The 55,858-nt window shown below is 74.7% G+C and carries 61 protein-coding genes and 1 pseudogene (1 of these 62 cut by a window edge); 30 read left to right on the forward strand and 32 right to left on the reverse strand.

Annotated elements, in window-relative coordinates:
* Positions 1–177: 177 nt before the first annotated feature.
* Genes ACI799_RS14715 through ACI799_RS14725 form a run of 3 tightly spaced genes read left to right on the forward strand, consistent with a single transcriptional unit; the run spans position 178 to position 2,568 of the window.
* A complete protein-coding gene (locus tag ACI799_RS14715; protein WP_456613373.1) occupies positions 178–627 on the forward strand; it encodes a tripartite tricarboxylate transporter TctB family protein in 450 nt (149 codons plus the stop codon).
* Positions 620–2,161, forward strand: coding sequence for a tripartite tricarboxylate transporter permease (locus ACI799_RS14720; protein WP_456613374.1), 1,542 nt, complete (start codon positions 620–622; stop codon positions 2,159–2,161). Before ACI799_RS14715 ends, ACI799_RS14720 begins: the two co-directional genes overlap by 8 nt.
* The gene (locus tag ACI799_RS14725) at positions 2,158–2,568 is read left to right on the forward strand and encodes a universal stress protein (RefSeq protein ID WP_456598576.1); all 411 of its coding nucleotides are present in this window, start codon (positions 2,158–2,160) and stop codon (positions 2,566–2,568) included. The genes ACI799_RS14720 and ACI799_RS14725 overlap by 4 nt, the downstream gene beginning before the upstream one ends.
* Positions 2,569–2,581: 13 nt before the next feature.
* Here the strand turns inward: ACI799_RS14725 and ACI799_RS14730 are convergent, their stop codons facing one another.
* Positions 2,582–2,815: a hypothetical protein gene (locus ACI799_RS14730; protein WP_456613375.1), complete on the reverse strand. Its 234-nt coding sequence runs from the start codon at positions 2,813–2,815 to the stop codon at positions 2,582–2,584.
* Positions 2,816–2,832: 17 nt separating this feature from the next.
* On the opposite strand from ACI799_RS14730, the gene ACI799_RS14735 reads away from it, so the two are divergent.
* The gene (locus ACI799_RS14735) at positions 2,833–3,462 is read left to right on the forward strand and encodes a hypothetical protein (protein WP_456591006.1); all 630 of its coding nucleotides are present in this window, start codon (positions 2,833–2,835) and stop codon (positions 3,460–3,462) included.
* 6 nt (positions 3,463–3,468) lie between these two features.
* On the opposite strand, the gene cydC is transcribed toward ACI799_RS14735, so the two are convergent.
* Genes cydC through ACI799_RS14750 form a run of 3 tightly spaced genes read right to left on the reverse strand, consistent with a single transcriptional unit; the run spans position 3,469 to position 9,518 of the window.
* Complete coding sequence (gene cydC, locus ACI799_RS14740) at positions 3,469–6,852, reverse strand: thiol reductant ABC exporter subunit CydC (protein ID WP_456613376.1); 3,384 nt, start codon at positions 6,850–6,852, stop codon at positions 3,469–3,471.
* Positions 6,849–7,892, reverse strand: a complete 1,044-nt coding sequence (gene cydB, locus ACI799_RS14745) for a cytochrome d ubiquinol oxidase subunit II (protein ID WP_456591004.1) — start codon at positions 7,890–7,892, stop codon at positions 6,849–6,851. Before cydB ends, cydC begins: the two co-directional genes overlap by 4 nt.
* 36 nt (positions 7,893–7,928) lie before the next feature.
* Positions 7,929–9,518 (reverse strand): cytochrome ubiquinol oxidase subunit I, encoded by a 1,590-nt coding sequence (locus ACI799_RS14750; RefSeq protein WP_456598574.1) that lies wholly within the window; start codon positions 9,516–9,518, stop codon positions 7,929–7,931.
* A gap of 121 nt (positions 9,519–9,639) precedes the next feature.
* Here ACI799_RS14750 and ACI799_RS14755 point away from each other — a divergent pair, with 121 nt between their 5' ends.
* Complete coding sequence (locus ACI799_RS14755; RefSeq protein ID WP_456591002.1) at positions 9,640–10,002, forward strand: BlaI/MecI/CopY family transcriptional regulator; 363 nt, start codon at positions 9,640–9,642, stop codon at positions 10,000–10,002.
* An 18-nt stretch (positions 10,003–10,020) separates the two neighbouring features.
* Complete coding sequence (locus tag ACI799_RS14760) at positions 10,021–10,947, forward strand: M56 family metallopeptidase (protein WP_456591001.1); 927 nt, start codon at positions 10,021–10,023, stop codon at positions 10,945–10,947.
* Between the two features lie 13 nt (positions 10,948–10,960).
* Here the strand turns inward: ACI799_RS14760 and ACI799_RS14765 are convergent, their stop codons facing one another.
* Positions 10,961–11,083: an FCD domain-containing protein gene (locus tag ACI799_RS14765; protein WP_456613377.1), complete on the reverse strand. Its 123-nt coding sequence runs from the start codon at positions 11,081–11,083 to the stop codon at positions 10,961–10,963.
* Between the two features lie 65 nt (positions 11,084–11,148).
* Positions 11,149–11,250: pseudogene (locus ACI799_RS14770) on the reverse strand (FCD domain-containing protein); the annotation flags it as partial.
* Here ACI799_RS14770 and ACI799_RS14775 point away from each other — a divergent pair.
* The 4 genes from ACI799_RS14775 (at position 11,203) to ACI799_RS14790 (ending at position 13,955) form a co-directional block, all read left to right on the forward strand.
* Positions 11,203–11,397: a hypothetical protein gene (locus tag ACI799_RS14775; RefSeq protein ID WP_456591013.1), complete on the forward strand. Its 195-nt coding sequence runs from the start codon at positions 11,203–11,205 to the stop codon at positions 11,395–11,397. The pseudogene ACI799_RS14770 and the gene ACI799_RS14775 overlap by 48 nt on opposite strands.
* On the forward strand, positions 11,394–11,666 hold the full coding sequence (locus tag ACI799_RS14780; protein ID WP_456613378.1) for an amidohydrolase family protein: 273 nt from the start codon (positions 11,394–11,396) through the stop codon (positions 11,664–11,666). Before ACI799_RS14775 ends, ACI799_RS14780 begins: the two co-directional genes overlap by 4 nt.
* A 53-nt stretch (positions 11,667–11,719) precedes the next feature.
* Positions 11,720–13,282: an acyl--CoA ligase family protein gene (locus tag ACI799_RS14785; protein ID WP_456613379.1), complete on the forward strand. Its 1,563-nt coding sequence runs from the start codon at positions 11,720–11,722 to the stop codon at positions 13,280–13,282.
* Between the two features lie 214 nt (positions 13,283–13,496).
* Positions 13,497–13,955 (forward strand): zinc-binding dehydrogenase, encoded by a 459-nt coding sequence (locus tag ACI799_RS14790; RefSeq protein WP_456613380.1) that lies wholly within the window; start codon positions 13,497–13,499, stop codon positions 13,953–13,955.
* Here ACI799_RS14790 and ACI799_RS14795 read toward each other — a convergent pair.
* From ACI799_RS14795 to ACI799_RS14825, 7 genes are all read right to left on the reverse strand, one after another.
* Entirely contained in the window at positions 13,941–14,348 is a 408-nt protein-coding gene (locus ACI799_RS14795; protein ID WP_456613381.1) for a hypothetical protein, read from the reverse strand. The two genes, ACI799_RS14790 and ACI799_RS14795, sit on opposite strands and share 15 nt — an antisense overlap.
* Before the next feature lie 97 nt (positions 14,349–14,445).
* Positions 14,446–16,767 (reverse strand): heavy metal translocating P-type ATPase, encoded by a 2,322-nt coding sequence (locus tag ACI799_RS14800; protein ID WP_456613382.1) that lies wholly within the window; start codon positions 16,765–16,767, stop codon positions 14,446–14,448.
* Positions 16,764–17,672, reverse strand: a complete 909-nt coding sequence (locus tag ACI799_RS14805; protein ID WP_456613383.1) for a hypothetical protein — start codon at positions 17,670–17,672, stop codon at positions 16,764–16,766. The genes ACI799_RS14800 and ACI799_RS14805 overlap by 4 nt, the downstream gene beginning before the upstream one ends.
* A gap of 13 nt (positions 17,673–17,685) precedes the next feature.
* Positions 17,686–17,898, reverse strand: a complete 213-nt coding sequence (locus ACI799_RS14810; protein ID WP_456598567.1) for a heavy-metal-associated domain-containing protein — start codon at positions 17,896–17,898, stop codon at positions 17,686–17,688.
* 25 nt (positions 17,899–17,923) lie between these two features.
* Positions 17,924–18,244 (reverse strand): metal-sensitive transcriptional regulator, encoded by a 321-nt coding sequence (locus ACI799_RS14815; RefSeq protein ID WP_456590994.1) that lies wholly within the window; start codon positions 18,242–18,244, stop codon positions 17,924–17,926.
* A 60-nt stretch (positions 18,245–18,304) separates the two neighbouring features.
* The gene (locus ACI799_RS14820) at positions 18,305–18,652 is read right to left on the reverse strand and encodes a helix-turn-helix domain-containing protein (protein WP_456590993.1); all 348 of its coding nucleotides are present in this window, start codon (positions 18,650–18,652) and stop codon (positions 18,305–18,307) included.
* 103 nt (positions 18,653–18,755) lie between these two features.
* On the reverse strand, positions 18,756–19,253 hold the full coding sequence (locus ACI799_RS14825) for an Hsp20/alpha crystallin family protein (RefSeq protein WP_456590992.1): 498 nt from the start codon (positions 19,251–19,253) through the stop codon (positions 18,756–18,758).
* Positions 19,254–19,409: 156 nt separating this feature from the next.
* Between ACI799_RS14825 and ACI799_RS14830 the strand changes: the two genes are divergently transcribed.
* From ACI799_RS14830 to ACI799_RS14845, 4 genes are all read left to right on the forward strand, one after another.
* Positions 19,410–19,874, forward strand: a complete 465-nt coding sequence (locus tag ACI799_RS14830; RefSeq protein ID WP_456590991.1) for an STAS domain-containing protein — start codon at positions 19,410–19,412, stop codon at positions 19,872–19,874.
* Between the two features lie 48 nt (positions 19,875–19,922).
* Entirely contained in the window at positions 19,923–21,197 is a 1,275-nt protein-coding gene (locus ACI799_RS14835) for a YibE/F family protein (protein ID WP_456613384.1), read from the forward strand.
* A 14-nt stretch (positions 21,198–21,211) separates the two neighbouring features.
* Entirely contained in the window at positions 21,212–21,829 is a 618-nt protein-coding gene (locus ACI799_RS14840) for a class I SAM-dependent methyltransferase (RefSeq protein WP_456598566.1), read from the forward strand.
* Between the two features lie 132 nt (positions 21,830–21,961).
* The gene (locus ACI799_RS14845) at positions 21,962–22,294 is read left to right on the forward strand and encodes a TraR/DksA family transcriptional regulator (RefSeq protein WP_456590988.1); all 333 of its coding nucleotides are present in this window, start codon (positions 21,962–21,964) and stop codon (positions 22,292–22,294) included.
* 16 nt (positions 22,295–22,310) lie between these two features.
* Here ACI799_RS14845 and ACI799_RS14850 read toward each other — a convergent pair whose 3' ends face one another.
* From ACI799_RS14850 to ACI799_RS14875, 6 genes are read right to left on the reverse strand one after another with little or no spacing between them, the layout of a single operon-like run.
* Entirely contained in the window at positions 22,311–22,622 is a 312-nt protein-coding gene (locus ACI799_RS14850; RefSeq protein ID WP_456590987.1) for a hypothetical protein, read from the reverse strand.
* A 42-nt stretch (positions 22,623–22,664) separates the two neighbouring features.
* Positions 22,665–23,612, reverse strand: coding sequence for a glycosyltransferase family 2 protein (locus ACI799_RS14855; RefSeq protein WP_456598565.1), 948 nt, complete (start codon positions 23,610–23,612; stop codon positions 22,665–22,667).
* Positions 23,609–24,484, reverse strand: a complete 876-nt coding sequence (locus tag ACI799_RS14860; protein WP_456590985.1) for a glycosyltransferase family 2 protein — start codon at positions 24,482–24,484, stop codon at positions 23,609–23,611. Before ACI799_RS14860 ends, ACI799_RS14855 begins: the two co-directional genes overlap by 4 nt.
* The gene (locus ACI799_RS14865; RefSeq protein ID WP_456598564.1) at positions 24,481–25,566 is read right to left on the reverse strand and encodes a prenyltransferase; all 1,086 of its coding nucleotides are present in this window, start codon (positions 25,564–25,566) and stop codon (positions 24,481–24,483) included. The genes ACI799_RS14860 and ACI799_RS14865 overlap by 4 nt, the downstream gene beginning before the upstream one ends.
* A gap of 13 nt (positions 25,567–25,579) precedes the next feature.
* The gene (locus ACI799_RS14870; RefSeq protein ID WP_456590983.1) at positions 25,580–26,347 is read right to left on the reverse strand and encodes a class I SAM-dependent methyltransferase; all 768 of its coding nucleotides are present in this window, start codon (positions 26,345–26,347) and stop codon (positions 25,580–25,582) included.
* Positions 26,341–27,594, reverse strand: a complete 1,254-nt coding sequence (locus tag ACI799_RS14875) for a glycosyltransferase family 4 protein (protein ID WP_456590982.1) — start codon at positions 27,592–27,594, stop codon at positions 26,341–26,343. Before ACI799_RS14875 ends, ACI799_RS14870 begins: the two co-directional genes overlap by 7 nt.
* A gap of 94 nt (positions 27,595–27,688) precedes the next feature.
* On the opposite strand from ACI799_RS14875, the gene ACI799_RS14880 reads away from it, so the two are divergent.
* Positions 27,689–27,982, forward strand: coding sequence for a Dabb family protein (locus ACI799_RS14880; protein ID WP_456590981.1), 294 nt, complete (start codon positions 27,689–27,691; stop codon positions 27,980–27,982).
* A gap of 36 nt (positions 27,983–28,018) precedes the next feature.
* The gene (locus ACI799_RS14885; RefSeq protein WP_456613385.1) at positions 28,019–28,786 is read left to right on the forward strand and encodes a hypothetical protein; all 768 of its coding nucleotides are present in this window, start codon (positions 28,019–28,021) and stop codon (positions 28,784–28,786) included.
* Between the two features lie 173 nt (positions 28,787–28,959).
* On the opposite strand, the gene araA is transcribed toward ACI799_RS14885, so the two are convergent.
* The 8 genes from araA to ACI799_RS14925 all read right to left on the reverse strand — a co-directional run bounded on the left by araA (position 28,960) and on the right by ACI799_RS14925 (position 39,289).
* A complete protein-coding gene (gene araA, locus ACI799_RS14890; protein ID WP_456590269.1) occupies positions 28,960–30,471 on the reverse strand; it encodes an L-arabinose isomerase in 1,512 nt (503 codons plus the stop codon).
* Between the two features lie 14 nt (positions 30,472–30,485).
* Positions 30,486–31,166: an L-ribulose-5-phosphate 4-epimerase gene (locus ACI799_RS14895; protein ID WP_456590268.1), complete on the reverse strand. Its 681-nt coding sequence runs from the start codon at positions 31,164–31,166 to the stop codon at positions 30,486–30,488.
* Positions 31,163–32,866, reverse strand: coding sequence for a xylulokinase (locus ACI799_RS14900; protein WP_456590267.1), 1,704 nt, complete (start codon positions 32,864–32,866; stop codon positions 31,163–31,165). Before ACI799_RS14900 ends, ACI799_RS14895 begins: the two co-directional genes overlap by 4 nt.
* A gap of 34 nt (positions 32,867–32,900) precedes the next feature.
* A complete protein-coding gene (locus ACI799_RS14905) occupies positions 32,901–33,941 on the reverse strand; it encodes a LacI family DNA-binding transcriptional regulator (RefSeq protein ID WP_456590266.1) in 1,041 nt (346 codons plus the stop codon).
* A gap of 52 nt (positions 33,942–33,993) precedes the next feature.
* On the reverse strand, positions 33,994–35,244 hold the full coding sequence (mmsB, locus tag ACI799_RS14910; protein WP_456590265.1) for a multiple monosaccharide ABC transporter permease: 1,251 nt from the start codon (positions 35,242–35,244) through the stop codon (positions 33,994–33,996).
* Positions 35,241–36,776 (reverse strand): multiple monosaccharide ABC transporter ATP-binding protein, encoded by a 1,536-nt coding sequence (mmsA, locus tag ACI799_RS14915; RefSeq protein ID WP_456590264.1) that lies wholly within the window; start codon positions 36,774–36,776, stop codon positions 35,241–35,243. The genes mmsB and mmsA overlap by 4 nt, the downstream gene beginning before the upstream one ends.
* Positions 36,777–36,918: 142 nt before the next feature.
* Positions 36,919–38,070 (reverse strand): multiple monosaccharide ABC transporter substrate-binding protein, encoded by a 1,152-nt coding sequence (gene chvE / locus ACI799_RS14920; protein ID WP_456590263.1) that lies wholly within the window; start codon positions 38,068–38,070, stop codon positions 36,919–36,921.
* Positions 38,071–38,359: 289 nt separating this feature from the next.
* On the reverse strand, positions 38,360–39,289 hold the full coding sequence (locus ACI799_RS14925; RefSeq protein ID WP_456590262.1) for a DUF5926 family protein: 930 nt from the start codon (positions 39,287–39,289) through the stop codon (positions 38,360–38,362).
* A gap of 144 nt (positions 39,290–39,433) precedes the next feature.
* Here ACI799_RS14925 and ACI799_RS14930 point away from each other — a divergent pair, with 144 nt between their 5' ends.
* The 6 genes from ACI799_RS14930 to ACI799_RS14955 all read left to right on the forward strand — a co-directional run bounded on the left by ACI799_RS14930 (position 39,434) and on the right by ACI799_RS14955 (position 45,380).
* Positions 39,434–40,642, forward strand: coding sequence for a cytochrome P450 (locus ACI799_RS14930; protein WP_456590261.1), 1,209 nt, complete (start codon positions 39,434–39,436; stop codon positions 40,640–40,642).
* A gap of 94 nt (positions 40,643–40,736) precedes the next feature.
* On the forward strand, positions 40,737–41,261 hold the full coding sequence (locus tag ACI799_RS14935; protein WP_456590260.1) for a SigE family RNA polymerase sigma factor: 525 nt from the start codon (positions 40,737–40,739) through the stop codon (positions 41,259–41,261).
* The gene (locus ACI799_RS14940) at positions 41,258–42,262 is read left to right on the forward strand and encodes a hypothetical protein (RefSeq protein WP_456613386.1); all 1,005 of its coding nucleotides are present in this window, start codon (positions 41,258–41,260) and stop codon (positions 42,260–42,262) included. Before ACI799_RS14935 ends, ACI799_RS14940 begins: the two co-directional genes overlap by 4 nt.
* A gap of 63 nt (positions 42,263–42,325) precedes the next feature.
* Entirely contained in the window at positions 42,326–43,942 is a 1,617-nt protein-coding gene (locus tag ACI799_RS14945) for a long-chain fatty acid--CoA ligase (protein ID WP_456590258.1), read from the forward strand.
* A 149-nt stretch (positions 43,943–44,091) separates the two neighbouring features.
* Positions 44,092–44,598, forward strand: coding sequence for a SigE family RNA polymerase sigma factor (locus ACI799_RS14950; RefSeq protein WP_456590257.1), 507 nt, complete (start codon positions 44,092–44,094; stop codon positions 44,596–44,598).
* Entirely contained in the window at positions 44,595–45,380 is a 786-nt protein-coding gene (locus ACI799_RS14955; RefSeq protein ID WP_456613387.1) for a hypothetical protein, read from the forward strand. Before ACI799_RS14950 ends, ACI799_RS14955 begins: the two co-directional genes overlap by 4 nt.
* Positions 45,381–45,497: 117 nt before the next feature.
* On the opposite strand, the gene ACI799_RS14960 is transcribed toward ACI799_RS14955, so the two are convergent.
* The gene (locus tag ACI799_RS14960) at positions 45,498–45,827 is read right to left on the reverse strand and encodes a rhodanese-like domain-containing protein (RefSeq protein WP_456613388.1); all 330 of its coding nucleotides are present in this window, start codon (positions 45,825–45,827) and stop codon (positions 45,498–45,500) included.
* A 69-nt stretch (positions 45,828–45,896) separates the two neighbouring features.
* Between ACI799_RS14960 and ACI799_RS14965 the strand changes: the two genes are divergently transcribed.
* Both ACI799_RS14965 and ACI799_RS14970 read left to right on the forward strand, forming a co-directional pair.
* A complete protein-coding gene (locus ACI799_RS14965; RefSeq protein ID WP_456613389.1) occupies positions 45,897–46,436 on the forward strand; it encodes a PH domain-containing protein in 540 nt (179 codons plus the stop codon).
* 5 nt (positions 46,437–46,441) lie between these two features.
* Complete coding sequence (locus tag ACI799_RS14970) at positions 46,442–47,983, forward strand: PH domain-containing protein (RefSeq protein WP_456613390.1); 1,542 nt, start codon at positions 46,442–46,444, stop codon at positions 47,981–47,983.
* Between the two features lie 93 nt (positions 47,984–48,076).
* On the opposite strand, the gene ACI799_RS14975 is transcribed toward ACI799_RS14970, so the two are convergent.
* Positions 48,077–48,793 (reverse strand): response regulator, encoded by a 717-nt coding sequence (locus ACI799_RS14975; RefSeq protein ID WP_456590252.1) that lies wholly within the window; start codon positions 48,791–48,793, stop codon positions 48,077–48,079.
* 62 nt (positions 48,794–48,855) lie between these two features.
* On the opposite strand from ACI799_RS14975, the gene ACI799_RS14980 reads away from it, so the two are divergent.
* The 3 genes from ACI799_RS14980 to ACI799_RS14990 all read left to right on the forward strand — a co-directional run bounded on the left by ACI799_RS14980 (position 48,856) and on the right by ACI799_RS14990 (position 51,081).
* Positions 48,856–49,593 (forward strand): sensor histidine kinase, encoded by a 738-nt coding sequence (locus ACI799_RS14980; protein ID WP_456590251.1) that lies wholly within the window; start codon positions 48,856–48,858, stop codon positions 49,591–49,593.
* Between the two features lie 254 nt (positions 49,594–49,847).
* Complete coding sequence (locus ACI799_RS14985; protein WP_456590250.1) at positions 49,848–50,708, forward strand: manganese catalase family protein; 861 nt, start codon at positions 49,848–49,850, stop codon at positions 50,706–50,708.
* Positions 50,709–50,811: 103 nt separating this feature from the next.
* Complete coding sequence (locus ACI799_RS14990) at positions 50,812–51,081, forward strand: hypothetical protein (protein ID WP_456590249.1); 270 nt, start codon at positions 50,812–50,814, stop codon at positions 51,079–51,081.
* Positions 51,082–51,187: 106 nt separating this feature from the next.
* On the opposite strand, the gene ACI799_RS14995 is transcribed toward ACI799_RS14990, so the two are convergent.
* Positions 51,188–52,924: a sodium:solute symporter family protein gene (locus ACI799_RS14995; RefSeq protein ID WP_456590248.1), complete on the reverse strand. Its 1,737-nt coding sequence runs from the start codon at positions 52,922–52,924 to the stop codon at positions 51,188–51,190.
* Positions 52,921–53,199, reverse strand: coding sequence for a DUF4212 domain-containing protein (locus tag ACI799_RS15000; protein ID WP_456590247.1), 279 nt, complete (start codon positions 53,197–53,199; stop codon positions 52,921–52,923). Before ACI799_RS15000 ends, ACI799_RS14995 begins: the two co-directional genes overlap by 4 nt.
* Before the next feature lie 183 nt (positions 53,200–53,382).
* On the opposite strand from ACI799_RS15000, the gene ACI799_RS15005 reads away from it, so the two are divergent.
* On the forward strand, positions 53,383–53,796 hold the full coding sequence (locus tag ACI799_RS15005) for a hypothetical protein (RefSeq protein WP_456590246.1): 414 nt from the start codon (positions 53,383–53,385) through the stop codon (positions 53,794–53,796).
* Positions 53,797–53,909: 113 nt separating this feature from the next.
* Positions 53,910–55,223 carry a Rieske 2Fe-2S domain-containing protein gene (locus ACI799_RS15010; protein WP_456613391.1) on the forward strand — a complete coding sequence of 438 codons (1,314 nt, stop codon included), beginning with the start codon at positions 53,910–53,912 and terminating at the stop codon, positions 55,221–55,223.
* Between the two features lie 6 nt (positions 55,224–55,229).
* Here ACI799_RS15010 and ACI799_RS15015 read toward each other — a convergent pair whose 3' ends face one another.
* On the reverse strand, positions 55,230–55,394 hold the full coding sequence (locus ACI799_RS15015; RefSeq protein ID WP_456590244.1) for a hypothetical protein: 165 nt from the start codon (positions 55,392–55,394) through the stop codon (positions 55,230–55,232).
* A gap of 94 nt (positions 55,395–55,488) precedes the next feature.
* Here ACI799_RS15015 and ACI799_RS15020 point away from each other — a divergent pair, with 94 nt between their 5' ends.
* A protein-coding gene (locus ACI799_RS15020) for a hypothetical protein (RefSeq protein WP_456597393.1) crosses the window boundary here: on the forward strand, positions 55,489–55,858 show its 5' portion. 194 nt of this gene lie beyond the right edge of the window; the window shows 370 of its 564 coding nt (coding positions 1–370); it begins with the start codon at positions 55,489–55,491; the stop codon falls past the right edge of the window.

Raw genomic sequence — 55,858 nt, forward strand, 5'->3', positions numbered from 1 at the left:
TCTAATACCACCGCCACCCCGCCCGCGAGGGGGGGCGGGCGCCCCCCCCCCCCCCCCCCCCCCCCCCCCCCCCCCCCCCCCCCCCCCCCCCCCCCCCCCCCCCCCCCCCCCCCCCCCCCCCCCCGGGGCGGTCGCTCCCGGACCTGGTCCTGGGGCGAGGCCGCCATCACCGCGGGGTTGTTCGCCGTGGGGGTGTTCACCCTCGTGGAGACGACGTCGATCACCGTGCCCGGCTCGGCCAACGTGCTGGGGCCGCGGGCCTTCCCGTACGCGGTCGGCGTGCTGCTGATCGGTGCGTCCCTGGCGCTCGCGGTCAGCCTGGCGCGCGGGCAGCACGGGCACGCCGAGGAGGGCGAGGACGTCGACGCCGGCGCCCCTACCGACTGGGTCACCGTGGCCAAGCTGGTCGCCTCGTTCGCGGCGCTGGTGCTGCTGATCGAGCCGCTCGGCTGGCCCATCGCCGCCACCCTGTTGTTCGCCGGCACGGCGTGGGCCCTCGGCGCCCGCGTCGTGCGCGCCGCCGTCGTCGGCGCCGTGCTCAACGTCGCCATCCACGTGCTGTTCGTGCAGGTCCTCGGGCTGTTCCTGCCCGCAGGTCCGCTGGAGGGGGTGCCCTTCTTTGGGTGACATCGGCCTGCTGATGGACGGCTTCGCGGCCGTCCTGCAGCCGCTCTACCTCCTGTACGCGCTGCTCGGCGTCACCGTGGGCACGGCCGTCGGCGTGCTGCCGGGCATCGGCCCGGCCATGACCGTGGCCCTGCTCCTGCCGCTGACCTACAGCCTGGAGCCCGCCGCCGCCCTGATCCTGTTCGCCGGCATCTACTACGGCGGCATGTACGGCGGGTCGACGACGTCGATCCTGCTCAACACCCCCGGCGAGGCGGCGTCCATCGTCACCGCGCTGGAGGGCAACGCGATGGCCCGGGCGGGGCGGGGGGCATCGGCGCTGGCGACGGCGGCGATCGGCTCGTTCGTCGCGGGCACCATCGCCACGATCGCGCTGACCTTCCTGGCGCCCGTGGTGGCCGACCTCGCCGTCCAGCTCGGCCCGCAGGACTTCGTGGCGCTCACGGTGCTGGCCTTCCTCACCGTGGCCGCGATGTTCGGCGCCTCGCCGGCGCGCGGGATCGCCGCCCTGGCGGTCGGGCTGCTCCTGGCGATGGTCGGCACCGACTCGCTCACCGGGCAGCAGCGCTTCACCTTCGGGCTGCCGGCGCTGGCCGACGGCATCGACGTCGTCGTGGTCGCGGTCGGCATCTTCGCCGTCGGCGAGGCGCTCTACGTCGCCTCCCGGATGCGGAAGGGGCCCCTGCCCCTGGTGCCCATCGGCGGCAGCTGGATGAACCGCGAGGACTTCCGGCGCTCGTGGAAGCCGTGGCTGCGCGGCGCCGCGGTGGGGTTCCCGATCGGCACCATCCCGGCCGGCGGCGCGGACGTCGCGACGTTCCTCTCCTACTCCATGGAGCGGAAGCTCTCGAAGCGCAAGGAGGAGTTCGGCACGGGCGCGATCGAGGGCGTGGCCGGCCCGGAGTCGGCGAACAACGCCGCGGCCGCCGGCGTGCTGGTGCCGCTGCTGACCCTCGGCCTGCCGACCTCCGCGACGGCCGCGATCATCATCGTGGCCTTCCAGAGCTACGGCATCCAGCCCGGCCCGCTGCTCTTCGAGCAGGAGGCGCCGCTGGTGTGGACGCTGATCGCCAGCCTCTACATCGGCAACCTGCTGCTGCTGGTGCTCAACCTGCCCCTGGTGGGCGTCTGGGTGAAGCTGCTGCAGATCCCGCGCCCGTACCTCTACGCCGGCATCCTCACCTTCGCCGCGCTGGGCAGCTATGCGGTGGGTGCCTCGACCGCGGACATGATCCTCCTGTTCGCGGTGGGCGTGCTCGGCTGGGGGATGCGGCAGTTCGGCTTCCCGGTCGCACCGGCGGTCGTCGGTCTCATCCTCGGGCCGATCGCCGAGGAGCAGCTGCGGCGGACCCTGGCGATCAGCCAGGGCGACCCGAGCGCGCTGATCACCAGCCCGTTCGCCGCGATCGTCTACACCCTGCTCCTCGTCTTCCTGGCCGCCGGCGTGTACGTCAAGCGCCGGCAGGCACGGATCGAGGCGGAGCTCGGCCAGGCCCGGTCCGAACCCGTGACGTCAGAAGGGACCCGCTCGTGACCATCGTGGTCGGATACGTGCCCAAGCCGGAGGGGCGTGCAGCGCTGCGCGCCGCGGTCGAGGAGGCGGACCTGCGCAACCAGCCGCTGCACGTGCTCAACACGTCGCGGGGGGACGCCTACGTCGACCCGTCCTACGCGACCGCCGAGGACCTGGCGGAGGTCCGGCGGCTGCTCGAGGAGTCCGGTGTCCCCTTCGAGCTCGAGCAGCACGTCGGGGGCCGGGACGGCGCGCAGGAGGTGGTGGCGGCGGCCGAGCGCCTCGGTGCCTCGCTGATCGTCATCGGGCTCCGCCGTCGGTCGCCGACCGGGAAGCTGATCTTCGGCAGCGACGCCCAGCGGATCCTGCTGGACGCCGAGTGCCAGGTGCTGGCCGTCAAGGCGGGGGAGGCCGACGGCCGCGGGTGACCGCGGGCGCCTCTCAACGGCGGCGCAGCGCCCGGGCCAGCCGGTGCTTGCGGCCCGCCGTGAGCTCGGCGGCGGTCGCCGGTGCCGGCTCCTCCGGCTCCGGGGCTGCAGCCGCCCGCTCGTGCAGGCGGGCCCGCACGTCGTCGGGGGTGTAGGCGCGGCGCTGCCGCTCGTTCCGGGCGAGCACGACACCGCCGGCGGTGACTCCGGCCAGGCCGGCCAGGCCGAGCAGCTTCCAGAGGCGCACGTCCGTACGGTAGCGCCGTGCCGACGCTGACCCTGGACGAGGCGGTCGACCTCACCCGCACCGGCGACGTGTGGATCTTCCGCGGCGCGTCCGTCGCCGACCGGGCCATCCAGACGCTGACCAACGCCCCGGTGAACCACGTCGGGATGGCGGTGGTGCTGGAGGACCTGCCCCCGCTGCTGTGGCACGCCGAGCTCGGCCGGTCGCTGCCCGACGTCTGGACGGGCAAGCACCAGCGCGGGGTCCAGCTGCACGACCTGCGCGACGCCGTCGTCACCTGGCGGGTGAAGTACGGCCAGCGGGCGTGGCTGCGGCAGCTGGTCGGGCCCTCCGACGACGGCGGGGTGACCCCGGCCATGGAGGACGCCGTCCTGCGCACGATCGCCCGGATGGACGGCCGGCCCTTCCCGACGACCCGGCGGCTGGCCGGGGGCTGGATCAACGGCCGGCTGCGCCGGGGCACCAGCACCGAGACGGTCTACTGCGCCGAGCTCGTCGCGGCGACGTACACGGCGATGGGGCTGCTCCCCGCCGACCGACCGGCCAACGCCTACGACCCCGGGAGTTTCTGGTCCGGCGACGACCTCCAGCTGCTGCGGGGGGCCCGCCTCGGGCCGGAGATCCCGGTGGAGGTCCCCAACGGCTGACCGGCCTCAGGCGGGCGTGCGGGTCGCCGTCTCGCCGAGCCGGACGACGGTGTCGCCGGCGCTCTCCAGCTCGTCGTGCGTCACGCAGACGACCACCCGCCCGGCCAGTGCCGCCCGCAGGTCGCGCACCAGCGCCGCGGCGGTCGGGGCGTCGAGGTGCGCGGTCGGCTCGTCGAGCAGCACGACGTCCCGGTCCGCCAGCAGCGCCCGTGCGGCGGCCAGCCGTCTGCGCTCGCCGCCGGACAGCGCCGTGCCTCCGGCCCCGACCGGGGTGTCCAGGCCGTCGGGGAGCGTGGCGAGCAGCCCGCTCAGCCCGGTGGCAGTCAGGGCGGCCAGCATGCGTGCCTCCCCGGCCGGGCCGGCGAGCTCCCCGCGTGGGGCGGCCAGCGCGAGGTTGGCCCGGATGGTGGAAGCGAACACGTGCGCCTCCTGCGGCAGCCAGGCCATGCGTTTGCGCAGGGCCTCGCCGGTCAGCCGCTCGGTGGGCACGCCGTCGACCAGGTAGTCCCCGGCGCGGGGGCGCAGCGCCGCCATGAGCACGGCCAGGAACGTCGACTTGCCGCTGCCCGACGGCCCGCGCACGACCAGCCAGCCCGCGCCGGCCTCGGCCTCGGCGTCGACGCCGTGCAGCACGTCGGCCCGGCCGGGCCAGCCGGCGACGAGGCCCTCGGTGCGCAGGGACGAGATGCCGGCCGGCGCGGGCACCGGATCGGCGGGGTCGGCGGCGACCGGGGCGGTGAGGACGGCGTCGAGGCGGGCCCGCGCGTCGGCGAGCGCGCCGCGCCGCTGCAGGGCGGCGACCAGACCGGACAGCGGCTCGGCGAGGGCCAGGGGAGCCAGCGCGAGCGCCGCCAGCGCGGGGCCGGAGAGGCCGCCCGCCCAGGCCGCGGCGGTGCCGAGCACCGCGGCGAGGCCCGTGCCCAGCACCACCAGGCCGTTGCCGAGCGCGGCGGCCCGGTCGCGGGTGCCGGCGCGGGCTGCCTGCCGGGCGGCCGACGCCCCGAGCTCCGCCGCGGCCCGGGCGGCCAGCCCGTGCGCCCGCAGGTCGGGCAGCCCCTCGAGCACCGTGCTCGTCTCGCGCAGCGCCGCGACCCGCAGGGCGCTCTCCGCGCGGGCGGCGCCGGCGTCGAGGCCGCGGTGGGCGAGCAGGACGGCGCCCACCGTGGCGGCCAGCACGGCGGCGACCACGACCGCGGCGGCCGGGTGGATCAGCGCGAGCACCGCGACGGTGACCGCGGGCACGACCGCGGCGACCAGCAGCGGCGGGCGGACCCGGACGGTGAGGTCCTGGACCACGCCGACGTCAGCCACCACGCGGGCCAGGGCCGATCCCGGCGTGCGGTCGGCGGCCAGGCCCTGCGCGGCGAGCGCCCGCCAGACCCGCACCCGCAGGTCGGTGGCCTGCCGTAGCGCGGCGTCGTGCGCGGTCATGCGTTCCAGCCAGCGCAGCAGGGCCCGGGCGAGACCGAAGAAGCGGACGCCGGCGGTGAGCACCAGCAGCGTGAGCACCGGCGGCATCTCCGCCGCCCGCACGATCAGCCAGCCCGAGGTCGCGGTGAGCGCGACCCCCGCGCCGGAGGAGAGGGCGCCGGCGAGCACCGCGCGCCGCAGGGCGCCCGCGGTCGGTGCGGTCGAGGCGGTCGGGGCAGCCGGCGACGGCCCGGGCAGCGCGGTGCTCACGGTGCCCGACCGCGCGCCGGGCGCCGGGGTGGCAGCGGCGCCGGCAGGCCGGACGACGGCTGGTGCGGTGGGGGAGGGCACGGGCAGGTCGACGGCGCGGTCGGCGAGCGAGGCGAGCACCGGGTCGTGGGTGACCAGCACGATCGTCACCGTGCCGCGCAGCGACGCGAGCACGGCCGCGACCAGCCCGCGGGCGTCGTCGTCCAGGTGGGCCGTCGGCTCGTCGAGCAGCAGCAGCCGGGCGCCGCGGCGGACCCGTACGAGGGCCCGGGCCAGCGCCACCCGCTGCAGCTCGCCGGGGGAGAGCGACTCCGGCGCCCGCCCGGCCAGCCCGTCGGCCTCGACGCGGCGCAGCGCCTCGATGACGTACGCCTCGCCGACGATCTCGTCGACCCCCGGCTCGGCGCCCGCGTGCCGGCGCAGCTCGTCGGCGACGGTGGCCCCGGTGGTGCGCGGGAACTGCGGCACGACCGCGACGGGGCTCCCACCCGTCACCGCGCCCGTGACGCGGGCGGCCGGGTCGGTCAGGCCGGCGAGCGCGGCCAGCAGCGTGGACTTGCCCGATCCGCTCGGGCCGCGGAGAACGATCAGCTCACCGGGGCGGACGGCGAGGTCGGTGGGCGGCAGGGCGGGGACGGCCCGGCCGGGGTAGGCGACGGTCAGGCCCGCGACCAGCACGTCGGCGCCCCGCGGGTCGTCGTCCCCGGGGGCCGGAGCGACGGGAGCACCGGCGGGCGCGGCCAGCACCGCGCGCGCCTTGGCGGCGGCCAGGGCGGCGTCCTCCGCGGCGTGGTGGGCCGCGCCGAGCGCCCGCAGCGGGGCGAAGGCCTCGGGGGCGAGCAGCAGCGCGGTCAGCCCCAGCGCGAGGGCCAGGTGCCCCTCGACCAGCCGGACGCCCACGGTCACCGCCACGAGCGCGACCGACAGGGTGGCGATCAGCTCGAGCACGAGCGCCGAGAGGAAGGCGATCCGCAGCGTGGCCAGCGTCCGGGTGCGGTGGGCCTCGCCCAGCGCGGCGAGCGCCGCCGTCTGCTCGGCGGCCCGGCCCAGCCCGACCAGCACGGGCAGGCCGCGCACCAGCTCGGCGACGTGCGCGGCGATGCGGTCCAGGGCCCGCGCGGAGTCGGCGGTCGCCGCCTGCGTGTGCCTGCCGACCAGCACCATGAACAGCGGCACCAGCGGGAGGGTGACCGCCACCAGCACCGCCGAGAGCAGGTCGGTCCACGCCAGGACCAGCAGCAGCGCCGGCGGGACGACGACGGTCTGCGCCAGCGCCGGCAGGTAGGTGGCCAGCGCCGGCCCGAGGTCGTGCAGCCGGGTGGTGGCGAGCACGGCCGCCGGTGCGGGGCCGCCGCCGGCGGCCAGGGCAGCCGGGGACGATGCGAGCCGGTCGAGCAGCTCGCGGCGCAGCAGGTCCTCGGCCCGGCGTGCGTCCCGGGCGGCCAGCACCTCGCCGAGGCTGCCGGCGAGCGCCCGCACCGCGGCACCTGCGGCGGCGAGCGCCAGGGGCACGACGGGGGAGCCGTCGGCGAGCCCCGCGCCCCGGGCGACGGCGTGCGCGAGGCCGGCGGCCAGCAGGACCAGGCCACCGGTCTGGACGAGGGCGGCGAGCGCGGCCCGGACCAGCGCCGCGCGCAGATCGGGAACGCCGGCCAGCGCCCCGAGGGGTCCCCGGGCGCGCGCCGGCGCCCCGGCCGCAGGACCGCTCACGCCGGGACCTCGCCCGGGGCCGGGGCCCGGCCCGCGCCGGGCGCGTCCTCGTGCTGGGGCTCGGCGGTCAGCCGCCGGCGGAAGACCCAGTAGGTCCAGGCCTGGTAGCAGAGCACGACCGGGAGGCCGACCGCCGCGGCCCAGGTCATCACGGTGAGCGTGTAGTCGCTGACCGACGCCTCGGCGATGGTCAGGTCGAAGGCGACGTCGAGGGTCGAGGGCAGGACCACCGGGTACGCGGCCCCGAAGATCGTCGCCGCGGCGGCGACGAGGAACACCGCCCACGCGGTGAACGCCGCGCCCTCGCGGTCGAGCTTCATCCGCGTCCAGGCCAGGACGACGGCCGCGCCGGCGACCGCCCACAGCGCGGCGGTGATGGTCGTGCCGTACCGCAGGTGCACCAGGCCGGCCCACGCCAGCAGGGGCAGCGCGGCGACCGGGGCCCAGCGGAGCGCGAACGCCCGCGCCCGCAGCCGGACGTCGCCGTCGACCTTGAGCGCCAGGAACAGCGCGCCGTGCACCAGGGAGAAGGCCAGCACCGCGACCGCGCCCAGCAGCGCCGGCCAGCCGAGGCCGGAGAAGACGCCGCCCACCCGGTTGCCGTCGCCGTCGATCGGCATCCCCAGCGTGGTGGCGCCCAGGGCGGCGCCGATGCCGAGGGAGGCGATCAGCGAGCCGGCGGTGATCACGTGCGTCCAGCTGGTGTCCCAGCGCGCGTCGTGCGACTGGTGCCGCCACTCGAAGGCCACCGCCCGCACGATCAGCCCCAGCAGCACGAGCACGAAGGGCAGGTAGAGCGCCGGCAGCCAGGTGGCGTACCAGCCGGGGAAGGCGGCGAACACCGCGCCGACCGCGGTGATGAGCCACACCTCGTTCCCGTCCCACAGCGGGCCGATGCTGCGCAGCATCAGGTGCCGGTCGGCGGGCTTGCGGCCCAGCACCGGCAGGAGGGCGGCGACGCCGAAGTCGAAGCCCTCCAGGAGCAGGAAGCCGATCCAGAGCACGGCGACGGCGGCGAACCACAGGGTCTGCAGGTCCATGACAGTGTCCTCGGGTCTACGAGCGGGTGCGGGGCGTCAGTAGGCGAACTGGAGGACGTCGTCGTCGGGGCGGCGGTCGCGGCCGTCGCCCCCGACGCCGCCGGCGTCGCCGTCCGGTCCCTCGCGGCGGTCGTCGTCCTTCCCGGTGCCGATGGGGGGCGTGGCGCTGGTGTCGCCCGCGGTGACGCCGGCCCGGATGAAGCGGGTCAGCAGGCCGACCTCGATGACGGCCAGCACCCCGTAGACGAGGGTCAGCGCGGTCAGCGACGTCCAGACCTCGCCCGCGGTGACGCCGGGTGAGACCGCCTGGGCTGTGAAGAACCAGATCTGCTCGTCGACCGGCACGTCCGGGTTGGGGACGACGACGAACGGCTGGCGGCCCATCTCGGTGAACACCCAGCCCGCGGCGTTGGCCGCGAACGGAGCCCCCACCGCGGCCAGCGCGCCGTACACGCCGATCCGGGAGGTGGGCACCCGGCCGCGCCGGGTCGCCCAGAGGGCGTAGGCCGCGACCCCCGCCGAGACGGCACCCATGCCGATCATCAGCCGGAAGCTCCAGTAGGTGACCGCGAGCAGCGGCTGGTAGTCCACCGGCTCCCCGGCCAGCGAGCCGAAGCGCGACGGGTCGTCGGGGTAGGTGGCGCCGTAGACCTCGGCGTACCGCTCCTGGAGGTCGTTGACGCCGGGGACCTCGCTGGTGAAGTCGTTGTGCGCGAGGAAGGACAGCAGGCCCGGGACGGTGATCGAGTGGACGTCGTCGCACTCGTTGGAGCCGAGCTTGCTCCAGGCGAAGACCGAGAAGGAGGCAGGCGCCTCGGTCTCGCACAGCGCCTCCGCCGAGCTCATCTTCAGCGGCTGCTGCTGGTACATCAGCTTGGCCTGCCAGTCACCGGTGAGGGCGACCAGGACGAAGGCCACCAGCGACACCCAGCCGCCGATCCGGACCGACCGCCGCCACACCGCGTGGTCGATCTCGTCGGCCGGGCGCCCGGCCAGCTTCCGCCGGCGCAGGTGCCACAACCCGACGCCGACCAGCAGCGCGCCGGCGACCATGAGGGCGGCCACGATGGTGTGCGTGAAAGCGGCGAGCGCGGTGTTGTTGGTCAGCACGGCGAGGAAGTCGACCTGCACCGGGCGGCCGGTGGCGTCGTCGGCGACCACCCCGACCGGGTGCTGCATCCAGGAGTTGGCGGCGATGATGAAGTAGGCGCTGACGGTCGAGCCGATGACCGCCGCCCACAGGGCGGCCAGGTGCACCTTCTTCGGGATCCGGCCCCAGCCGAAGATCCACAGCCCCAGGAAGGTCGACTCGAGGAAGAAGGCCAGCAGGGCCTCCAGCGCCAGCAGCGAGCCGAACACGTCGCCGACGAAGCGGGAGTACTCGCTCCACGCCAACCCGAACTGGAACTCCTGCACGAGCCCGGTCGCGACCCCGAGCACGAAGTTGATCAGGAAGATCTTGCCCCAGAACCGGGTCATCCGGAGCCACTCGGGCTTGTCGGTGCGCACCCACATGGTGTGCATGACGGCGACCGCGAGCCCCAGCCCGATGGTCAGCGGGACCATCAGGAAGTGGTAGACGGTCGTGATCCCGAACTGCCAGCGCGCCACGTCCAGGACGTCCACGGCACCTGTCCCCTCGTCGTCGAGGCCGACGTACTATCGACACGTTCTTTCTACGCTTCGTAGAAGAGATTTTCTACGACACGTAGAAGAGTGCGGTGTGATCCGCCGGACAGGAGGACCGATGGCTTCACTGGGAGAGCTCGAGCGCGCCGTCATGGAGCGGCTGTGGGCCGCCGACGGCCCGGTGGCCGCGACCCGCTTGCGGGACGAGCTGGCCGATCGCGGTGTCGCGCTGACCACGGTGCACACCGTGCTGACCCGGCTGGAGCAGAAGGGGTTCGTCGTCCACGACGCCGCCCGGCCCCGCCGGTTCTCCGCCCGGGCCAGCCGGGAGGACCACGCGGCCCAGGTGATGCGCGAGGTGCTGGGGCAGGCCGCCGACCGGCAGGCCGTGCTCGCCCGGTTCGTGGGCGGCGTGGACGAGGAGGAGGCGCGCCTGCTGCGCGAGCTGCTGGCGGGGCCGCCCTCCCGCGACACCGCCTGACCGTTCGCGTCCCTCGTCGTGCTCCCCGCCACCGCGGCCGCCCTCGCGGCGCTCGCCGCCCTCCTGGCCTGGCCGGTGCCGGCGCTGCTGGCCCGGTCCCGCTGGCCCTCGCGCGACCCGCTCGTCGCGCTGCTGTGCTGGCAGGCGATCGGGCTGGCCGGCGGCCTGTCGATCATCGGCGCGCTGCTGGTGCACGGGCTCGCGCCGTGGGGGCACTCGCTGCCCGAGGCGGGGTGGGCGGTGCTGACCGGGCACTCCGCCGTCGACCCGGTCCGGGGCGACCACTGGGTGACGCTGACCCTCGCCGGCGTGCTGGCCTTCGAGCTGGTCGGGGTGCTGGTGCTCTCCTGGGTGCGGATCGCCCGCACCCGGCGCCGGCACCGCGCGCTGCTGGAGCTGGTGGTGCAGCCGGCGCCGCAGCCCGATGCCCGGCTGCTGGAGCACCCGGCCCCCGTGGCGTTCTGCATCCCCGGGGCCCGGCCGCTGCTGGTGCTCTCCTCCGGCATGGTCGCCGAGCTGGACGACGAGCAGCTCGCCGCCGTCGTGGCGCACGAGCGGGCGCACCTGGGTGAGCACCACCACCTGCTGCTGCTGCCGTTCGTGGCGTGGAAGGCGGCGCTGCCGGTGCTGCCGGCGGCCGAGCGTGCCTACGGCGCGGTCCGGGAGCTGGTGGAGATGCGGGCCGACGACGTGGCGCTGAGGTCGCTGCGCGGTGCCGCTCCCCGGCGCACGCTCGCCGAGGCGATCGTCGCGGCCGCGGGTGGCTCCGGCGGGGTGCCGAGCGGAGCCCTCGCGGTGGCCGGGGCGGGGGTGCGGGCCCGGGTGGTACGGCTGCTCGAGCCGGCCGACCCGCTCCCGCCCGCGGCCCGCGTGACGGCCCTCGCCGCCGCCGTCCTGCTGCTGCTCCTGCCGACGGCGCTGCTGCTGGTGCCCGCGGTGGGCTGAGCGGGGCCGGGCCTCAGCGCTGCTGGTAGGCCAGCAGGTGCTCGCGCAGATAGGGGAGGTGTTCGATCACCGCTTCCTCTGCGGCCGCGGGATCCTGCTCGGCGAGCGCGCGCACGATCCGCTGGTGCTGGCGCACCGTCGTCCGGCCCACCTCGGGGGGGAGAGGTCGAGGTAGTGCACCGGCTCGGTCTCGAAGTGCAGTGCGCTGACGAAGGAGGCCAGGACGCGGTTGCCGGAGGCGCGGGCGATGGCCCCGTGGAACTGCTCGTCCAGTGCGGGGACCCGCGGATCCTCGACGGAGATGGACTTCTGCAGGGCCACGATGTCCCGGAGCTCCTGCAGGTCCTCCTCGCCGAGGACCAGGTCTGGGTGACGCTCTCCGGGCTGGAGCGGCTGCTGCCGGCCGGCGTGGAGGCCGAGGCCGGCGGCGCCGCGTTCGCCGAGGCGTGAAAACGGCACGACGAGGCGATCGCCGCCCGGTCCGCGCCCTCGTCGAGGTGCGGCCGCAGAACCTGCTGTGGGGCACCGACTGGCCGCACGTGAACCTGCAGCTGCCCCGCCCCGACGCCGCGGGGTTGCGCGAGCGACTGGACCGCTGGGTGCCCGACCCCGCCGTCCGGCACGCCGTCCTGGTGGACAGCCCCGCCCGCCGGTACGGGTTCGGCCCCGTCGGCGCGCCGTCCCGCGAGCCGGTCGGCTCAGGACCGGGCAGGGTGTGACCCAGGGCTCAGCACGGCCCGCTCCCCACCGACTGACCCGTCAGGAGACCCGGATGGCCTCGTTCACGTTCAGCCAGCTCAGCCCGACGGCGTACCTCGAGCGGTCGGCGCGGGTGTTCCCCGAGCGCACCGCGATCATCGACGGGGACCGCCGGTTCACCTACCGGGAGTTCGCCGACCGCTCCCGCCGGCTGGCCGGTGGGTTGGCCGCGCGCAGCATCGCGCCGGGCGACCGCGTGGCGGCGCTGTGCGCCAACAGCGCCACGATGCTCGAGCTGCACAACGGGATCCCGTGGGCGGGCGCGGTGATCGTGCCGCTGAACACCCGGCTCTCCCCGGCCGAGCTCGGGTACGTCCTGGAGCACTCCGGGGCGTCCCTGCTGGTCGCCGATCCACACTTCGCCGGGACCGCGACCGAGGTGGCGGCGACGGCCGGCATCCCCCTGGTCCTGGCCGGGGACCGCGACAGCGAGTACGAGCAGCTGGTCGCCGGCGGCGAGCCCCTGGCGATGCCGTGCGCGGACGAGACCGGTCTGCTCGCCCTGAACTACACCTCCGGCACCACGGGGCGGCCGAAGGGCGTGATGTACGCCCACCGCGGGGCCTACCTCCAGGCGCTGGCGATGGCGATGCACACCGGGCTCGGCACCTCCAGCCAGTACCTGTGGACGCTGCCGATGTTCCACTGCAACGGCTGGTGCTTCCCGTGGGCCGTCTCGGCCGCCGGCGCCACGCACGTCTGCCTGCCCAAGGTCGAGCCCGCCCGCATCTGGCAGCTGCTGCGCACCGAGGGCATCACCCACTTCAGCGCGGCGCCCACCGTGCTGACGATGATCCTCAACGCCGACGAGGCGGCCGAGGGGCCGGTGGACCCCCGGGTGGAGGTGCAGACCGGCGGGGCACCCCCGACGCCGACCCTGCTGGCGCGCATGTCGGCGCTGAACATGGACGTCACCCACCTCTACGGGCTCACCGAGACCTACGGCCCGCTGGCGCTCAACGAGTGGCACCCGGAGTGGGACGAGCTGGGCACCGACCAGCAGGCCGAGCTCAAGGCGCGGCAGGGCGTGGGGAACGTGGTCGCCGATCCGCTGCGCGTCGTGGACGACAGCGGTGCCGACGTGCCGCGCGACGCGACGACGGTCGGGGAGATCGTCGCCCGTGGCAACGACGTGATGCTCGGCTACTACCGCGACGACGAGGCGACCGCGGCGGTCACCCTCGCCGACACGGACGGTCAGCGGGGCTGGTTCCGCACCGGTGACCTCGCGGTCGTCCACCCGGACGGCTACGTGGAGATCCGGGACCGCAGCAAGGACATCATCATCTCCGGGGGCGAGAACATCTCCTCGGTGGAGATCGAGCGGGCGCTCGACGCGCACCCGGCCGTCGTCGAGTCGGCCGTGGTCGCCGAACCGCACGAGAAGTGGGGCGAGGTGCCGGTCGCGTACGTGACGCTGCGGGCCGGCGCCGAGGTCACCGACCAGGAGCTGGCCGACTTCGTCCGGTCCCGGCTGGCCGCGTTCAAGACGCCGAAGCGGTTCGTCCGCGGAGAGCTCCCCAAGACCTCCACCGGCAAGGTGCAGAAGAACCTGCTGCGCGAGCAGCGCAGCTGACCCCCCCGCCTGCAGCCCCCTCCGCAGCACGGACGCCCATCCACGACGCACGTACGGGAGCGACCATGGCGATCGCCACGATCAACCCGGCCCCCGGGGAGACGGGCGTTCCTCGTGCACGGCGGCTCCAGCGGGGTCGGGACGATGGCGATCCAGCTGGCCGCCCGGGCCGGGCGCGGGCGGCCACCACGGCCGGGAGTGCGGCCAAGCTCCAGTGTGCCGGGAGCTGGGCGCCGACATCCTGGTGAACTACCGCGAGCAGGACTTCGTCGCCGAGGTCCGGGAGGCCACGGACGGGCACGGTGCCGACGTCGTGCTGGACAACATGGGTGCGGCCTACCTCGGGCGCAACGTCGACGTCCTGGCTCCCGGCGGGCAGCTGGTGACCATCGGGATGCAGGGCGGGACCCGGGGCGGGCTGGACTTCGGCGTCCTGATGCGGAAGCGGGGGAAGGTGCGCACCACCACGTTGCGCGGCCGGCCGGCCACCGGGCCGGGCAGCAAGGCCGAGGTGGTGGCCGCCGTGCTCGCCGAGGTGTGGCCCGACGTCGAGGCAGGGGTCATCCGGCCGGTGGTGGACCGTCGCCTGCCGATGAGCCAGGCGGCGGACGCGCACGTGCTCCTGGAGGCCAGCAGCCACGTGGGCAAGGTGCTGCTGCTAGCGGGGTCCTGACCCGGCGAGCAAGCGGTCGGCCAGCGCCGAACCCGCCGCGAACCCGCCGCTGACCAGTGCGGCCCGGCGGTAGCGGGGGAGCGCCAGCACCGGCAGCATGCTCGCCGCGTGCAGCCCGTCCACCGCGGCGGACAGGCGCAACGCGGCGGGTTCCGGTGAGACGAGCACCGCGAGGTGCTGGGCGACCAGCCGCGCGCCGAGCACCCGGGCCACCCACAGCCGGCGGCGCGGGTAGTGCGGCGCCAGCCGACCGGTGAGCGTGGCCGGGCGCGTGACCAGGGTCAGCCCGGCGGCCAGGCCGACGCCGGACAGGACGCGGGCGGCCGATCGCCGGCCGTGGTCGAGGGTGGTACTCAGCGGAACGCCTCCGAGGGGGAACAGGTATCCGGGCACGTCCGACTCCGCCCAGTCCAACTGGGCAGAGTCCGACTGCGCGCAGGGGTACCCCGGCCGGTCCGGTGCACGCCCCGGAGTCGGCCGCTCCCGTCGGTCAGCTGCGGTCCGCCGGCTCGGCCGGAGCGGCCGCCGGGCGGCCGGAGGGCACCGCGAGGGTCGCGTCCCGGTTCTCCGGCAGCGGCGCGAACGAGCGCAGCCGCAGGCTGTTGGAGACGACGAAGACCGAGCTGAACGCCATGGCGGCGCCGGCGATCATCGGGTTGAGCAGCCCGGCGGCGGCCAGCGGCAGGGCGGCGACGTTGTAGGCGAACGCCCAGAACAGGTTGCCCTTGATGGTGGCCAGCGTCCGCCGGGCCAGCCGGATGGCGTCCGCCGCGACCCGCAGGTCACCTCGCACCAGGGTCAGGTCGCTCGCCTGGATCGCCACGTCGGTGCCGGTCCCCATCGCCAGGCCGAGGTCGGCCTGCGCCAGGGCGGGGGCGTCGTTCACGCCGTCCCCGACCATCGCGACCGTCCGGCCCTCGTCCTGCAGCCGCCGGACCACGTCGACCTTGTCCTGCGGGAGCACCTCGGCGACGACCTCGTCGATACCCACCTGGGCGGCGACGGCCCGCGCGGCCTGCTCGTTGTCACCGGTGAGCAGGATCGGCGTCAGCCCCAGCGCGCGCAGCTGCGCGATCGCGGCGGGGGAGGTGTCCTTGACCGCGTCGGCGACCACGAGCACGCCGCGCGCCGCGCCGTCCCAGCCGACCGCGATCGCGGTGCGGCCGGCGCCCTCCGCCTCGGTGACGGCCCGCTCGAGGTCGGCGGGCAGCGGCATGGCCCAGTCGGCCAGCAGGCGCCGGCGGCCGACGACCACCGCGGAACCCTCGACCACCCCCTGGACGCCCAGCCCCTCGACGTTGGCGAACTCGGCCACCGACGGGAGGGAGCCGGTGCGCTCGGTCGCGCCCCGGGCGACGGCCTGTGCGATGGGGTGCTCCGACGCCGCCTCCAGGGCGCCGGCCAGCCGCAGCACGCGGTCGGCGTCCTCGCCGGCGGCCGGGACGACGTCGAGCAGGGTCATGCGGCCGGTGGTGACGGTGCCGGTCTTGTCCAGGACCACGGTGTCGACCCGGCGGGTGGACTCCAGCACCTCGGGCCCCTTGATCAGGATGCCCAGCTGCGCGCCGCGGCCGGTGCCCACCATGAGGGCGGTGGGCGTGGCCAGGCCGAGCGCGCAGGGGCAGGCGATGATCAGCACGGCGACCGCGGCGGTGAAGGCGGCGGGCAGCCCCGCGCCGGTGCCGATCCAGAAGCCGAGCGTCCCGGCGGTGATCACCAGCACGACCGGGACGAAGACGCCCGAGATGCGGTCGGCCAGGCGCTGCACCTCCGCCTTGCCGTTCTGCGCCTCCTCCACCAGCCGGGCCATCTGGGCCAGCTGCGTCTCGCTCCCCACGCGGGTGGCCCGCACGACGAGCCGGCCCCCGGCGTTGACGGTGCCGCCGGTGACGGTGTCGCCCGGGCGCACCTCCACGGGCACCGACTCGCCGGTCAGCATCGAGGCGTCGACAGCGGAGGCCCCCTCGGTGACCTCGCCGTCGGCCGCGATCTTCTCGCCGGGGCGGACGACGAACAGGTCATCGCGGCCGAGCTCGGCGACGGGGATGCGCCGCTCGGTGCCGCCGCGCAGCACCGAGACCTCCTTGGCGCCGAGTTCGAGGAGCGCCCGCAGGGCCGCCCCGGCCCGGCGCTTCGACCGCGCCTCGAACCAGCGCCCGGCGAGGATGAACGTCGTCACCCCGGCCGCGGCCTCGAGGTAGATGTTGGCGCCGCCGTCGGTGCGGGCGATGGTCAGCTCGAACGGGTGCGTCATCCCCGGCACGCCGGCAGTGCCCCAGAAGAGCGCGTACAGCGACCAGCCGAAGGCCGCCAGGGTGCCCAGGGAGACCAGCGTGTCCATGGTCGCCGCGCCGTGGCGCAGGTTGGTCCAGGCCGCGCGGTGGAACGGCAGGCCGCCCCAGACGACGACCGGCGCGGCCAGGGTCAGCGACAGCCACTGCCAGTACTCGAACTGCAGCGCCGGCACCATCGCGAGCAGGACCACCGGCACGCTGAGCAGCGCCGACACGGCGAGCCGGGTGCCGAGCGCGCGCGCCGGCCCGTCGGCCTGGTCGTCCTCGGCGGGCGCCTCCGGTCGCGGGGGCTCCGGGAGCCGCGCGGTGTAGCCGGTCTTCTCCACCGTGGCGATGAGGTCGTCGGTGCTGACGCCGCCGGCGTAGCTGACCTTCGCCTTCTCGGTGGCGTAGTTGACCGTGGCGGTGACGCCGTCCAGCTTGTTCAGCTTCTTCTCGACGCGTGCCGCACACGAGGCGCAGGTCATCCCGCCGATGAGCAGTTCGACGTCGGTGGTGCTGCCGGGGGCGGCGGTCATGGGTGCTCCTCGTGCTCCTGCGCGGGCACCGTGAACGCGGCGGTGTGCACGGCGTCGCCGTGCCGGAAGTCCAGGAACAGCCGGTAGGTACCCGCCGACGGGGCGGTGGTGACGAACGAGACGTGCGGTCCGGGCGCGGGCCGGCTGCCACCGGCGGGCTCGGCGGGGTGCACGTGCAGGTAGGCGAGGTCGCCGTCCCGCAGGGCGACCAGGTGCCCGTAGGCGCCGAGGTAGGGCTGGAGGTCGGTGACCGGCACGCCGTCCCGGCTGACGCTCAGGGTCAGCTCCGTCTCCTCCCCGGGAACGAGGTCGCCGGTCAGGACGACGGTGTAGCCGTCGACCTCCGCGACCGCCGACGGTGCGGGCAGGGGAGTGGGCTCGTAGGTGCCGGGCACGGCGAGGTCCGCGCCCAGGACGCGGTTCTCGCCGTCGGCGGCGGCGGTGAAGTCGGCGAACAGCCGCCAGCTGCCCGGTTCCAGGGCCAGGGGTGCCCGCCAGACGCCGTCGTCCCCGAGGTCGGGGTGCACGTGCTGGTAGCCGGTCAGGTCGCGGCGCACCGCGACGAGGTGCAGGTCGACGTCGTGGTCGGTCTCGTAGGCGGTCACCGGGGAGCCGTCGGGACCCCGGACGGTGAAGGCGACCGGGGTCGCCGGGCCGGCCGGAGCGGTGCCGTCGGCCAGGGCGAGGGTGAAGCCGTCCTGGGTCACCTGGAGCCCGCCCGGTCCGTCCGCCGGTGCAGGGGCGGCGTCGTGGTCGCCGTGGCCGGTGCCGGGCTCGGCGTGCCCGGCACCGGCGGTGTCCGCGGCCGGCCCCACGGGGCCGAGGGCCGCGCCCACGCCGACCGCCGCGCCGAAGACGGCGACCAGGCCGACGGCGAACGCGGCGATCCTCGCGGGAGTGTTCATGGCACCGGCCGCGTCAGCGGCCGCTCACCTCGTACCCGGCTTCCTCGACGGCGGCGTGGACGGCGGCGTCGTCGACCGGCTGCTCGCTGGTGACGGTCAGGCCGCCGGTGGCGAGGTCGACCTCGACGCCGGTCACGCCGGGTACCTGCGAGACCTCCTCGGTGACCGAGCTGACGCAGTGGCCGCAGGTCATGCCGGTGACGGTGTAGCTGGCGGTGGTGGTCATGGGGGGGTCCTCTCGGGTGTACGGGTCAGGAGCGGACGAGGCGGGCGATCGCGTCGGTGGCCTCGCGGACCTTCTCCTCGGCCTCCCGGCCACCGGCTCGTGCCGCGTCGACGACGCAGTGGCTCAGGTGCTCTTCGAGCAGCCCCAGTGAGACCGCCTGCAGCGCCTTCGTCATGGCCGAGACCTGGGTGAGGATGTCGATGCAGTACTTCTCGTCCTCCACCATGCGCTGCAGGCCGCGGGCCTGCCCCTCGATCCGCCGCAGGCGCTTGAGGTAGTCGTCCTTGCGGTGGATGTAGCCGTGCGCGTGCTCGTGGTCGTTGCAGGCACCGTCGGTCGTGTCCACGTCGTCCCTCCTGCCGGCGCCGCGCCCCGCGACGCCGAGGAACACCATACCCCCCTAGGGTTATGCGTCAAGTCCGGTCGCGCCCTCCTCTTCCTCCTCCGCCCGGAGCCTGGCCAGGTCGGCCCGGGCCGCGGCGAGCTCGTCCTGCAGGCCGACGATCATCTCGGCCGAGGCGACGGGGTGGCCGTCGTCGAGCAGGCCCCGCATGCGCGCGGCCAGGGCCAGCTGCTGGCGGGAGTAGCGGCGATGACCACCGGGGGAGCGGTGCGGGGAGAGCACGCCCGAGTTGTCCAGGCTGCGCAGGAAGGCGGCCTGCACGCCGAGCAGCTCGGCCGCCTGGCTCATGGTCAGGGCCGGGTAGTCCGGATCGTCCAGTCGGCGCAGCGGATCAGTGCGGTCGGGGTCCATCGCCCGCCTCCGGGTGTCGGGACGCCGCGTCGGGCGTCGAACGGAACAGGGGCCGGGCCCTGGACGGGCCCGGCCCCTGTGGTGCTGACCGGTTCGGCCGCGATCAGCTCTCGACCGCCTTGGCCTCGCGCTGCGCCTCGCCCTCGATGGTGCGGCCCTCGACGGCCGCGGGCGTGTCGGCACGGGTCACGGTGATCTTGCGCGCCTTCGCCTGCTCGGCCACCGGGATGCTGATGGTCAGCACGCCGTCGTGGTAGCTGGCCTCGAGCCGGTCGGTGTCGAGGCTGCGGCCGAGCACCAGCTGACGGGTGTAGCTGCCGAACGGGCGCTCGGCGACCGTCCACTCCGCGTTCTCCAGCTGGGGGACCGAGCGCTCGGCGCTCACGGTGAGGGTGTTGCCCTCCACCGAGAGGTCGATCGAGCCGGGGTCCACGCCGGGCAGGTCGAAGTGGGCGACGAAGTTGTCGCCGACCCGGTAGGCGTCCATCGGCATGCCCGAGAGCGGGCGGGCGGTCGCATTCCCGCCACGGCCGGTGAGCTGATCCAGCGCGCGGAAGGCGGCGGACGTGGCGGCGAACGGGTCGTAAGCGGTCAGCATCATGGCTGGAACCTCCTGTGACGGTGGTACTCGTGTTCGCTGCCCGAGGTCTGAACCTCTAGTGGCGGCTACAGATTACCTCGGTCGCGCACCCTGGTAAACGTTCCTCGCGGAAAAATGTTCCCCGCGTCGGCTGCCGGTGGGCCGACCGTCGGGTGCGTGAACCGCGGCCCGGCGGGGCAGGACCGGACCGTGGAGGAGACGACCAACGACTCACCGCACGCCGACGCGCCGTCCGCCGAGCCCTCCGTGTCGCACACGGTCGAGGGGGACACCGCGAGGCTGGTCGTCGGCGGCGAGCTGACCGAGGCCGCGCGCCGGCCACTCGTGCGCACCCTCACCGACCTGCTGCTCGCCGAGCACTCGCTGCAGCGGGTGGAGCTGGACCTGCGTGAGGTCGGCTTCATGAACTCGGCGGGGCTCGCGGTGCTGGTGCAGCTGCAGAAGCTCGGGGTGCCCCGCGGGATCCCCACGGTCCTGGTGCAGCCGCCGTCCTCGGTGTCGCGCCCCCTGCAGCTCACCGGCCTCTGGCACCGCTTCACCGTCGTGACGGACGACGGCCGGGTGGTCACCGAGGCGTCGACCGGCGGGAGCCCCGCGCCGCCGGACCCGCGACACACCTGACCCGGCGCCGGGGCGGCTCCGCGGCCACGGGGCTCCTAGCCTGGCCGGGTGTCGTCCACGCATGCCCACAGCCACGGTCCCGATCCGGACGCGCCCCCGCCCACCGAGGAGGCGCTCGGCCGGCGGCGGCGCGCCGTCTGGTTGATGCTCCTGCTGCTCGTGCCCGTCGGCCTGGCCACGGTCATCGGGCTGATCGCGCTCTGGCCCAGCGGGGAGCCGACCCGGGCGGAACAGGCGGCCGAGCAGGCGCTGCCGCCGGGGACCACCTACCCCGACGGGCGGATCGTCTCGATCGAGACGTTCGACTGCGGCCTCGACCCCGCCGGCCCGCCGCAGACGTGCGCCACCGCCGTGGTGGAGGTCCTCGAGGGCGAGGGTGCCGGGAACTTCGAGCGGGTGGACATGCCGCCGGAGGTGGTCGCCGCCGGCGTCTCGGAGGGGGAGACGCTGGTGCTCACCCGCGACGGGGGCGCCGAGGGTGGCCCGACGTACGCCTTCTGGGACTACGAGCGGAGCACGCCGATCATCGTCCTGGCCGTCGCCTTCGCCCTCGTCGTCGGGCTGGTGGCGCGGCTCCGGGGGCTGGCGTCCCTGGTGGGGTTGGCGTTCGCGTTCTTCGTGCTGCTGCAGTTCGTGCTGCCCGGGTTGCTGAGCGAGGACTCTCCGACGCTGGTCAGCCTGGTCGGCTCCGCGGCGATCATGTTCGTCGTCCTCTACCTGGCGCACGGGTTCTCGGCCCGGACGACCACCGCGCTGGTGGGGACCCTCTTCGGGCTCACCCTGGTCGCGGTCATGGGGTCGCTCGCGGTCTCGGCCGCCCGGCTCACCGGGCTCACCAACGACGAGACCTTCACGCTCCAGCGCTACGACCCGACGCTGAGCTTCTCCGGCCTGGTGCTGGCCGGCATCGTGGTCGCGGGCCTGGGCGTGCTCAACGACGTGACCATCACCCAGGCGTCGGCGATCTGGCAGCTGCACGAGGTCTCCCCGGAGATGACCTGGCGGGAGCTCTACGCCCGCGGCATGGCGGTCGGCCGGGACCACATCGCCTCGACGGTCTACACCATCGTCTTCGCCTACGCCGGGGCGGCGCTGCCCCTCCTCCTGCTGTTCGAGATCTACGCCACGCCCGTCTGGACGCTCATCACCAGCGCAGCCCTGGCCGAGGAGGTCATCCGCACGCTGGTCGGGGCGATCGCGCTGGTGCTCGCCGTCCCGGTGACGACGGCGGCCGGTGCCTTCTTCGCCAAGGCGGCGGACACCCAGGCCGGCACCGCCACGGAGCGAGGGCTGACCGCCCTGCGCACCCGGTTCGCCCGATGAGCCAGGCTGTGCGCGTGACCGACCTGCTCGCCGCCGCCCGGGCGGCCTCCGGCTTCATGCCCGACGACGAGGGCCGCGCCCTGTACGAGGCCGCCCGCGCCATCCCCGTCCCCGGGCCGCTGCTGGAGGTGGGCAGCTGGATGGGCAAGTCGGCCCTCTACCTGGCCGCGGCCGCGCGGGAGACCGGTCGCCAGGTGGTCACCGTCGACCACCACCGGGGCTCCGAGGAGCACCAGCCCGGGTGGGAGTACCACGACCCGTCGCTGGTGGATCCCGCCGTCGGGCGGATCGACACCCTGCCGCGTTTCCGCCGGACCATCGCCGAGGCCGGCGCCGAGGACGTCGTGATCGCCGTCGTCACCCGGTCGGAGACGCTCGCCCCGCTGTGGAGCACGCCGCTCGCGCTGCTGTTCCTCGACGGCAGCCACACCGAGGAGTCCGCGCGCCGCGACCAGGACGCGTGGGTGGCCAAGCTCGCCGTCGGCGGCACGCTCGCCATCCACGACGTCTTCCCCGACCCGGCCGACGGCGGTCAGGCGCCCTACGGCGTCTACCGCCGGGTGCTCGACAGCGGGGAGTTCGACGAGCTGCCGGGCAGCGGGTCGCTGCGGCTGCTGCGCCGCACCGCCTGAGGCGCCCACGCCGCAGACCGCACCGCACGGCCGCCGTCCGCGTGCTGCAGCGCGCGGACGGCGGCCCGTGGGTGAGGTCGGCGCCCACTGCGGAGGCGTCGTCCTGTCGGCACCGGGGTGGAGGATGGCCCGGTGCTCCCACCCGACGACCTCTCCCGCGCGCGGACCGAGGCGCTCGCGCAGATCGAGGCGCTGACCCGCGAGTTCGACGCGATCGTCGCGGCCTCGCAGGCCTCCAACGCCGACGACGAGCACGATCCGGAGGGCGCCACCATCGCGTTCGAGCGCCAGCAGGTGGTCGCGCTGCTGGAACAGGCGCGGCGCCGGCTGGCCGACGTCGATGCCGCGGTCGTCGCCGTGGAGAACGGCACCTACGGCCGCTGCGAGACCTGCGGCCGGCCGATCGCGCCGGAGCGGCTCGCCGCCCGCCCCACCGCCCGCACCTGCATCGACTGCGCCCGCTGAGGCGCCGGCCGCGTGGTCACCCGGGGCCGAACACCCCCGACTGCGTCCAGTCGTCGAGCTCGACCTCGTCGTCGGGCAGCTCGCGTCGCAGATCCCGCAGCAGGCGCGGGCCCTCCGCGGCGAAGCGGGCGCGGGCATCCGGATCGCGCCAGCCGCCGTCCCAGTGGAAATGCTCCTGGAAGAGCTCGTTCCAGGCGGCCAGGCGGGCCGTGAGCTCCTCGGAGAGCCCGAGCCGGCCGGGGTCGGTGAGGCCGACGGTCCACAACGGCCACTCGGCCCCGTAGTCCGTCATCAGCCGGACGTGGCGCCGCCCCTGCCCGTTCTCCACGGCTCGCACGGTAGGCCGGCGGCACCCCGGCCGCACGAGGTCTCAGCTGACGTACCGCCGGGCCTTCGAGTTCCGCTGCGCCTCCTCGAGCGCGGCGAACCGGGCCTCGGCGTGCGGCGGCAGCACCCGCCGCTCGCGCAGCACCCACGGCAACCCGCGGACGGCCTGAGCGAGGCCGCGCGCGGTGATCCGGTCGCGGGGCACGGTGCGCAGCAGGTGCACGGTGCGCCGCAGCGCCGGGCGGAACGGACGCCGCAGCCACGTGGTCCACAGCGTGTTCCGGATGCCGTCGGCCCGCCGCTTGTGCGGATCCCGGGCGGTGCTCGCCTGGTGGTGGAGGGTGAGCTGCTCCAGGTAGCACAGCTCCCAGCCGCGGGCGGCGAGGTCGCCGGCCATCAGCTCCTCCTCGCCCCCGAGCCAGAGCCGGTCGCTGAACCCGCCGACCTCCTCGAACGCCTCCCGGCGCAGCACGGAGGCGCCGGCCAGGAACGAGCCGAGCGCCGGGCCGGGCAGCCAGTCGGCGCCGCGGACGGGGGAGTCGCGCAGCTCGGCGACGATCGGGTCCTCGACACCGCCCGGCTCGACCAGGATCCGGGCGGTGACGACGGCGAGCCGCGGGTGGGCGTCCAGCGTGTCCGCCGCGGTGCGCAGCGCCCCCGGCTCCCACCAGGTGTCGTCGTCGCAGAAGGCGACGTAGGGCGTGTCGAGCCGGGCAACACCCAGGTTGCGGCCGACCGCGCCCAGGTTCTCCGCGCTGGCGATCAGCTCGACCTGCGGGAACTGCTCGCGCACGGCATCGGCGGTGCCGTCGGTCGAGCCGTTGTCCACGACGACGACGTGCGGCTGCTCGGGCAGGGCCACCAGGCGTTCGAGGGCCAGCAGCAGTTCGTCCCGCCGCTGGTGGGTGATGACGACGACGGCCACGCGCGGGTCGGGCCCGGCGGGGCGGTCACCGGTGGCCGCCGCGGGGATCGTGCCGGTCGTGCTCACGCGCGCTCACCGGCCAGCACCCGCAGGTCCGCCCGCACCGCCGGGGGGACCGGTGCCCGTCGGCGGAGGGCGGCCGGGGCGTCGGGCAGCGCCCGCAGCAGGCCCTCGACGCCGGGGCGACCGGCGCGCACGGCCCGCCCGGCCGTCCGGACGACGTCCCGCATGGGGAGCCGCATCGCCGCGGTGAGCAGCCGGCTGCGCCAGATCCCGGTCTGCCGCCGTCCGGGGGCCTCGCGCCGGGGGGACGGGTGGTGGTGCACGGTCACCTCGTCGACGTAGGCCAGCCCCCACCCGGCGGCGGCCAGGTCGAGGGCCAGTCGCTCCTCCTCGCCGGGGAACCGGACCACCGGGTCGAACCCGCCGACGGCCTCGAACGCCTCGGTGCGCACCAGCGCGGCGCAGGCGACGAAGCCCAGCAGCGAGGGGCCGGGCAGGTCCCGCGCGGTGCCGAGGGGGCTCGCGGCCATCTCCGCGCAGACCGGGTCGAGCCGCTCCTCGGGCCCGACCAGGATGCGGGCGTTGAGGAGGGCCAGCCGGGGGTGGGCCCGCATGATCGCCACCGCGCGGGCGAGGTCGCCCGGTGCCCACCACGAGTCGTCGTCGGCGAAGGCGATGAACGGGGTGCGGGCGCGCGCGGCACCCAGCGTCCGGCCGTGGGCGCCCTCGTTGCGGTCCAGCGGCAGCAGCGTCACCTCGGGGTGCGCCTGGCGCACCGCGTCCACGGTGCCGTCGGTGGAGGCGTTGTCGACGAGCACCACCGGGGCCTCGTGACGCGGCAGCGTCGCCAGCAGGTCCTCGCGGCGGTTGCGGCTCGCGACGACGACGGTCACGTCGGGGGAGGGAGCCCGGTCGGTCGGGGAGGGCGCGGTCACGGGGTCACCGTGCCCGCGCCTCCGGCCAGCCAATCAGCGGTCGGAGTGGCGTCCGCCATGCCCGCTGCCGGCAGCGCCCAGGGGTCGCCGAACAGCCCGCTGGCGGGGGAGGCGCCGCAGAGGGCGTCGGCCGCCAGCAGCACGGCCGCGGCGGTCCACGTGGTGCGCTCGACCGGCCACCGCGCGTCGTCCGGGTAGACGAACCCGGTCCAGTAGGAGCCGTCGTCGTCCCGCAGGTGCTGCATCGCGGCCACCTGCTCGAGGGCGGCGTCGCGCTGCCCGGCGACGACCAGGGCCAGCGCGAGCTCGCAGGTCTCGGCCCCGGTCACCCACGGCCGGTCCGCGACGCAGCGGATGCCGAGACCCGGGACGACGAACCGGTGCCAGTCGCCGGCCAGCCGGTCGCGGGCCGCGGCACCGGTGACGGCGCCGCCGAGCACCGGGTAGTACCAGTCCATGGAGTAGCGGGACCGGTCGGCGAACGCCTCCGGTCGCCGGCGGAGGGCCGTGCCGAGGTCGGCGACGGCCAGCTCCCAGTCCGGCTGGGCCTCGCCGGCCAGCTCGGCCAGCGCCAGGCCGCAGCGCAGCGCCTGGAACAGGCTGGCGTTCCCGGTGAGCAGCGCGAGGTCGTCGGGGGTGCCGTCGGGCCGCAGCGCCCACGAGACCGCTCCGCCGGGCAGCTGCATCCGGGTCACCAGGTCCAGGCCGGCCCGCACCGCCGGCCACAGCTCGGTGACCAGCTGCTCGTCCCCGGAGACCAGCCAGGAGTGCCAGAGCCCGACGGCGAGGTAGCCGGCGTGGTTGCTCTCCGCGGCGGGTGCGGACTCCTCGCCGCCGCGGTACTCGGCCGCCCAGCTGCCGTCCGCCCGCTGCCGGCCGGCCAGCCACCGGTAGGCGGCCGCCGCCCGGGCGTGCTCGCCACCCAGGTCCAGCGCCATCGCCGCCTCGACGGAGTCCCAGGGGTCCAGCTGCCCGGTGGCGAACCAGGGGAGCGCGCCGTCGCGATGCTGCTCGCCGGCGATCCAGGCGACCGTCTGCCGCACCTGGTCGGCGCCGAGCACCCCGGGCAGCTCGGGCAGCACCGGGCCGCCCCGGTCAGCGGGCCGCAGCGGACCGCTCCAGGTCCAGCCCGGCCGCCGCGGCCGCGCCGGCCCCGGCCGGCTTGTCGGCGTAGACGACGAAGCTCTTGCCGATCAGCGGGTCGAGGACGCGCTCCAGCGCCCGGGTGAGCCAGGGACGCGTGGTGAGGTCCCAGACCAGCAGCCGGTGGTAGGCCCGGACCGCGGCGGTGTCCTTCTCGACACCGACGGCGCACTTGAGCCACCAGTACGGGGCGTGGAGGGCGTGCGCGTGGTGGCTCGCCCCCGGGACCAGGCCGGCGGTGGCCAGGCGGGCGCGCAGCACCTCGCCGCGGTAGATGCGGATGTGGCCGCCCTCGTTGGCGTGGTACTCGTCCGACAGCGCCCAGCACACCCGCTCGGGGCCGTAGCGCGGCACGGTCACCGCCACCCGGCCACCGGGCTTGAGGACGCGCACGATCTCGGCCATCGCCGCGGCGTCGTCCGGGATGTGCTCGAGCACCTCCGAGGCCATCACCCGGTCGACGCTCGCGTCGGGGAAGGGCAGATGCAGCAGGTCGCCGCGCACCACCTCGAAGCGCGCACCGGCCGGGGCCTCGCCGGCCTCGGCGATCGCGCCGAGCCAGCGCTTCGTCGTCTCGACCTCGTGCCGGCCCCAGTCGACGGCGACCACGCGCGCGCCGCGGCGGTAGGCCTCGAAGGCGTGCCGCCCCTCGCCGCAGCCCAGGTCGAGGACGGTCATCCCCGGGCGCAGGTCGAGCCGGTCGTAGTCGACGGTCAGCACGGGGTTCCCTTCCGGTCCAGCGTCTCGGCGTACCACTCGGCGGTGCGCGCGGCCGTGGCCCGCCAGGTGTAGGTGTCCAGGACCCGCCGGCGGCCGGCGCGCCCCAGCTGCTCGGCCAGCGAGGGGGAGTCGAGCACCAGCTGCAGGGCGGCGGTCAGCTCGCCGACGTCACCGGCGCGCACCCGCAGCCCCGCCTTCGTGCCGACCACCTCGGGCAGCGCACCGGCGTCGGTGGTCACCAGCGGGGTCGCGCACGCCATGGCCTCCACGGCAGGCAGCGAGAACCCCTCGTAGAGGGAGGGGATCGCCACGACGCTCGCCCGCTGGAACAGCTGGGTCAGCTCCGCCTCGGGCACCGGGCCGGTGAAGCGGACGGCGTCGCGCAGCCCCAGCCGGTCCAGCGCCGCCTCGGCGGGACCGCCGGGCCGGGCGGAGCCCACGACGGTGAGCCGCACGGGTCGCTCCGTGCGCAGCTTCGCCAGCGCCTCGAGCAGGTGCACCAGCCCCTTGAGCGGCACGTCGGCGCTGGTGACCGCGAGGATCGAGTCGGGCTCACGGGGCTGCCCGGCCGGCGGCGGGGTGAACTGGTCGGGGTCGATCCCCACCGGGATGACGCTCATCCGCTCCGGCGCCAGCCCCATGCGGGCGGCGATGTCACGGCGGGAGTTCTCCGACACCGTGGTGACGGCATCCAGCCGCTGGACCACCCGCGCCTGCATGCGGGTGAAGGCGTACCACCGCCGCAGGGTGAGCTTGCGGCGCAGCGTCGGGGCCGCGGCCAGCTCGAGGTCGCGGTCGATGGCGATCGGGTGGTGCACCGTCGCCACCGTGGGCACGCCGGCCCGCACCAGCCGGAGGAGGCCGTAGCCCAGCGACTGGTTGTCGTGCACCACGTCGAACTCGTCCCGCCGGGGCAGCAGGTGGCGGGCGGCGCGCAGGCTGAACGTCAGCGGCTCGGGGAAGCCGGCGGTGCACATCGTGGCCCACTCCGCCACGTCGACCCAGTCGCGGATCTCCGACGGGCGCGGGGTGCGGAAGGGATCGGGCTCCCGGTAGAGGTCCAGGCTCGGCACGCGGGTGAGCGGCACGCCCTGGTCGAGCTCGGGGTAGGGCTGACCGCTGAGCACCTCGACACGGTGACCGAGCTCGCGCAGCTCGCGGGAGAGCGCCCGGACGTAGACGCCCTGGCCGCCGCCGTGCGGCTTGCTGCGGTAGGACAGCAGTGCAATGCGCAACGACCGTCCCATGGACCGGACTCTAACGATCGCGCACCGGACGACGGCTACCAGCCGGTAGCCGGACCACCCGGCCGGTCGACGCCGGGCCTGGCACAGTTCCCGCATGATTCGTCACGTCGTGCTCTTCACCTGGTCCCCGGATGCCGACGCCGAGCGGCGGGCGCAGACCATCGAGGCGCTGCGCGGGCTGCGGCGCACGGTCGGCGGGATGACGTCGCTGGTGGTCGCCGACGACGCGGGCCTGGTCGACGGCAACGCCGACACCGTGCTGATCGCCGAGTTCCCCGATGTCGAGGCCTTCCGCCACTACGCGCAGGACCCCGTGCACCTGGCGGTCATCGCCGACCACGTGCGGCCCATCCTGGCCTCGCGGACGGCGATCCAGCACCGGATCTGAGGGGCGGTGCGGTGCCCGCCGACTAGCGTCTTCGCCATGACCTCCGCACAGCGCCTCCCCGGCCGGCACCGTCGTTCCGGCGCCCTGCTGGCCGGGGCGGCCGCCGTCGTGCTGCTGACCGGCTGCGGCGGCGGGGACGCCTCGGACCGCACCGCCGCGGCCGCCTCCTCGGCGGCGGAGGCCTCCGCCGCGCAGGCGACGGAGGCGCCCGATCTGGCCTCTGGGCTGCTGCCCGCCGACGCCTTCGGTCCCGACGCCACCGTGGTGGCGGTGTCGCCGGAGCAGCTGCGCCTGGGCGCGGGCATCGCGGCCGCCGCGCCGGACGTGCAGATCACCCCGGACAGCTGCCGGGCCGCCGTGGACGGCACCCAGCCCGATCTGGCGGCGTTCGAGGACGTCGCCGCGCAGAGCGCGACCACCGGATCGGCGACGACGGTGCAGATGCTGGTGCGCGGCGGACCGCTGGACGGCGCCGTCGCGCAGATGGCCGACGCCGCCGAGCGCTGCCCCGAGGCGCAGCTCGCCTCCCCGCAGATCGGTGAGGCGGCGGTCTCCTTCGAGAACCTCCCGGTGGCCGACCTGGGTGACGGCTCGGCCCTCGTGCGCTACACGACCGCGATCACCGCCCCCGACGGTTCTCGGGTGACCGTGCCGACGCTGATCGGGGCGGTGGAGGACGACGACCGGCTGCTCCTCCTGGTGTCCCTGGACACCGGGCTCGCCGGCGCCACACCGGCCGACCCGGCACCCTTCGCCGAGCTGCTCCAGCAGGCCTACGAGACGCAGGCCGACGCGCTGGGCTGAGCCGGCCGCCGGCCACGCCGGCCATGCCACGACGGCCCGGCGCTCCGGGCCGTCCCGGGGGTTGCCCTGTCCCGGGGGAGGGGGCGACACGGGTAGCGGCCTCGGGGGGGGGGGGGGGGGCCGCGCCCCCGGGGGGGGGCCCGCCCCCGACTGCGCGCGGAGGGCCCCGCCGGTCAGATCCCGGCGGCCAGCCGGTGGTACGCGGCGCTCCAGCGCAGCTCCTTGGCCAGCGACCGGCGGGTGGTGTCGCCGTCGATGACCACGAGCTCCACGCCGAACACCTCGGCGAGGTCGGTGAGCACGTCGGCGTCCAGCGCGGTGGACAGCACCGTGTGGTGCGGGCCGCCGGCGGTCAGCCAGCCCTCGGTGGAGGTCGCGAAGTCCGGCCGCGGCTCCCAGACCGCCCGGGCCACGGGCAGGTTCGGCAGCGGCTCGGACGGCGGGACGACGTCGACCTCGTTGGCCACCCAGCGGAACCGGTCGCCGAGGTCGGCCCAGCCGATGACGACCCCCTCGCCGGGAGCGGCGGTGAAGACCAGGCGGGCGGGGTCCTCGCGGCCGCCGATCGAGAGCGGGTGCACCTCGAGCCGGGGCCGCTCGCCGGAGATCGTCGGGCAGACCTCGAGCATGTGCGCGCCGAGGATCTTCGGCCGGTCGGAGGCCAGGTCGTAGGTGTAGTCCTCCATGAACGACGTGCCACCCGGCAGGCCGGCCGCGGCCACCTTGAGCACCCGCAGCAGGGCGGAGGTCTTCCAGTCGCCCTCCCCGCCGAAGCCGAAGCCGTCGGCCATGAGGCGCTGCACGGCCAGCCCGGGCAGCTGGCGCAGTCCGCCGAGGTCCTCGAAGTTGGTGGTGAAGGCCCCGAACCCACCCTCGGTGAGGAACTGCCGCAGCGCCAGCTCGATCCGCGCCTGGTAGCGGACCGAGTCGTGCCGCTCCCCGCCCGGCCGGACGTCGGCGGCCAGCTCGTAGAGGTCGCCGTACTCCTGCACCAGCGCGTCGACGTCGGCGTCGGCCACCTGGTCGACCACGGCGACCAGGTCGTTGACCCCCCAGGTGTTCACCGACATGCCGAAGCGGAGCTGCGCCTCGACCTTGTCGCCCTCGGTCACGGCGACGTCGCGCATGTTGTCGCCGAAGCGGGCCAGCTTGAGGTTCCGGGCGGCCGCGGCCCCGGCGGCCGCGCGCACCCAGGAACCCACCCGTGCCCGCACCGCGGGGTTGTCCACGTGGCCGGCGACGGTGGTGCGCGGCTGGCGCAACCGGGTGAGGACGAACCCGTACTCGCGGTCGCCGTGGGCGGCCTGGTTGAGGTTCATGAAGTCCATGTCGATCGTCGCCCACGGGAGGGCGGCGTCGGCCTGGGTGTGCAGGTGCAGCAGTGGCTTGCGCAGGGCGTCGATCCCGGCGATCCACATCTTGGCCGGCGAGAAGGTGTGCATCCAGGTGATCACCCCGATGCAGGACGGGTCCTCGTTGGCCTCGCCCATCGCCCGGCGGATGGCGCCGGCGTCGGTGAGCACCGGCTTCCACACCACCTCGGCGGGAATCTCGGCGGCCGCGTCGAGCGCGACCGCCACCCGGCGGGACTGGTCGGCCACCTGCTGCAGCGTCTCCTCCCCGTACAGCCCCTGGCTGCCCGTGAGGAACCACACCTGCGCCCCGGCGTAGGGGTCCTGTGCCACGAAGTCGTCCTTCCTCAGCGCTGTCCGTAGACGTTCTGGTAGCGCGCGTAGAGCGAGTCGATGTCCGACTGCGCGATGGGGATCGGCTCGCCCAGCTGCCGGGACAGGTGCACGGTGCGGGCGACGTCCTCGGTCATGACGGCCGCCTTGACGGCGGCCCGGGCGTCCCGGCCGATGGTGAAGACGCCGTGGTTCTGCATCAGGACGGCGGGTGAGCGCGACCCCGACAGCGTGGCGACGACGCCCTGACCGATCGAGTCGTCCCCGATCAGCGCGAAGGGGCCCACCGGGATCGGGCCGCCGAACTCGTCGGCCATCGCCGTCAGCACGCACGGGATCTCCTCGCCGCGCGCGGCCCAGGCCGCGGCGTACGGGCTGTGCGTGTGCACCTGGCCCCCGACCTCCGGCATGTGCCGGTAGACGTAGGCGTGGGCGGCGGTGTCCGACGAGGGCGCCTTGACCCCGTCGACGACGGCGCCGTCCAGGTCGCAGACGGTGATGCCCTCCCAGGTCAGCTCGTCGTAGGAGACGCCGCTGCCCTTGATGACGAACAGGTCCTCGCCGGGCACGCGGGCCGAGACGTTCCCGGCGGTCCAGGTGACCAGCTCGTACCGGGTCAGCTCGCCGTGCAGCGCGGCGACGTGCTCGCGCAGTTCCCGGTGGGTGCCGCGCTCGGTCAGGGTCGGGCTGCTCATGCCAGGTGCTCCTCCTTCGGGACGGGGGAGGTCGTCGGGGCGTCGGCGGCCCGTCCGCGGCCGACTCCCACGTGGTCGACGGCGGCCTGCTCGACCGGCAGGCCGGCGACGTACCGCTCCATGAACGCGTCGAAGCCCGCGACGTCGACCGGGTCGGGCTCGGCGGTCTGCAGGCTGGTGCCGGCGAAGACCGCGGTGTCCAGGTAGTCGGCCAGGCCCTGCTCCGGGGAGCGACCGGTCGCGAAGGCGGCGAGGACGGCCATGCCCCAGGCACCCCCCTCACCGGCGACGTCGCCGACGGAGACCGGGGTGTCGGTCGCGGCGGCCAGGAAGCGCTGGGCGACGCCCTCGGTCTTGAACATGCCGCCGTGGGCGAACATCCGGTCCAGCCGCACGCCCTCGGCCTTCTGCAGGACGTCCATGCCGATCCGGAGCGTGGCCAGGGAGGAGAACAGGTGGGTGCGCATGAAGGTGCCCAGGTCCAGCCTGCTGTCCGGCGACCGCAGGAAGAGCGGCCGCCCCTCCTCCAGACCGGTGATCGGCTCCCCGGAGAGGTAGTTGTAGGCGAGCATCCCGCCGCAGTCGCTCTGCCCGTCCAGCGCGGCGGTGAAGAGTGTCTCGAAGACCTTCCCCGGCTCGGCGTCGGCACCCAGCGCCCGGGCGAACTCGGTGAACAGCCCGGCCCACGCGTCCAGCTCGCTGGCGCCGTTGTTGCAGTGCACCATCGCCACCGGGTCGCCGGCCGGTGTGGTGACCAGGTCCAGCTCGCGGTGCACCGCGGCGAGCTCCCGCTCGAGCACCACCATGGCGAAGATCGACGTCCCGGCGGAGACGTTGCCGGTGCGCGGCGCGACCGAGTTCGTGGCGACCATGCCGGTGCCCGCGTCGCCCTCCGGGGGGCAGAGCGGGATGCCGGGGCGCAGCCGCCCGGCCGGGTCGAGGAGCCGCGCGCCCGCCGCGGTGAGCGTGCCGGCCGGCTGGCCGGCGACGGCGATGGCCGGCAGCAGCTCGGCGAGGGTGACCTCCACCCCGGCCTCGGCGGCCAGCTGGTCGAACCGGGCCAGCATCGCGGCGTCGTAGCCGCCGGTGGTGGCGTCGATGGGGAACATGCCGCTGGCGTCCCCCACGCCGAGCACCCGCTCCCCGGTGAGCTGCCAGTGCACGTAGCCGGCGAGGGTGGTCAGGTGGTCGAGCCGGGCAAGGTGCTCCTCGCCGTCCAGGACCGCCTGGTAGAGGTGCGCGACGCTCCACCGGTGCGGGATGTTGACGCCGAACTCCGCGCTGAGCCGCTCGGTGGCCCGCCCCGTGTTGGTGTTGCGCCAGGTGCGGAACGGCGCGAGCAGCTCACCCCGGGCGTCGAAGGCCAGGTAGCCGTGCATCATCGCCGACACCCCGAGCGCACCGGCTCCGGTCAGCTCGACCCCGTGGCGGCGCCGCACGTCCTCGGCCAGGGCCGCGACGCTCTCCTGCACGCCCGACCAGACGGCGTCCAGCGAGTACGTCCACACGCCGTCGACCAGCCGGTTCTCCCAGTCGGAGCTGCCGACGGCGAGCGGAGCGTGGTCCGGGCCGATCAGCACCGCCTTGATCCGCGTCGACCCGAGCTCGATGCCCAGCGCCGTGCGGCCCGCGGTGATCGCCTCGCCGGGGTCCGTGCCGGCACCGGCGCCGGCCGTCACGGCGTCCGCCTGCTGGCCCATCGGGTCTCCTCCGGGTGATTTGTGAGCGTTCACATCAGCCTCTCACGGCGGGCGGGGAGCCCGCACTGGCCCGCACCACCAGGCTCGGCGGGACAGGGTCGGGATGCGGGGACTCGCCCCGGATGCGGCCGAGCACCAGGTCCACGCCCCGTCGGCCGAGCTCGGCGAAGTCCTGCCGGATCGTGGTCAGCGGCGGCACGAAGTACGGGGCCTCGGGCAGGTCGTCGAAGCCCACGACGCTCACGTCGCCCGGCACGGTGAGCCGGGCGTCGTGCAGCGCCGCCAGCAGACCCAGGCTCATCTGGTCGTTGGCCGCGAAGACGGCGGTTATCTGCTCCCCCGCGCGCCGCCGGGCCACGAGCTCCTCGCCGGCGGCGTATCCGGAAGCCGGCGTCCAGTCGCCGCGCGGCAACTCCTCGGGCAGCCACGCACCGGCGGCCGCGAGCTCCGCGCGCCACCCGTCGGCGCGACCGCGGGACTCCTGGGAGTCCGCCGGGCCGGGCAGGTGGTGCACCGTCGCGTGCCCCAGGTCCAGCAGGTGCCGCACCGCCGCCCGCGCCCCGGCCTCCTGGTCGATCGCGACGGCCGGCCGCCCGTCCGCCCCGCCCACCTGGACGGCGACCAGGGGGACCGGCGGCTCGAGCCGGCTCACCGCGTCGGCGGCGTCGTCGTAGGTGGACAGCGCCACGACCGCGTCGACACCCTGGGCCACCAGGTTGTCGACCGACTCCCGCATGGCGTCGGCGGTGGCCTCGTCGAGGATCGCCACCGACAGCGCGTACCCGGCCGCCCGGGCGGCCCGCTCCAGGCCGATCATCATCTGCGCCGGGCCGTACTGGGCGATGTTGACCGTGACCAGGCCGATCGTGCGGGTGGTGCCGGTGACCAGCGCCCGGGCCGCCCGGTTCGGGCGGTACCCGAGCTCGGCGATCGCCCGCTGGACCCGCTCGCGGGTGAGGGGCGCGACGCTCGGGTGCCCGTTGATGACCCGGGAGACCGTCTGGTGCGACACCCCCGCCCGCGCGGCCACGGCGGCCAGCCCCGGGGGACGGGACCCCACGACCTCGGCTGTCACGCCCGCTCCTCCCTCGTTGCCCGGCACGGTCCTCCGCAGGCGCCGCCGCCGGTCAGCGCGAGGCGCCGGCGCGCCGCTTGTTGTAGACGTCGAAGGCCACGGCGAGCAGGAGCACGAGGCCCTTGACGACCATCTGCACCTGCTGCTCGATCCCCATGAGCTGCATGCCGTTGGTCATCACCGCCATGATCAGCCCGCCGACCATGGCGCCGACCACCGTGCCCACGCCGCCGGTCACCGCGGCACCGCCGATGAAGGCCGCCGCGATGGCGTCGAGCTCGAACATCTCACCCGCTGCGGGCTGGGCCCCGTTCATGCGCGAGGAGTAGATGATCCCGGCGATCGCGGCGAGGAAGCCCATGTTGACGAAGATCCAGAAGTTGACCTTCTTGACCTTCACCCCGGAGAGCATCGCCGCCGGCAGGTTCCCACCGATCGCGTAGACCTGCCGCCCGAACACCGTGCGGGTGGTGACCAGGCCGTAGACCAGCACCAGGACGGCCAGGATGATCAGCACGATCGGCAGGCCGCGGGAGTTCGCGAGCTGCCAGGCGAACGCCATCACGACGACGCCGACGGCGACCACCTTGAGGACGAACAGGCCGAGGCTCTCGACCGGCTGGTCGTAGCGGATGCGCGCCGACCGGGCCCGCCAGCCGCTGACCGCGTAGCCGGCCACCGCGACCGCACCGATCAGCAGGGTGAACGCGTCGTAGCCGTAGCCGCCGAGCCAGCCGTTGATGAAGCCGGTGGCGATCTGCCCGTACTCGCGGGGGAAGGGCGAGAGCGAGACGTTGTCCAGGACCTGCAGGGTGAGGCCGCGGAACAGCAGCATGCCGGCGAGGGTGACGATGAACGCCGGGATGCCGACGTAGGCCACCCAGAGGCCGTGCCAGGCGCCGACGGCGATGCCGACGGCGAGCGCGGCCACGATGCCGACCCAGTACGGGAAGCCCTGCTGGATCACCAGCACGGCCGAGACCGCACCGGTGAGCGCGACCACGGAACCGACCGAGAGATCGATGTGCCCGGCGATGATCACGATCACCATGCCGATGGCCAGCACCAGGATGTAGGAGTACTGGAGGACCATGTTGGACAGGTTTCCGGGGCTCAGCGAGTCCCCGCCGGTGAGGACCGCGAACAGGGCCACGATCGCCACGAAGGCGATGTAGATGCCGCTGGTGCGCAGGTTCGCGGTGACCAGGCCCAGCAGCCCGCCGCCCCGCGCGTCCTCCTTCGCCTGCTGCGCGGCGCCCGGCGCCGGCGTGATCTCCTCGGTCTGCGGCACGGTCTTGGTCACGCCGCGACCTCCTTGTCCTGGGTCATGAGCTCCATCAGGTTCTCCTGGGTCGCCTCGCGCACGGGCAGCTGACCGGTGATCCGGCCGGCGGAGAGGGTGTAGATGCGGTCGCAGATGCCGAGCAGTTCGGGCAGCTCCGACGAGATGACGACGACGGCCTTCCCGTCGGCCACCAGACGGTTGATGATCGTGTAGATCTCGTACTTCGCGCCGACGTCGATGCCGCGCGTCGGCTCGTCGAGGATGAGCACCTCGGGGTCGGTGTACAGCCACTTGGACAGCACGACCTTCTGCTGGTTGCCGCCCGAGAGCTTGCCCACGACGGCGGAGACCGTCGGCGCCTTGATGTTCATGCTGCGCCGGCTGGCCTCGGCGACCTTGGTCTCCTCGTTGGCGTTCACCCAGCCCCGGCGGGAGAGCTTGCCGAGGGCGGCGGCGGAGACGTTGCGCCGGATGTCCTCGATCAGGTTGAGGCCGTAGTGCTTGCGGTCCTCGGTGGCGTAGGCGATGCCGTGGTCGATCGCCTCCGGGACGTTGCGGGCCTGGATCTCCTTGCCGTGCATGTACAGCCGGCCGGAAATGTTGCGGCCCCAGGAGCGGCCGAAGATGCTCATCGCCAGCTCGGTGCGCCCGGCGCCCATCAGCCCGGCGATGCCGACCACCTCGCCGGCGCGCACGTCGAAGCCGGCGCCGTCGACGACCTTGCGGTCCTGGGTGGGGTGCCACACGGTCCAGTCCTCGACCCGGAGCACCTCCTCCCCGGGGTGCGACTCGCGGTCGGGGTAGTAGCTCTCCAGATCGCGGCCGACCATCCCGCGGATGATCCGGTCCTGGGTGACCTCGCCGGCGTGCAGGTTGAGCGTCTCCACCGTCTTGCCGTCGCGGATGACCGTGACGTTGTCGGCGATCGCGGTGATCTCACCGAGCTTGTGCGAGATCATGATGCAGGTGATGCCGCGCCCCTTGAGGTCGCGGAGCAACCCCAGGAGGTGCGCGGAGTCGGTGTCGTTGAGGGCGGCGGTGGGCTCGTCGAGGATGAGCAGCCGCACGTTCTTCGACAGCGCCTTCGCGATCTCGACCAGCTGCTGCTTGCCGACGCCGAGCTGGCCGACCGGCGTCTCGGGGTTCTCCCGCAGGCCCACCGACCGCAGCAGCGCCTCGGCCTCGGCGTGCGCGCGGTTCCAGTCGATCAGGCCGCCGCGGCCGCGGCGCTCGTTGCCGAGGAAGATGTTCTCGGCGATCGAGAGGTAGGGGACCAGCGCCAGCTCCTGGTGGATGATCACGATCCCCACCTGCTCGCTGTCCCGGATGCCGCTGAAGGCGACCGGCTGACCGTCGAAGACGATCTCGCCGTCGTAGCTGCCCGCCGGGTACACGCCCGAGAGCACCTTCATCAGGGTGGACTTGCCGGCTCCGTTCTCCCCGCAGATCGCGTGGATCTCGCCGGCGCGAACCGCGAGGTTCACGTCCTCCAGCGCCTTGACCCCGGGAAAGGTCTTGGTGATGGAGCGCATCTCCAGGATGTTGTCCATGGGACTCCGTCGTCCTCGGTGCTGAGTGGGTCACGGTGCTGGGCGGTGCACGGAACTGCTGGATGGTGCCCGGTCGGGCCCGGCGGCGAGAACGCGGCGCCGAGCCCGACCGGTCGTGCGGGGTGCTGCCGAGGAGCGCGGGTCAGCTGGTCTGACCGGCGGCGACCTCGTCGGCGGTGTAGTAACCGGAGTCGATCAGGACCTGCTCGATGTTCTCCTTGGTAACCGTCTCCACCGGGAGCAGGTACGACGGCACGACCTTCACGCCGTTGTGGTAGCTCTCGGTGTCGTTGGCCTCGGGCTCCTCGCCCTCCAGGTAGGCCTGGGCGGCCGCGACGGCCTGCTCGGCCAGCAGCCGGGTGTCCTTGAAGATCGTCGAGTACTGGATCTCGTCGTCGATCAGCTTGACGGAGGCGATCTCGGCGTCCTGACCGGTGATGATCGGCATCGGCCGCTCCGGGGCGGTGATCGTCGGGCCGTAGCCGGCGTTCTCCAGGGCGGTGATGATGCCGCGGGACAGGCCGTCGTAGGGCGAGAGGACGCCGTTGAGGACGGTGCCGCTGTTGTACGTGGAGGTCAGCAGGTCCTCCATGCGCCGCTGCGCGCCCTCCTGCGCCCAGCGCAGGATCGCGGCCTGCCCGATGTCGGTCTGCCCGGACGGGACGACCAGCGTGCCGTCGTCGATCAGCGGCTGCAGCACCGACATGGCGCCGTCCCAGAAGAAGTGCGCGTTGTTGTCGTCCAGCGAGCCGGCGAACAGCTCGACGTTGAACGGACCGGCGGCGTCGGTGCGCTCGCCGTTCTCGTCCAGGACGCCGAGGCCCTTGAGCAGGGACTCGCCCTGGGCGACGCCGACCTTGAAGTTGTCGAAGCTGACGTAGAAGTCGACGTTCTCGGTGTCGCGGATGAGCCGGTCGTAGGAGATGACCGGGATGCCCTCGGCGGCGGCGTTGGCGAGCTGGCTGGTCAGCGCGGTGCCGTCGATGGCGGCGACGATCAGGGCGTCGACGCCCTGGGTGATCATCGTGTCGATCTGCTGCGCCTGGGTCGGGATGTCGTCGTTGGCGTACCGCAGCTCGACGTCGTACCCGGCCTCGGTCAGCTGCTCCTCGACGTTCTCGCCGTCGGCGATCCAGCGCTCGGAGGTCTGCGTCGGCATCGAGACGCCGATCGACAGGTCCTCCGGGTTGGCGTTGGCCGTGTCGTTGGTGCTGCCGGCGCCCTCGCCGCCGCACGCCGCCAGACCGAGCGCCAGGGTGGCGCCCAGTGCGGTCAGGCCGAGCTTCTTGCTCACATGGGCCTCCTCGTTGAAGCTTCTGCCGCCGTCGCGTCGGCGCTCAGGCCCGCGTCTGCGGACCCGTCTATGTGAGCGCTAACACGAGCCGCCGTCAAGTGCGGTTCGCGTCACGGTCGCGTAACGACACGTCCATCCGCCGGACACCGGGCAGCGCCGTCCGGGCAGGCGCACGCCCGGCCGCCAGCGCGTTCTCCCCGCCGGGCGGCCGGTACGGGCGGTCACCGGGCGGGCCGCTCCCGGGCGCGTCGGTTGCGCGGCGTCACCCGTTCGTGCGCCCCGCAGCCGGCTACCGCAGGGTGATCTGGCGGGAGAGCAGCCCGGCGCGGGCGCGCCGCTCGTCGGCGGTCAGCGGGGCCGTCTCGGCCAGGGCGGCCTCGAGCCGGCTCTGGAACTCGGTCGCCGGTGCGGCCCAGTCCTCGGCCGGGGTGTCGGCCGGCAGGTCCCACACCGGGACGACGAGACCGTGGGCGCGGAAGGCGCCGGCGTAGCGGGTGCCCTCACCGAGGAGGATCTGCTCGGACGCCGACAGGCGGGCCAGCGCGTCGAGCAACTGCTCCTCCTTCTCCGGCCGCACCCAGCGCAGGTGCGCCCGCTCGCTGCCCGGGCGCACCCAGTAGGCGGCCTCCAGCCCTTCCAGCCGGACGGTGGGCAGGATCGCCTCGTTGGCCTGGGTCAGGCCGGCGCGCGCGGCGGGGCTGGGGTCGGTGCCCTCCAGCCAGAAGTCGAAGCTGTCGTGCACGGTCACCTCGAGCGGCGCGGTGAGGTCGAGCACCTCCTGCAGCCGTGGGCCGGCCGAGCCGGTGCCACCGATGGGGCCCGGGTCCACCGGCGCGCCCGCGGGGGCCTCCAGCGCGGCGGCGACGGCGGTGCCGAGGTCGCGGCTGACGTCGTCCGACGACGTCGCCAGCTGGGCGCCGACGAGGATCTGGCCGTTGGCGCGCACCAGAGCGGGGGCGCCGCCGGGCAGCACGCTGGCCAGGGTGAGCTCGCGCCCGTCGGCCGAGCGCAGCGTCGCCGTCGCCGCCGGGACGAGCTCGCGCAGCGCCACCCAGTCGGCCTCGCCGGGCAGGCCCTCGAACGGCCGGACGACCGGCGGGGCGTACCCGGAGCCGTGGCAGTGCTTGTAGCGGCGGCCCGACCCGCAGGGGCAGGGCGCCTTCGGGTTCACGCCCTCCGGCGCGGCAGCGGGGGCGGACGAGCGCTTGCGGGAAGCCATGCGGGTCAGCGTATGTGGCGGGGTGCGGGGCCCCGCCCCGAGGCCGCGGGCGCCGGGGGACGCGGCCTCGAAGCCGAGTTCGTCTCACTCGTCGGCGGGCCCGCGGGTGCCGGACGCCGCGGGCGGGCTCCTAGGCTTCCCGGCGTGTCCCCGGCCGTCGACGCGCTCGACCTCACCGCCCCCTCGTTCGTCGCCGACCCGTACCCGGCGTTCGCGCGGGCCCGGGCGCAGGCGCCGGTGCAGTGGCACGAGGGGCTGGGACTCTGGTTGGCGTTCACCCACGCGGAGTCCAACGCCGTGCTGCGCGACCGCCGGCTGGGCCGCATCTGGGCGGACAAGGAGCCGGCCGACCGGTTCGAGAGCTTCAACCTCATCCACCGCAACGCCATCCTGGAGATGGAGCCGCCGGACCACACCCGGCTGCGGCGGCTGATCACCAGCGCGTTCGCCCGCGGGCACGTGGAGCGGCTGCGCCCGTGGGTGGAGGAGCTGGCCGGCCGGCTGGCCGACGAGCTGGTCGAGCGCTCGGCCGGGTCGACGCCGGTCGACCTGCTCACCGGCATGGCCGAGCAGCTGCCGGTCGCGGTGATCGCCGAGCTGCTGGGCGTGCCCGAGGCCGACCGCCCGCTGCTGCGGCCGTGGTCGAACGCGATCGTGAAGATGTACGAGTACGGGCGCACGGCAGCCGTCGAGGAGGCGGCCGAGCGCGCGGCGGACGAGTTCGTCACCTACCTGCGGCAGCTGGCCGCCGAGCGCCGTACCGCCCCCGGCGAGGACCTGCTCTCCCACCTGGTGTCCGTCCGGGACGCCGACGGCGACCGGCTGACCGAGGACGAGCTGGTCACCACCTGCATCCTGCTGCTCAACGCCGGCCACGAGGCCACGGTGAACGTCACCGGCAACGGCATGCTGGCGCTCCTGCGCCACCCCGACCAGCTGGCTGCCCTCCGCGCGGAGCCGGGTCTGCGCCCCGCGGCGCTGGAGGAGCTCATGCGCTTCGACCCGCCGCTGCAGCTGTTCGAGCGCACCGCCACCGCGGACGTGGAGCTCGGCGGCGTGACCGTGGCCGAGGGGCAGAAGATCGCCGCCCTCCTCGGCGCGGCGAACCACGACCCCACCGTCTTCGCCGACCCCGAGACCCTCGACGTCCGCCGTAGCGACAACCCGCACATCGCGTTCGGTGCGGGCATCCACTTCTGCATCGGGGCGCCCCTGGCCCGGGTCGAGCTGCAGGCCACCTTCGGCGCGCTGCTGGACCGGACGTCGGTGCTCGAGCTCGGCGGTGAGCCGGTGCGCCGTCCCGAGTTCGTCATCCGCGGCCTGGAGACGCTGCCCGTCGTCCTCACCGCCTGATCGGGGCCGTTACCGAACCGAGATCTTCCGCGCTGGGGTCCGGCTGCCGGGCCGATACGTCTTCCGGGTGGAGGCATCGGCGGAGGGTGGGCGCGTGGGACGACCGAGGGACGACGGGTTCACGGACTTCGTCCGCGACCACGGGCCCGGGCTGCTGCGCACGGCCTGCCTGCTGACCGGGGACCGCGCCCGGGGCGAGGACCTGGTGCAGACGGCGCTCGCCCGCGCCTTCGCCTCCTGGCCGAAGGTGCAGCGGGCCGACAACCCGCTGGCCTACGTGCGCCGGATGCTGGTCAACAGCCACTTGAGCTGGCTGCGGCTGCTCACCAACACCGAGCAGGTCATCGAATCGGTCCCCGACCGGGGGGACGGCACCGACCTGCAGGCGGCGCACGCCGCGGCCGACGAGCTGCGGGCCGCGCTCCTGCAGCTCTCGCCCCGCGCGCGCACCGCCGTCGTCCTCCGGTACTTCGACGACCTCAGCGAGGCCGAGACCGCCCGGTTGATGCGGTGCTCGACCAGCACGGTCAACAACCACGTCACCCGCGGGCTCGCCGCGCTCCGGGCGCTGCTCGCACCCGGGGACCCCTACGAGCAGCTGACCGGGAGGTCGTCGTGAACGACGTCGAGCAGTTCCTGCCCGCGCGGCTGACCGCGCTCGCCGACAGCATCGCGGCCGGCGGGCACGTGTCGCCCGACGACGTCGTCGCCCGGCACCGGCAGCGCCGCCGCACCCGGGCCGGCGTCCTGTCGACGGTCGCCGCGATGGTCGTGATCGCAGTGGGCGTCCCGGCCACGGTCGGCTCGCTGTCGTCGGCACCGGCCGGCCCGGCCGCGCCCGCCCCGGCGACGGTCGTCCCCGATCGGACCTCGGAAGCGGAGCGGTCGGCCTCGGCGGAGGCCGACCGGGCGGCAGCGGCGGAAGCCGAGGCGGAACGGGCGTCAGCGGCGGAAGCCGAGGCGGAACGGGCGTCAGCGGAGGAGGCGCAGGCCGGTGTGGCTGCGGCCGCTGCCCAGGCGGCTGCGGCCGCTGCCGCGCCCGAGCTCGAGGCCACCGCCGCCGCGCTGGGCGGGCCGGTCGTGCTCAGGTCCCCTGCTGAGTGGGACCGGTGGCTGCCCGCCGGCAAGCCCTACCCGGGGGCCTCCACCGAGGAGGACATGGCGACCTGCCCGCGGCTGTCCGCGCGGCTCGGCGAGGCCCTCGACGACGAGTTCAGCTACTGGACCGGCACCCTGCCGGCCGGCCCGTCCGGCTGCACCTGGGTGCCGGTGCCGCTGTCCTACGACGGGCCCTACGACTACGCGTACCTCGTCGACGTGGGTTTCCTGGGCGACGGGACGACGGTCGAGCAGCTGCGGAGCACCTACGTCATGGGCGGCGGCCAGGCGGAGTACCCGGGTGCGACGCCCTGCCCGTCGGCCGACGTCCCTGGCGGCGGGGCGCTCATCCTGTGCCCCGGGATGGACGAGCGTTACGACGCCCGGTGGTCACTCGCCGTTCCCGACGCCCGGGGGGCTGGCGTGTGGGTGCTGTCCGCGACGGCCCAGTCGTCGACCGGCCGCTCGTCGGCGGAGGCGTTGACCGTGCTGACCGAGCAGCTCCGGGACATCTACGGCTGACCGACCCGGCGGCCCGCACCCCTACCGCTGGAAGGTGAGCGCGGTCACTGGCAGGATCCGGACATGCGCGGCTTGATGCAGGACTACCCCCTCACGATCGACTCGATCTTCCGGCACGTCGAGCAGCACTACGGCGACGGGACGATCGTCACCAACAACCCCGGGGGCGTGACCCGGGCGACGTACGCGGAGTGGGCGCAGCGCACCCGCAAGCTGGGCGGCGTCCTCGACACCCTGGGCGTCAGCGCCGACGGGCGGGTCGGCACGTTCGGCTGGAACAGCCAGCGGCACCTGGAGCTGTACTTCGCCGCGCCGTGCACCGGGCGCGTGCTGCACACCCTCAACGTGCGGCTCTTCCCCGAGCAGCTCACCTACATCGCCAACCACGCCGAGGACGAGGTCATCTTCGTCGACCGCACGGTCCTGCCGCTGCTGTGGCCGCTGATCGACACCATGAAGACGGTCAGGCAGGTCGTGGTCATGGACGACGGCGGCGGCAACGAGATCCCCGACGACCCCCGCATCCTCGACTACGAGACGCTCCTGGCCGACGCGCAGCCGGTCGAGTTCGGCGTCACGGACGAGTGGCGCGCGGCCTCGATGTGCTACACGTCCGGCACCACCGGCAACCCGAAGGGCGTCGTCTACTCGCACCGCTCGACGTTCCTGCACACCATGGGCGTGATGGCGCCCAACGCCTTCGGCCTGGGCATCCGCGACGTCGCGATGCCGGTCGTGCCGATGTTCCACGCCAACGCCTGGGGCATCGCCCAGGCCGCCCCGGCCGCCGGCGCATCGCTGGTCATGCCGGGCGCGCTCATGCAGCCCGAGGCGCTGGCGAAGCTGATCGTCGACGAGGGCGTCACCTTCACCGCCGGCGTCCCGACCATCTGGCAGGGCGTGCTCCCGCACCTGGCCGGGCAGCCGCACAAGCTGCGCGACATCGGCTGCGGTGGCTCCGCTGTGCCGAAGGCGCTCTCCGAGGCCTACCGCGAGCAGGTCGGCATCCCGATCCTGCAGGCGTGGGGCATGACCGAGACCCACCCGGTGGCCTCGTCGGGCGTGCTGCCCAAGCGCTACGAGGACGCCGACGACGAGACCAAGGCGGCCCAGCGGGCGCGCGCCGGTATCCCGTTCCTCGGCGTCGAGGCGCGCATCGTCGACTCCGACACCCTCGAGCCGCAGCCGTGGGACGACAAGGCCACCGGTGAGCTCCAGGTGCGCGGGCCGTGGTGCGCGCAGGACTACTACAACCCCGACGCCGGTGTGGAGCTCACCACCGCCGACGGCTGGATGAAGACCGGCGACGTCGCCGCCATGGACGAGTACGGCTCCATCCGGATCGCCGACCGCACCAAGGACCTGATCAAGTCCGGCGGCGAGTGGATCAGCTCGGTCGACCTGGAGAACGCGATCATGAGCCACCCCAAGGTGAAGGAGGCCGCCGTCGTCGGCATCCCGCACCCGAAGTGGGACGAGCGCCCGCTGGCCTGCGTCGTCCTCAAGGAGGGTGAGGAGGCGTCGGAGCAGGAGATCCTCGACCACCTCAAGCCGCTGGTGGCCAAGTGGTGGATGCCCGAGGCGGTGGAGTTCATCGACGAGGTGCCCAAGACCAGCGTCGGCAAGTTCTCCAAGAAGGACCTGCGCAGCCGGTTCGCGGAGTACCAGGTGAAGAGCTGACCCCTTCGCGGGTTGATCATCGGCAGGTGGTTGCCGGCACCGGCGTGTCGGGCGACCACCTGCCGATGATCGAATTCGGCGGGCGCGGCGGAACCGCGCCCACCCCCCGGCCCGTCATCCTCTCCAGAGGGCGATCCGGCGGAGGGTGAGTGGAGCGGGACGAGGCGTTCACGCGGTACGTGGACGAGCGCTGGCCGGTGCTCGTCCGCTCCGCCGTGCTGCTCGGCTGCGCCCGCACGGAGGCCGAGGACCTGGTGCAGACGGCCCTGGTGCGCTGCTACGTCGCCTGGGACCGGGTCGGCACCGCCGACAACCGGGACGCCTACGTCTACCGGGTGCTGGTCAACTGCCACCACGACAGCCGCCGCCGCCGATGGTGGGGCGAGCGGCCGACCGCGGAGGTGCCCGACGTCGCCACCGACGACGGCACCGCGCAGGTGGACGACGCCGACGCCGTCCGACGCGCGCTCTCCCGGTTGAGCCCGGCGCACCGGGAGGTCGTCGTGCTGCGCTTCTACGCCCACCTGGGCGAGCAGCAGATCGCCGACGCGCTGCGCATCGCGCCGGGGACGGTGAAGAGCCGGCTCTCCCGTGCGCTGGCCCAGCTGCAGACCGATCTGGACGTCGCCGAGCTGCGGGGAGGGAGGGCATCGTGACCGATCGGGAGACCTCGGCGTTGCTGGGCGAGGTGGCGGAGCGGGTGCCCGTCGGCCCGCCGCCGACGGCGCAGCTGCTGCGGGCCGGCCGCCGGGCTCGGCGGCGCCGAGCAGCGGGTGTCTCGCTCGCGGTCGCCGCGGGGGTGGCGGTGGTGGCCGGCGGGGTGGTCACCGTCGTCGACCTGCCGAGCGGGCAGGACGACGCCGCGGGCTCGGCGTCGGTGCTGGTCGCCGAGGAACCGCGGCAGGACGCTCCGGAGGCCGCCGACGCCGACCCGGGCACCGGCATGCCTCCGGCCGACGGCGGGGACGAGCCCGGGACGGCGGCCGGCAGCGAGCTGTCGCAGCTCGCCGAGGACCCGACGGCCAGGCGCACCGGGCCGCTCGCCGGCACGGAGGCGAGCTCCTGCGCGCTCGAGTACAGCTCCGCCGCCGTCGGCAGGCTGGACTTCGCCTTCGCCGGCGTGGTGGTGGGCATCGGGCCAGCCGTCACGACGCAGGCCGGTTCACCCGGGCCGCCGGAGGACCTGGTCGGGGTCACCTTCGCCGTGCAGGAGTGGTTCTCCGGCGGATCGGGCGAGACTGTGACCGTGGACCTCCCGGCGCCGTACGACCCGGCAGCGGGCAGCAGCACGCCGGGCCCGGTCTACGGGGTCGGGTCGCGCCTGCTGGTCAGCGGCGCCGACCGCTGGGAGGGCGAGCCGCTGGAGCCGATCGCCTGGCTCTGCGGCTTCACCCGCTACTACGACGAGGAGACCGCCGCGTCCTGGCGTTCCCCCTGAGCGCAGAGCAGTCACCGTTCCCGCGTTGACCCGCGCCACCTGACCTGAAGCCGCGCCACGGCACGGCTCGACGTCCGCCCGAGCGGCTCAACCCTCGCAGACGACCGGCGCTGGACCTCAGCGGACGAAGGGCTCCTCGCCGGTCTCGCTCACCATGGGCTTGCCGGCGGCCTGCCACTCGCCCATGCCGCCGCCGACGTTGACCGCGTCGTAGCCGTTGGCGTTGAGCCACGCGGCCACCCGTGCCGAGCGGCCACCGCCGCGGCAGGTGACGTAGAGCGGGTCGGCCTCGGGCAGCTCGTCGAGCCGGGCAGGGACGTCGCCCATGGGGATGTGGGTGGCGCCCTCGATGTGCCCGTGCACCCACTCGTCGTCCTCCCGGACGTCGAGGACCACGGCGTCCGCGGGCATCTCGGAGGCGGGCACGGTCGGAACCTGCTGCGGCATCACGCTCTCCATCGTGGCACGAACACCGGTTGCGCGACCGGCGCCCGCCGCACTGGGAGGATGGGCCCGATGTCCCCCAGCCACCGGGCCGCCCCAGGCGCCGCCCGCCCGACGCCCGTGCGCGAGCCCGCCTGGGAGCTGCCGCGCTCGGCGATCGGGCTGTGGGTGGTGGAGAGCCTGATCAGCGCGGCCTTCATGTGGCTGGGCATCGGCGCGTTCCTGCTCTTCGTCCCCGCCGACGCCGGCGACCCGGTCCCCCTGATCCGCACGCTGCTCCCCCTGGCCGGCGGCGTCTACGCGGTCATCGCCCTGAGCATCCGGCCGTGGTTCAAGCACCGCGTGTACCGGTGGGAGATCACCAACGAGGCGGCCTACACGCGCACCGGCTGGCTCACCCAGACCTGGACGTTGGTGCCGATCTCCCGCATCCAGACCGTCGACGTCACCCGCGGCGTGCTGCAGCAGATGTTCGGCCTGGCCACCGTCGCGGTGCTCACCGCCTCCAGCCAGGGCACCGTGCGCATCTGGCACCTGGAGCAGGACGTCGCCCAGCGCGTCGCCGACGACCTCGCCCGCCGGGCCGAGCTGGTCCGCGACCAGGCCACCTGAGCGCCGTGCAGCCCGCGCCCCCACCCCCGCGCCGGCCGGCCGGCCCGCTCCCGCCCTGGCCCCCGCCCCTCGGCCCGCCGCCCGCGCCGCCCACCGAGCCCGGACGGCGGCTCTCCCCGCGCGTCATCGCCGTCCACACCGCGACGTTCCGCCAGGCCCGGCAGTTCGTCCCGGCCGTCATCCCGATCGTCGCGGCCACCGGGTTCGGCGGCGGGACGCGCACCGTCGTCGCCCTCGTCATCGGCGTCACCGTCCTCTCGCTCCTCACCGCCGCCCTCAACTGGTGGCGGTTCAGCTACGCCGACGGGCCGTCCGCGGTCGTCATCACCCGCGGGCTGCTGGCCCGCTCGGTGCGCACCGTCCCCAACGACCGCATCCGCGGCGTCGAGGTGGAGGCACCCCCGCTGCACCGCCTCTTCGGCCTGGTGCGCGTCCGCATCGACGCCGCCGCCGGGGCGGTCTCCGACGGCGACGAGGAGCTGCTCGTCGACGGCGTCCCGCGCGCCGAGGGGGACCGGCTGCGCGTCGCCGTGCTCACCCACCGCGCCGCCGCCGCACCCGCGACTCCCCCGGACGGCGCACCGGCACCCGAGCCCGTCGAGGAGGAGTACGCCCGCCTCGACCACCGCTGGCTGCTCTACGCCCCCCTGGTCGGCACCTACCTCGCCGTACCGCTCGCCGCCGTCGGCGCCCTGTTCCGGCTGGCCGAGGAGCTGCCCGAGCAGCTCACCCCCGAGTTCGAGGAACCGAACCTCTCCGACGTCCAGCTGATCGGTGCCGGGATCGGCATCGCCGTGCTCGTGCTGCTGCTCGGGTCCGTCGTCGGCGCCGCCGTCGTCAACTGGCGGTTCCGGCTGGCCCGCCGCGGCGGCTCGCTGGTCGCCTCGCGCGGGCTGCTCACCCGCCGGCACACCGAGCTGGAGGTCGACCGCATCCGCGGCGTCACCGTCACCGACGGGCTCGGCATGCGACTGGTCCGCATCGCCCGCGTCAACGCGCTGGTCACCGGCCTCGGCGACGCCAGCGGCCGCGGCCAGCTGCTCCCCCTCGGTCCGCGTGCGGAGGCGTGGGCGCTGGCCCGGCGGGTCACCGACGTCCCCGGCGAGCTCACCCCGCACCCGCCCGCGGCCCGGCGCCGGCGGGTGACGCGGGCCGTCGTGTTCGGGCTGCTGGTCACCGCGGGCGGCGGTGTCCTCCTGGCCGAGCAGGGCTGGTGGTGGCTGCTCGCCGTCGGCATCGTCCTCACCGTGCTCGGCGTCCCGGTCGGGATCGCCCGCTACCGCTCCCTCGGGCATGTGACCGGGCCCCGGACCTTCTCCGTCCGCAGCGGCTGGCTGGTGCGCGAGCAGGTGGTGCTCGAACGCCGGGCAGTCGTCGGCTGGCAGGTGCGGCAGTCCTTCTTCCAGCGGCGTGCGGGACTGGCCACCGTCACCGCGTGCGTGGGCGCGGGCAGCGGCGGCTACGCCGCGCAGGACATGGCCGCCGACGAGGTCCCCGCGTTCACGCTGGCCGCCTCCGAGCCCTGGGCCGGCACGCTCGGCAGGTGAGCTGCCCGAGGTAAGGGAAGGTGAACCTTCCGAGACCGGCGGTTGTCGATCATGCCCCCGGGTAGCTGGCCCGGCGATGACGTCCTGGGGAGTTCAGCCGACGAGGCCACCGGTGTGCCGCACCGGCTCCCCGGCGCCCAGCCCGACGCGGCCGGCCAGCGCCGCCGCCTCCACCCGCGTCGCCACGCCGAGCCGGCGCAGCAGGTGGGCCACCAGCCGCTTCGCCGTCCGCTCCGAGACGTGCAGCGTCGTCGCGATGTCCACCGTGCTGGTGCCGTCGGCGATCAGCCGCCAGAGGCGCCGCTCGTCGGCGGTGAGCTGGTCGACGATGCTCTGCTGCCCGGCGGGCGCGGCGTCCTCCAGCAGCTGGCGCAGCAGCGCCTCCGGCACGACCGACCACCCGTCGAGGACGGCGAGCAGCGGCCGCACCAACGCCTCGGGGTCCGCCGTCTTCGGCAGGAAGCCCGCCGCGCCGGCCCGCAGCGCCTCGATGGCGGCGTCCGCCTCCGCCAGGCCGGAGAGCGCGACCACCCGCACCATCGGGTCCGCCCGGCGGATGGCGGCGATCGCCCTGGTGCCGCCGGGGGGCGGCATGTGCAGGTCGACGATCGCCACGTCGGCGTGGTGGCGCTGCACCAGCGCGGCGGCGGCCGAGGCGTCGTCCGTCGTCGCCACCACCCGGACCCGGCCCTCGCTGAGCCCCGGCAGCAGCAGGCCCAGCCCACGCGTGAACAGCGGGTGGTCGTCCACGACGACCACGTCCACCGGCGGCCTGCGGTCAGCAGCGGCCGCGTCGTCGGTCTGCCCCACATCACTCCTGACGGTCGGTGCGCCCCACGGTGCCACTGCCCGGCTCCCCTGAGGAGGTGCCCGTGACCCTGGCTGCCGACACGCAGACGTCGACGCGTAGCCGCGGACTGCTCAACGATCTCGTCCGCGTCCTGCGCGCGCACCTTCCGCACCCGCGCCGGAGGCCCGGATCCGATCCGGAGATCCCCAGCCCCGAGGACGCCGTCGTCCGTGCGCTCTGCCACGACATGCGCAGCCCGCTGGCCTCGCTCGAGGCGGTGCTGGGCTCGCTGGACCGGGCCCCCGAGCAGGCCGGTGAGCTGCTCGCGCTCGCACGGGCCCAGACCGCGCACCTGTCGTCGATGCTCCGCACGGCCGACGCCACCGGCGGCGCGGTCCGGCGGTCACCCGGCACCCGCCGTCTCCGTGATGTCCTCCAGGCCTCAGTCGCCGCCTCGGGGCTGCCCCGGTCGCAGCTCACGGTGCAGTTCGACGACGGTGCGGGGGAGATCGCCGTCGGGGACGCGCGGGTGCAGCGCATCCTCATCAACCTGCTGGAGAACGCCCACCGCCACGGCGACGGCGCCCCGGTGCGGCTCCGCGTGACCGCCCGCGCGGGCTGGGTCGACCTCTCCCTCACCCAGCCCGGGGTCCCCGTCGACCGCATCGTCCAGCACCTGCGGCAGACCCGGCCGCCGGTGGACCTCACCGGGCTCGGGCTGTGGTCGGTGCAGCGCCAGGCCGGGGAGCTGGGGGGCCGGGTGCTGTGGTTCCGGGACGGCGAGGACTTCACCCTCACGGTGCGGCTCCCGGACCGCTGAGCACGTCGTCGTCCTCCGGACGACACCGCTCGGACGGGCGGCCCTATCGCGCCGAGTGGGGCCCGGAGGGCTCCGTGCAGGCGCGATGAAGCGGCTCCACGTGGTCGGGGACGGCACCTGCCCGCGGTGTCGTCCGGAGGACGACCGAGCAATTGGCACCGGGGGGCCACGGGACGGCACCGGTGGGCCACCCGGGGCGGGCAGAACCTCGTCGTCACCGCGAACGCGGTGGAGCGACGACGCAAGGAGAGCCCGTGTTCACGCACACCCACGCCCTGCAGTACGAGGCCAAGCCCGACGGCCCCGACGCCGCGTTCGCCCGCCGGATGCAGGAGATCCTCGGCGGCCAGTGGGGCGAGATGACGGTCGCCACCCAGTACCTGCTGCAGGGCTGGAACTGCCGGCTGCCCGGCAAGTACAAGGACATGCTCCTGGCCATCGGCACCGAGGAGCTGGCCCACGTCGAGATGATCGTGACGATGATCGACCGGCTGCTGGACCACCAGCCGCTCAAGCCGGACTCCGCCGACCGCACCAAGGAGGCGGCCGCCGGGTACGGCGACGTCAACCCGCAGCACGCCATCGTCAACGGCGGCGGCGCCTACTACCGCGACTCCATGGGCCTGCCCTGGAGCGGCGGCTACGTGACCGCCAGCGGCAACCTCATGGCCGACTTCCACTACAACGCCACCGCGGAGATGCAGGGCCGGCTGCAGGTCGCCCGGCTCTTCAACATGACCGACGACCCCGGGGTCAAGGACATGCTGCGCTTCCTCATCGCCCGCGACCACATGCACCAGATGCAGTGGCTCGCCGCGATCGAGGAGCTCAAGGAGGACGGCCTCGAGGGCATCCCGGTGCCGGAGGCGTTCCCGCTCGAGGAGGAGCCGGGCAACTTCGGCTACACCTTCATCGACGCCTCCGACGGCCCGGACGCCGCCGCCGGCCGCTGGGCCTCCGGCCCGGCCGTGGACGGTCGCGGCGAGATGTCCGCCGCCCCGATCGAGGCGACCGCCGACGCGCCGATCCTGCCCCCGGGCGACCCGCGGCTGTTCCCGACCCCGCAGATGGAGGGTCAGTCGATGCTGCAGCGGGCCAAGGACATGCTCAAGTAGGCCCTGGCCCCACCTGCACCTGCGCCGTCGCCGTGCCGGCGGCCCACCCGCGACGGGTGCGGCCGCCGGCCCGGCGGGCCCAGCCCCTCCCGGAGGTCTCGTCGTGCACCCCCACCTGCACCTGCCCCGCCTGCCCCTGCCCGCCGTGCTGCTCTCGCTGGTGTACCTCGCCGCGATCGCCGTCGCGGTCAGCGCACCCGGCCAGCACGCCGTCGCCGGCCTGGTCGTCCTGACCGGCCTGGTCGCCCGCTGGGTCGTCCGCGCCCGCCGCCCCGAGCGGGCAGCCGCGCCCGTGGCGCTCGCCGTCGCGGAGAGCACCGGCACCGTGGACGCCGTCCTCACCGCTGAGCCCGCCCCGGCCACCGCTGCCTGACCCGGGAGCGCGAGGCGCGCGCCTCCCCGTCGGGGAAGCGCGCGCCTCCGGTACGACCGGGGCGGCCGGCAGGCGACGCCGGCGTCCCTGCGTCGAGGTGGAGCGATCAGCGGGAGCGCGGCTCGTGCGGCGGCGGCTCCTGCGACCCGGCCTCGTGGATCACCTCGTCGAGGTGCCCCTCGGCGTGCGCCGCGACCAGCCGGCTCTTCCCGGGGTAGCGGATCTCCTCCACCAGCTCCTGCATCACCGGCGACGGCTTCGGGGTGAACTGCGAGACGACGATCGTGACCACGAAGTTGATGATCATGCCGATCGTGCCGAAGCCGGTCTCCGGGATGCCGAAGAGCCCCTCGCTGTTGCCGTAGATGTCGATCGTCCACAGCATGTAGGCGACGGTCGTGCCGAGACCCGCCGCGAGCCCTGCCGTGGCGCCCATCGCCGTCGTCTTCTTCCAGAAGATGCCGAGCACCAGGATCGGGAAGAAGCTCGCACACGCCAGGCCGAAGGCGAGCGCCACCACCTGGGCCACGAAGCCGGGCGGGTTGATGCCCAGGTAGCCGGCCACGAGGATGGCCAGCGCCATCGCGATCCGGCCCACGAGCAGCTGGCGGCCCTCCGTGGCGCCCGGGTTGATCCGCTTGTAGTAGACGTCGTTGGCCACCGAGGACGAGATGACCAGCAGCAGCCCGGACGCGGTGGAGAGGGCCGCCGCCAGGGCGCCGGCGGCGACCAGCCCGACCACGGGCGCCGGCAGCCCGGCGATCTCCGGCGACGCGAGCACGATGATGTCGTTGTTGATCACCAGCTCGCCGGTCTCGGGCCCGTAGTCGATGACGCCGTTGCCGTTGACGTCGTCGACGGTGATCAGGCCGACGTCGGCCCAGGTGTTGAACCACCCCGGCGTGTCGTCGACGTCGGTGCCGGCGATCTGCTCGATGAAGTTGAGCTTGCTGAACGCGCCCACCGCCGGGGCCGAGGTGTAGAGCAGGGCGATGAAGAACAGTGCCCACAGCGCCGAGTACCGGGCCGCGCGCACGCTCTTGGCCGTGTAGAACCGGACGATCACGTGCGGCAGACCCGCGGTGCCGAACATCAGTGCCGCGGTGATCAGCACCATGTTGAGCATGGTCGTCTGCGTGAACGCCTCGGTGTACGCGGCGAAACCGAGGTCCTGCTGGAGGCCGTCGAGCTCGGACAGGATCTGGCCGAAGCCGATCTGCGGGAACGGGTTGCCGGTGAACTGCGCCGAGATCGCCACCACCGGGATGAGGTAGGCGACGATCAGGACGCTGTACTGGGCGACCTGCGTCCAGGTGATCCCCTTCATGCCGCCGAGCACGGCGTAGAAGAAGACGATCACCATGCCGATGACGACGCCGGCCGTGGTGCCGACCCCGAGGAACCGCTGGAACACGAGGCCGACGCCGGCCATCTGCCCGGCGACGTAGACGAACGAGACGACGATCGCCGCGACGACCGCCACGAGGCGGGCGGTCTCGGAGTACCGGTCGCCGACGAAGTCGGGGATCGTGTACTTGCCGAACTTGCGGAGGTAGGGCGCGAGCAGGAGGGCGAGCAGCACGTAGCCGCCGGTCCACCCCATCAGGTACACCGAACCGGCGTAGCCGTTCCCGGCGAACGCGATGATGCCGGCCATCGAGATGAACGACGCCGCGCTCATCCAGTCCGCCGCGATCGCGGCGCCGTTGGCCGGAGCCGGGATGCCGCCGCCGGCGACGTAGAAGCCGGACGTGGTGGACACCCGGCTGGCGTAGGCGATGTAGATGTAGACGCCGAACGTGAGGATGACGAAGACGAGCGTCCACACCTGGATGTCGCTCATGAGTGGTGGACCTCTTCCTCGTACTCGTCGATGCCGAACTCGGCGTCAAGCTTGTCCATCCGCCAGACGTAGACGGCGATGAGCACGACGAAGGTGACGATGGACCCCTGCTGGGCGAACCAGAAGCCGAGCGGGAACCCGAGGATCTCGATGCCGTTCAGCGGCTCGACGAAGACGATCCCCGCGCCGAACGACACCAGTGCCCAGATGACGAGCAGCACGCTCATCAGGCGGAGATTCCTCCGCCAGTACTCCTTGCGCTGCGCAGCGTCCACCCGCTCCTCCAGAGATCCGCTCGTGTGTGCTACATCACATGTGCGCGGAAAGGGAACCAGACCAGCCGAGTGGGGTCAAACAGTGCGACGAAGCTGTGACCTGGACGGACGTGGGGGGCGGCGCCGGCGGATGACGGGCTACCGGGACGACGCCGCACCACCTACAGTCCTGCCCTCATGGCGATGAGTGCACAGCAGTCGGGGCGCCGCGGCGGACGCCGGAGCCCCGGGAGCAGGCGCCTGCTCGGCGCCGCCCTGCTGGTCCTCTTCGGGGCCTTCCTCCCCTGGATCGCCACCGCCGCGGGCAACGTCGCGGGAGTGCGGGGCGCCGGCCTGTGGACGATGTACGCGGCGGCGCTCGGCATCGCCGGGGCGATCCTCCGGTCCCCCACCCTCGCCGCCGTGCACGCGGCGGTCCTGGCCGTGGTGGCCATCGCCCTCCCGCTGTGGCAGGTGCTGCGCCTGGCAGGCCTGGTGGGCTTCGCGGGGTGGGCGCCCGGCCCGGGCCTGGTCATGACGCTCGGCGGCGGGGTGCTCGCCGGGACCGCCGCCGTCTCCCTCTTCCGGGCCGGACGGGCCGCTCCCCCGACGAGCTGACCGGTCACCCGGCCGCGGTCCCGGGCCGGACCGCCCGGCCGCCCCGGGCCGGCCGACCCACAACGTTGCGCCGCCCGTAACGCCGCGAACATCCGGCGACGGTGCAATGGCTCATGGTCGCGATCAGCGCTCTGCCGTCGGGATGGTTCGCGGTGGCCCGCGCCGCCGACGTGGGGACCACGCCGGTGCCCGTGGGCGCCGGCGGGCGGGCGTACGTGGTGGTCAGGCTCCGGCCCGGGGGCGAGGTGAGCGCGTTCCCGGCCCGCTGCCCGCACCGGGCCGTGCCGCTCGCGGCGGCCACGGTCTCCGACGGCCGGCTGGAGTGCCCGCGCCACGGCTGGCGGTTCGACGCCGACGGCCGGTGCGTGGCCGTCCCCTCCCTCGGACCGGCCGGCGTCCCGCCGCCGCGCGCGGACCTGCCGGTGCCCTGGGCGGTGGAGGAGCGGCACGGCTGGATCTGGCTGGCCCCCGACCGCACCGCGCTCCCACTGCCGCCTCGCCCTGCCGGGCCGCCCACGCCCGAGCCGGTACCCCCCGCCCCGGCTCCGCAGGGGCCGCTGTTCGGCAACCTCGACCCGTCACTCGCCGCGGCCCGGCACCCGGTGGCCCTGTCCGGGGAGCTGCGGCCCGGTGGCTGGCTGCAGGTCCGGCTGCTCGGCCGCACGTGGACGCTGCGGCGGGACGGCGACGGGCTGCGCGCCGATCCGCCCGCCGCCGGGGTCCGCGAGCGGCGGGGGGTGGTCGAGCTCGCCCCGTGCACGCCGGACGACGTCCCGTTGGACGTGCCGGAGCACGCCGACCGGCGCTTCCTGAGCCGCTGGCTGGCACCCCGGCGCACCGCGGCCCCCGCGGCCGTCGTCGCCGACCTGCTGCTCGACGTCGCCCGGCTGCCGTTCGTGCACGGGGCCACGTCCGCGGCCGCCGACCACCCGGAGGTGCCGCCGTACGAGGTGGTCAGGGAGCCCGGTGGCTTCTGCTCCGTGCAGGAGCAGTGGTGCGACGACCCGCTGGACCCCGAGGTCGCCCTGGGCGGGCGGCCGCTGCGGCAGCGGCGCCGGGTCACCTACGCGTACCGGGCACCGTTCGCCCTCCGGGTGCGCCGCGACCAGCTCGACTCCGGCGCGACGACGACGGTCGTCACCCTGCTGCAGCCGGAGGACGCCGACTCCACGCGGGTGTTCACCCGGCTGCTGCACTCCGCCGGGTCGGGGCAGCCCCTGCCCTCCCGCGCACTGCTCGCCGAGCACGTCGCGGCCGAGCAACGGTCGCTCGACACCGACCTGGCGCTGCTGGCCGGCACCGAGCTCCCCGGCCTGCCGCTGGACCGCCGCGACGAGCTGCACCTCCCCGCCGACCGCCTCGGGCTCGCCCTGCGCGACGCGCTCTGCGACCTCCGGTCGGCCGGGCGCGCCTCCGCGGCCGCCTGACGCCGCTCACTCCGCGGGCAGCCACTCCCCGCACCGGGGGCAGGCGGTCGGCGGGTCCTCGTCCGCCAGACCGCCGCAGGCCGGGCACACCCGGCGCAGCCAGCAGGCCGGGTCGCCGCCGTCGTCGCCGGCCGCGCGCCGGCCCTCGTCGTCGTCCACACGCTTCCCCAATGCGACAACTCTGTTGCGGTCCACACACCGGTGCGGTGCCGGCGGGCGGCCGGGGTAGCCCCGGACGGTCGACCACCGTCCCGGAAGGACCAGCATGACCCGCCGCACGCGCACGCACCCGTTCGCCGCCCTGCTCCTCGGGGCCACCCTGCCCCTGGCCGCCTGCGGCGGGGTCGCCGACGAGGAGGAGTCGGCCAACCCGATGGAGGAGTTCGGCACGGAGGTCGACGGCGGCAACGCCGGGCCGGACGAGTCCGTCACCGGGGACATCACCCTCGCCGATGTCCAGCTGCCCTACCCCGACGACGGCGTCTACAGCGCCGGCGAGGACGCCCCGCTGACCTTCACCGTCACGAACACGTCCGCCGACCCGGTGACCCTGGAGCAGATCACCGGCGAGGACTTCGCCGAGGCGCGGATCAGCGGCGAGGAGGGGAACGCCACGCTGGAGGTGCCCGGCAACG

It is taken from the genome of Blastococcus sp. SYSU DS0753 (assembly GCF_054051175.1).

Bases quoted from the DNA above. Each gene is read 5' to 3' on its own strand.
- ACI799_RS14880 (WP_456590981.1), top strand. From the start codon at position 27,689: ATGATTCGTCACGTCGTGCTCTTCACCTGGTCCCCGGATGCCGACGCC.
- ACI799_RS14965 (WP_456613389.1), top strand. From the start codon at position 45,897: ATGTCCCCCAGCCACCGGGCCGCCCCAGGCGCCGCCCGCCCGACGCCC.
- ACI799_RS14785 (WP_456613379.1), top strand. From the start codon at position 11,720: ATGGCCTCGTTCACGTTCAGCCAGCTCAGCCCGACGGCGTACCTCGAG.
- ACI799_RS14805 (WP_456613383.1), bottom strand. From the start codon at position 17,672: ATGAACACTCCCGCGAGGATCGCCGCGTTCGCCGTCGGCCTGGTCGCC.
- ACI799_RS14875 (WP_456590982.1), bottom strand. From the start codon at position 27,594: ATGGGACGGTCGTTGCGCATTGCACTGCTGTCCTACCGCAGCAAGCCG.
- ACI799_RS14925 (WP_456590262.1), bottom strand. From the start codon at position 39,289: ATGGCTTCCCGCAAGCGCTCGTCCGCCCCCGCTGCCGCGCCGGAGGGC.
- ACI799_RS15010 (WP_456613391.1), top strand. From the start codon at position 53,910: ATGGTCGCGATCAGCGCTCTGCCGTCGGGATGGTTCGCGGTGGCCCGC.
- ACI799_RS14755 (WP_456591002.1), top strand. From the start codon at position 9,640: ATGGCTTCACTGGGAGAGCTCGAGCGCGCCGTCATGGAGCGGCTGTGG.
- ACI799_RS14825 (WP_456590992.1), bottom strand. From the start codon at position 19,253: ATGATGCTGACCGCTTACGACCCGTTCGCCGCCACGTCCGCCGCCTTC.
- ACI799_RS14960 (WP_456613388.1), bottom strand. From the start codon at position 45,827: ATGCCGCAGCAGGTTCCGACCGTGCCCGCCTCCGAGATGCCCGCGGAC.
- ACI799_RS14820 (WP_456590993.1), bottom strand. From the start codon at position 18,652: ATGGACCCCGACCGCACTGATCCGCTGCGCCGACTGGACGATCCGGAC.
- ACI799_RS14945 (WP_456590258.1), top strand. From the start codon at position 42,326: ATGCGCGGCTTGATGCAGGACTACCCCCTCACGATCGACTCGATCTTC.
- ACI799_RS15005 (WP_456590246.1), top strand. From the start codon at position 53,383: ATGAGTGCACAGCAGTCGGGGCGCCGCGGCGGACGCCGGAGCCCCGGG.
- ACI799_RS14810 (WP_456598567.1), bottom strand. From the start codon at position 17,898: ATGACCACCACCGCCAGCTACACCGTCACCGGCATGACCTGCGGCCAC.
- ACI799_RS14895 (WP_456590268.1), bottom strand. From the start codon at position 31,166: ATGAGCAGCCCGACCCTGACCGAGCGCGGCACCCACCGGGAACTGCGC.
- mmsA (WP_456590264.1), bottom strand. From the start codon at position 36,776: ATGGACAACATCCTGGAGATGCGCTCCATCACCAAGACCTTTCCCGGG.
- ACI799_RS14885 (WP_456613385.1), top strand. From the start codon at position 28,019: ATGACCTCCGCACAGCGCCTCCCCGGCCGGCACCGTCGTTCCGGCGCC.
- cydB (WP_456591004.1), bottom strand. From the start codon at position 7,892: ATGGACCTGCAGACCCTGTGGTTCGCCGCCGTCGCCGTGCTCTGGATC.
- ACI799_RS14800 (WP_456613382.1), bottom strand. From the start codon at position 16,767: ATGACCGCCGCCCCCGGCAGCACCACCGACGTCGAACTGCTCATCGGC.
- ACI799_RS14995 (WP_456590248.1), bottom strand. From the start codon at position 52,924: ATGAGCGACATCCAGGTGTGGACGCTCGTCTTCGTCATCCTCACGTTC.
- ACI799_RS14900 (WP_456590267.1), bottom strand. From the start codon at position 32,866: ATGGGCCAGCAGGCGGACGCCGTGACGGCCGGCGCCGGTGCCGGCACG.